The 57,671-nt window shown below is 39.3% G+C and carries 53 protein-coding genes and 1 tRNA gene; 18 read left to right on the plus strand and 36 right to left on the minus strand.

Translation table 11 applies throughout. From position 1 onward, the window contains the following. Positions 1–211: 211 nt before the first annotated feature. Together IQ244_RS23170 and IQ244_RS23175 are read right to left on the minus strand one after the other, a co-directional pair. Positions 212–463 (minus strand): ribbon-helix-helix domain-containing protein, encoded by a 252-nt coding sequence (locus IQ244_RS23170; RefSeq protein ID WP_193898373.1) that lies wholly within the window; start codon positions 461–463, stop codon positions 212–214. Between the two features lie 154 nt (positions 464–617). After that, positions 618–2,531, minus strand: coding sequence for a GTPase family protein (locus tag IQ244_RS23175; protein WP_193898375.1), 1,914 nt, complete (start codon positions 2,529–2,531; stop codon positions 618–620). A 178-nt stretch (positions 2,532–2,709) separates the two neighbouring features. On the opposite strand from IQ244_RS23175, the gene IQ244_RS23180 reads away from it, so the two are divergent. The 4 genes from IQ244_RS23180 (at position 2,710) to IQ244_RS23195 (ending at position 6,493) form a co-directional block, all read left to right on the plus strand. Further along, a complete protein-coding gene (locus IQ244_RS23180; RefSeq protein ID WP_193898377.1) occupies positions 2,710–3,102 on the plus strand; it encodes a hypothetical protein in 393 nt (130 codons plus the stop codon). Continuing rightward, a complete protein-coding gene (locus tag IQ244_RS23185) occupies positions 3,099–3,335 on the plus strand; it encodes a hypothetical protein (RefSeq protein ID WP_193898379.1) in 237 nt (78 codons plus the stop codon). The genes IQ244_RS23180 and IQ244_RS23185 overlap by 4 nt, the downstream gene beginning before the upstream one ends. A 110-nt stretch (positions 3,336–3,445) precedes the next feature. Next, positions 3,446–4,300, plus strand: coding sequence for a class D beta-lactamase (gene blaOXA / locus IQ244_RS23190; RefSeq protein ID WP_193898381.1), 855 nt, complete (start codon positions 3,446–3,448; stop codon positions 4,298–4,300). Positions 4,301–5,029: 729 nt separating this feature from the next. Continuing rightward, the gene (locus tag IQ244_RS23195) at positions 5,030–6,493 is read left to right on the plus strand and encodes a S8 family peptidase (protein WP_193898383.1); all 1,464 of its coding nucleotides are present in this window, start codon (positions 5,030–5,032) and stop codon (positions 6,491–6,493) included. Between the two features lie 306 nt (positions 6,494–6,799). On the opposite strand, the gene IQ244_RS23200 is transcribed toward IQ244_RS23195, so the two are convergent. Beyond that, positions 6,800–7,288, minus strand: coding sequence for a hypothetical protein (locus tag IQ244_RS23200; protein WP_193898385.1), 489 nt, complete (start codon positions 7,286–7,288; stop codon positions 6,800–6,802). Between the two features lie 200 nt (positions 7,289–7,488). On the opposite strand from IQ244_RS23200, the gene IQ244_RS23205 reads away from it, so the two are divergent. From IQ244_RS23205 to IQ244_RS23215, 3 genes are all read left to right on the plus strand, one after another. After that, positions 7,489–7,788 (plus strand): XdhC family protein, encoded by a 300-nt coding sequence (locus tag IQ244_RS23205; protein ID WP_193898387.1) that lies wholly within the window; start codon positions 7,489–7,491, stop codon positions 7,786–7,788. Positions 7,789–8,166: 378 nt separating this feature from the next. Beyond that, positions 8,167–10,740, plus strand: a complete 2,574-nt coding sequence (locus tag IQ244_RS23210; RefSeq protein WP_193898389.1) for a PAS domain S-box protein — start codon at positions 8,167–8,169, stop codon at positions 10,738–10,740. A gap of 106 nt (positions 10,741–10,846) precedes the next feature. Beyond that, positions 10,847–12,988 (plus strand): sensor histidine kinase, encoded by a 2,142-nt coding sequence (locus IQ244_RS23215; protein WP_193898391.1) that lies wholly within the window; start codon positions 10,847–10,849, stop codon positions 12,986–12,988. A gap of 4 nt (positions 12,989–12,992) precedes the next feature. On the opposite strand, the gene IQ244_RS23220 is transcribed toward IQ244_RS23215, so the two are convergent. The 8 genes from IQ244_RS23220 to IQ244_RS23250 form a co-directional block, all read right to left on the minus strand. Next, positions 12,993–13,649 carry a DUF1345 domain-containing protein gene (locus IQ244_RS23220; RefSeq protein ID WP_193898393.1) on the minus strand — a complete coding sequence of 219 codons (657 nt, stop codon included), beginning with the start codon at positions 13,647–13,649 and terminating at the stop codon, positions 12,993–12,995. A gap of 98 nt (positions 13,650–13,747) precedes the next feature. Then, entirely contained in the window at positions 13,748–14,992 is a 1,245-nt protein-coding gene (locus IQ244_RS23225; protein ID WP_193898395.1) for a bifunctional sterol desaturase/short chain dehydrogenase, read from the minus strand. A gap of 340 nt (positions 14,993–15,332) precedes the next feature. Further along, complete coding sequence (locus IQ244_RS23230) at positions 15,333–15,644, minus strand: hypothetical protein (RefSeq protein WP_193898396.1); 312 nt, start codon at positions 15,642–15,644, stop codon at positions 15,333–15,335. Positions 15,645–16,166: 522 nt separating this feature from the next. After that, positions 16,167–16,391, minus strand: a complete 225-nt coding sequence (locus IQ244_RS23235) for a hypothetical protein (RefSeq protein ID WP_193898460.1) — start codon at positions 16,389–16,391, stop codon at positions 16,167–16,169. Positions 16,392–16,860: 469 nt separating this feature from the next. After that, positions 16,861–17,136, minus strand: coding sequence for a hypothetical protein (locus IQ244_RS23240; protein WP_193898398.1), 276 nt, complete (start codon positions 17,134–17,136; stop codon positions 16,861–16,863). Positions 17,137–17,252: 116 nt separating this feature from the next. Continuing rightward, the gene (locus tag IQ244_RS32655; RefSeq protein ID WP_228059093.1) at positions 17,253–17,423 is read right to left on the minus strand and encodes a hypothetical protein; all 171 of its coding nucleotides are present in this window, start codon (positions 17,421–17,423) and stop codon (positions 17,253–17,255) included. Continuing rightward, positions 17,420–17,713, minus strand: a complete 294-nt coding sequence (locus IQ244_RS32660) for a hypothetical protein (protein ID WP_228059094.1) — start codon at positions 17,711–17,713, stop codon at positions 17,420–17,422. The genes IQ244_RS32655 and IQ244_RS32660 overlap by 4 nt, the downstream gene beginning before the upstream one ends. A 77-nt stretch (positions 17,714–17,790) precedes the next feature. Further along, a complete protein-coding gene (locus tag IQ244_RS23250) occupies positions 17,791–18,069 on the minus strand; it encodes a hypothetical protein (protein WP_193898400.1) in 279 nt (92 codons plus the stop codon). A gap of 314 nt (positions 18,070–18,383) precedes the next feature. On the opposite strand from IQ244_RS23250, the gene IQ244_RS23255 reads away from it, so the two are divergent. Continuing rightward, the gene (locus IQ244_RS23255; protein WP_193898402.1) at positions 18,384–19,061 is read left to right on the plus strand and encodes a response regulator transcription factor; all 678 of its coding nucleotides are present in this window, start codon (positions 18,384–18,386) and stop codon (positions 19,059–19,061) included. A gap of 2 nt (positions 19,062–19,063) precedes the next feature. Further along, positions 19,064–20,518 carry an ATP-binding protein gene (locus tag IQ244_RS23260; RefSeq protein WP_193898404.1) on the plus strand — a complete coding sequence of 485 codons (1,455 nt, stop codon included), beginning with the start codon at positions 19,064–19,066 and terminating at the stop codon, positions 20,516–20,518. Between the two features lie 252 nt (positions 20,519–20,770). On the opposite strand, the gene IQ244_RS23265 is transcribed toward IQ244_RS23260, so the two are convergent. After that, the gene (locus IQ244_RS23265) at positions 20,771–20,989 is read right to left on the minus strand and encodes a hypothetical protein (RefSeq protein ID WP_193898405.1); all 219 of its coding nucleotides are present in this window, start codon (positions 20,987–20,989) and stop codon (positions 20,771–20,773) included. Positions 20,990–21,225: 236 nt separating this feature from the next. On the opposite strand from IQ244_RS23265, the gene IQ244_RS23270 reads away from it, so the two are divergent. Together IQ244_RS23270 and IQ244_RS23275 are read left to right on the plus strand one after the other, a co-directional pair. After that, complete coding sequence (locus IQ244_RS23270; protein WP_193898407.1) at positions 21,226–21,537, plus strand: threonine dehydratase; 312 nt, start codon at positions 21,226–21,228, stop codon at positions 21,535–21,537. Positions 21,538–21,981: 444 nt separating this feature from the next. Then, positions 21,982–22,272, plus strand: a complete 291-nt coding sequence (locus IQ244_RS23275; protein ID WP_193898409.1) for a hypothetical protein — start codon at positions 21,982–21,984, stop codon at positions 22,270–22,272. A gap of 233 nt (positions 22,273–22,505) precedes the next feature. Here the strand turns inward: IQ244_RS23275 and IQ244_RS23280 are convergent, their stop codons facing one another. From IQ244_RS23280 to IQ244_RS23295, 4 genes are all read right to left on the minus strand, one after another. Beyond that, positions 22,506–23,036, minus strand: coding sequence for an HMA2 domain-containing protein (locus IQ244_RS23280; RefSeq protein WP_193898412.1), 531 nt, complete (start codon positions 23,034–23,036; stop codon positions 22,506–22,508). A 42-nt stretch (positions 23,037–23,078) separates the two neighbouring features. Then, positions 23,079–24,371 carry a glycosyltransferase family 4 protein gene (locus IQ244_RS23285; protein ID WP_193898414.1) on the minus strand — a complete coding sequence of 431 codons (1,293 nt, stop codon included), beginning with the start codon at positions 24,369–24,371 and terminating at the stop codon, positions 23,079–23,081. Between the two features lie 565 nt (positions 24,372–24,936). Beyond that, positions 24,937–25,428: a gluconokinase gene (locus tag IQ244_RS23290; protein WP_193898416.1), complete on the minus strand. Its 492-nt coding sequence runs from the start codon at positions 25,426–25,428 to the stop codon at positions 24,937–24,939. Positions 25,429–25,561: 133 nt separating this feature from the next. After that, a complete protein-coding gene (locus tag IQ244_RS23295) occupies positions 25,562–26,524 on the minus strand; it encodes a protochlorophyllide reductase (RefSeq protein WP_193898418.1) in 963 nt (320 codons plus the stop codon). Between the two features lie 168 nt (positions 26,525–26,692). Between IQ244_RS23295 and IQ244_RS33045 the strand changes: the two genes are divergently transcribed. After that, a complete protein-coding gene (locus IQ244_RS33045; protein ID WP_265578948.1) occupies positions 26,693–26,815 on the plus strand; it encodes a hypothetical protein in 123 nt (40 codons plus the stop codon). 8 nt (positions 26,816–26,823) lie between these two features. On the opposite strand, the gene IQ244_RS23300 is transcribed toward IQ244_RS33045, so the two are convergent. Continuing rightward, positions 26,824–27,252 carry a DNA mismatch repair protein gene (locus IQ244_RS23300; RefSeq protein WP_322746097.1) on the minus strand — a complete coding sequence of 143 codons (429 nt, stop codon included), beginning with the start codon at positions 27,250–27,252 and terminating at the stop codon, positions 26,824–26,826. A 252-nt stretch (positions 27,253–27,504) separates the two neighbouring features. Beyond that, positions 27,505–28,752, minus strand: a complete 1,248-nt coding sequence (locus tag IQ244_RS23305; protein ID WP_193898420.1) for an FG-GAP repeat domain-containing protein — start codon at positions 28,750–28,752, stop codon at positions 27,505–27,507. Positions 28,753–29,228: 476 nt separating this feature from the next. On the opposite strand from IQ244_RS23305, the gene IQ244_RS23310 reads away from it, so the two are divergent. The 3 genes from IQ244_RS23310 to IQ244_RS23320 all read left to right on the plus strand — a co-directional run bounded on the left by IQ244_RS23310 (position 29,229) and on the right by IQ244_RS23320 (position 34,597). Then, a complete protein-coding gene (locus IQ244_RS23310; protein WP_193898421.1) occupies positions 29,229–30,545 on the plus strand; it encodes an aminopeptidase P N-terminal domain-containing protein in 1,317 nt (438 codons plus the stop codon). A gap of 208 nt (positions 30,546–30,753) precedes the next feature. After that, entirely contained in the window at positions 30,754–34,134 is a 3,381-nt protein-coding gene (locus tag IQ244_RS23315; protein WP_193898423.1) for an EAL domain-containing protein, read from the plus strand. Positions 34,135–34,456: 322 nt separating this feature from the next. Beyond that, entirely contained in the window at positions 34,457–34,597 is a 141-nt protein-coding gene (locus IQ244_RS23320) for a hypothetical protein (RefSeq protein ID WP_193898425.1), read from the plus strand. Between the two features lie 26 nt (positions 34,598–34,623). Here IQ244_RS23320 and IQ244_RS23325 read toward each other — a convergent pair whose 3' ends face one another. From IQ244_RS23325 to IQ244_RS23380, 13 genes are all read right to left on the minus strand, one after another. Beyond that, positions 34,624–35,388 (minus strand): SDR family NAD(P)-dependent oxidoreductase, encoded by a 765-nt coding sequence (locus IQ244_RS23325; protein WP_193898427.1) that lies wholly within the window; start codon positions 35,386–35,388, stop codon positions 34,624–34,626. A gap of 139 nt (positions 35,389–35,527) precedes the next feature. Then, positions 35,528–36,679, minus strand: coding sequence for a histidine decarboxylase (locus IQ244_RS23330; RefSeq protein ID WP_193898429.1), 1,152 nt, complete (start codon positions 36,677–36,679; stop codon positions 35,528–35,530). 385 nt (positions 36,680–37,064) lie between these two features. Further along, entirely contained in the window at positions 37,065–37,199 is a 135-nt protein-coding gene (locus tag IQ244_RS33050) for a hypothetical protein (RefSeq protein ID WP_265578949.1), read from the minus strand. A 22-nt stretch (positions 37,200–37,221) separates the two neighbouring features. After that, on the minus strand, positions 37,222–39,108 hold the full coding sequence (ftsH2, locus tag IQ244_RS23335) for an ATP-dependent zinc metalloprotease FtsH2 (protein WP_193898431.1): 1,887 nt from the start codon (positions 39,106–39,108) through the stop codon (positions 37,222–37,224). A gap of 176 nt (positions 39,109–39,284) precedes the next feature. Then, positions 39,285–39,464, minus strand: coding sequence for a hypothetical protein (locus tag IQ244_RS23340; RefSeq protein WP_193898432.1), 180 nt, complete (start codon positions 39,462–39,464; stop codon positions 39,285–39,287). Between the two features lie 293 nt (positions 39,465–39,757). Further along, entirely contained in the window at positions 39,758–40,252 is a 495-nt protein-coding gene (locus IQ244_RS23345; RefSeq protein ID WP_193898433.1) for a hypothetical protein, read from the minus strand. Between the two features lie 223 nt (positions 40,253–40,475). Then, positions 40,476–41,915 carry a glutamate--tRNA ligase gene (gltX, locus tag IQ244_RS23350; RefSeq protein ID WP_193898434.1) on the minus strand — a complete coding sequence of 480 codons (1,440 nt, stop codon included), beginning with the start codon at positions 41,913–41,915 and terminating at the stop codon, positions 40,476–40,478. Positions 41,916–42,111: 196 nt separating this feature from the next. Beyond that, positions 42,112–42,185, minus strand: a tRNA-Asp gene (locus IQ244_RS23355). A 260-nt stretch (positions 42,186–42,445) separates the two neighbouring features. Then, positions 42,446–43,972, minus strand: a complete 1,527-nt coding sequence (locus IQ244_RS23360) for a serine/threonine protein kinase (RefSeq protein WP_193898435.1) — start codon at positions 43,970–43,972, stop codon at positions 42,446–42,448. 64 nt (positions 43,973–44,036) lie between these two features. Next, a complete protein-coding gene (locus IQ244_RS23365; RefSeq protein ID WP_193898436.1) occupies positions 44,037–45,626 on the minus strand; it encodes a serine/threonine protein kinase in 1,590 nt (529 codons plus the stop codon). A 462-nt stretch (positions 45,627–46,088) separates the two neighbouring features. Further along, positions 46,089–47,264 carry an esterase-like activity of phytase family protein gene (locus tag IQ244_RS23370; RefSeq protein WP_193898456.1) on the minus strand — a complete coding sequence of 392 codons (1,176 nt, stop codon included), beginning with the start codon at positions 47,262–47,264 and terminating at the stop codon, positions 46,089–46,091. 105 nt (positions 47,265–47,369) lie between these two features. Beyond that, on the minus strand, positions 47,370–48,017 hold the full coding sequence (locus tag IQ244_RS23375) for a DUF642 domain-containing protein (RefSeq protein ID WP_193898437.1): 648 nt from the start codon (positions 48,015–48,017) through the stop codon (positions 47,370–47,372). Between the two features lie 347 nt (positions 48,018–48,364). Then, a complete protein-coding gene (locus tag IQ244_RS23380; RefSeq protein WP_193898439.1) occupies positions 48,365–49,837 on the minus strand; it encodes a TM0106 family RecB-like putative nuclease in 1,473 nt (490 codons plus the stop codon). A 209-nt stretch (positions 49,838–50,046) separates the two neighbouring features. On the opposite strand from IQ244_RS23380, the gene IQ244_RS23385 reads away from it, so the two are divergent. Both IQ244_RS23385 and IQ244_RS23390 read left to right on the plus strand, forming a co-directional pair. After that, positions 50,047–51,231, plus strand: a complete 1,185-nt coding sequence (locus IQ244_RS23385; RefSeq protein ID WP_193898441.1) for an aminotransferase class V-fold PLP-dependent enzyme — start codon at positions 50,047–50,049, stop codon at positions 51,229–51,231. A 45-nt stretch (positions 51,232–51,276) separates the two neighbouring features. After that, a complete protein-coding gene (locus IQ244_RS23390) occupies positions 51,277–52,362 on the plus strand; it encodes a glycosyl transferase (protein ID WP_193898443.1) in 1,086 nt (361 codons plus the stop codon). A 3-nt stretch (positions 52,363–52,365) separates the two neighbouring features. Here the strand turns inward: IQ244_RS23390 and IQ244_RS23395 are convergent, their stop codons facing one another. The 3 genes from IQ244_RS23395 to purS form a co-directional block, all read right to left on the minus strand. After that, positions 52,366–54,291, minus strand: coding sequence for a type I restriction enzyme HsdR N-terminal domain-containing protein (locus IQ244_RS23395; RefSeq protein ID WP_193898444.1), 1,926 nt, complete (start codon positions 54,289–54,291; stop codon positions 52,366–52,368). A 245-nt stretch (positions 54,292–54,536) separates the two neighbouring features. After that, positions 54,537–55,214 (minus strand): phosphoribosylformylglycinamidine synthase subunit PurQ, encoded by a 678-nt coding sequence (gene purQ, locus IQ244_RS23400; protein ID WP_193898445.1) that lies wholly within the window; start codon positions 55,212–55,214, stop codon positions 54,537–54,539. Positions 55,215–55,297: 83 nt separating this feature from the next. After that, positions 55,298–55,576, minus strand: a complete 279-nt coding sequence (gene purS / locus IQ244_RS23405) for a phosphoribosylformylglycinamidine synthase subunit PurS (protein ID WP_193898446.1) — start codon at positions 55,574–55,576, stop codon at positions 55,298–55,300. Positions 55,577–55,722: 146 nt separating this feature from the next. On the opposite strand from purS, the gene IQ244_RS23410 reads away from it, so the two are divergent. After that, complete coding sequence (locus IQ244_RS23410) at positions 55,723–56,109, plus strand: Fur family transcriptional regulator (RefSeq protein WP_193898447.1); 387 nt, start codon at positions 55,723–55,725, stop codon at positions 56,107–56,109. Positions 56,110–56,143: 34 nt separating this feature from the next. Here IQ244_RS23410 and IQ244_RS23415 read toward each other — a convergent pair whose 3' ends face one another. After that, entirely contained in the window at positions 56,144–57,142 is a 999-nt protein-coding gene (locus IQ244_RS23415) for an SPFH domain-containing protein (protein ID WP_193898448.1), read from the minus strand. Positions 57,143–57,200: 58 nt separating this feature from the next. Next, positions 57,201–57,632 carry an NfeD family protein gene (locus IQ244_RS23420; RefSeq protein WP_193898449.1) on the minus strand — a complete coding sequence of 144 codons (432 nt, stop codon included), beginning with the start codon at positions 57,630–57,632 and terminating at the stop codon, positions 57,201–57,203. Positions 57,633–57,671 lie beyond the last annotated feature (39 nt).

Here is a 57,671-nt window from a genome sequence, read left to right on the forward strand (position 1 = left end):
TGTTTTCTCAGCCGCTCACGTAATTCCTCGGCTGACTCTTTTATTTTTACTTTGGTGACTCCTGCCATGAACGTCTGCTCATATTTCTGATTTAACTATTTCTATCATGTTTTTCGTGAATTGGTATTAGACGAAAAACTTAAGAGTAAAATTAAGACTCTACCCTTGCTCATATCCGAGAATAATTAGATGGAGCCTTGATACTTAAAATCTAAGAATCAAGCGCCTTACGTAATTTTCTTTCTATTTGTCCGATTAAAAATTTATTGTCTATTTTTGCTAACTCTGCAATAGAAACATCACCATGATCACGGGCTGCTTGCAACCACTGTTCATACTTTTTATCATGTTCTTCCAAAAGTTCTAAGGCTTCAACAATTATTTCCTCAATAGTATGATATCTACCACTATTGAGTTTCTCTTGAATAAAGATTTCGTGTTTCTGGTTGAATTTGGAGTTCATTATTAATAGCTCAAATATCAATAACCTACTTATACCAATTCTGTATGAAGATGGACTGAATTAAAAAACGAACCACAAAGGGCGCAAAGAACACAAAGAAAGAGGAAAGAAGAGATAGAAGATTAAATAAAGTCTCACATAGAATTGGTATTACTCAAACTTGCTGCAAATAATAATCAAATCGCTGCCGCAGTTGTTCTACTACTAAATTCTGAGTCCAGTATTCCACAAGGGCATGACCAAATGCCCAAGCATTACGATCAGGTGTAGCAGAATTTTCTAACAATAATGGCCAGAGAGCAATTAAATCAAAGTTAATTTTATGGGCATCATCTGTTTTTAATAATGAGAAAAGTTCATAAGCAATTTGCAGTTTACCAATTACAATCGGTAACTGTTCTACAGGAATTTGCTCTGCTAGTACATACGCCAAGGTGGGCGAACCAGTTGACATAGTAGAAATAAATTGCAGCACAGGACTTTTTAGCAGTGAAGTTAACCCTTGGGTGGTCGCCATCTGGAAAGTATAGTGATCAATAATTTTAGCGGCGGCGACGGTGCGCGAATCTAAGTCACGCAAAAACCGGGCGAGGCGCAATTGTTTGGCAGGGGCGATCGCTTCAATCAATCCCAAAGATAAAATATCTATATTCCAATATGCGCGGTTAGTTTTGCGATCGCTTGTGACTACCGGGATAACTAAGTTAGAAAATTCCCCCAGCTTTTCAGCCCGATATTGAGTAGCTTCGCGGATAGAAATTTCCTTGGGCTTTTCCCCCCATTCCCAATCATAAGGCGGTTGCCACTCGCGGATAGGACGCAATTTATCTACTTGGGTGACAACTGCGATCGCAGGCAAATCAGCAACTTCGGCTTTTATGTCTGCTAAAAAGTCCACATCCATCTGCAAAGCCGGATCAAGGGCGGGTGTCACCAGTAGTAATAAATCTGCGTTAGTTGCATAGTCTAGTACCAGTTGGCGTAGTTCCCCACGCTTCACTTGTTCATAACCAGGGGTATCCCAGAGGGTGAGAGTTTCGCCGCTGGGAGTTTCCCAATGATAATTTTGAATTTCGTCGGTACTGGGTAACACATCCACCACCGCCAAGTCGGCTTGAAATAAAGTGTTAATTAAACTGCTTTTGCCTGCGCCTGTCCGCCCTACCAGTAAAATACTGATGGGTTTTTGCTCAACTTCCTCGACGGGTTCAGCTTGGGTGAGGATTTCGCGCAGAGTTTGGGTTTTTGTTTTGGGGATGGTTGGTGTGGAAATAGCTGCTGTTGTAGTTGATAGTGTCATACCTCCGTAAAGTGCGATCGCTTGTCGGCATAAGTTTTTTAAGGCTGCTTCGCGCAACAGTTGACCTAAATTCACCAACAATTGCTGATTGGCGCGGTTTGTATAACCCTTAGTCGCCCGGTTCGCCACTGCTGTCACAGGATTTAATAACCATTGCGCCCAGTTCCATACTCGCAAAAGTTTACGGGCTGAAGGTTCTAGCTTGCGGTAGACTTCATAAGCTTGGTAAGCTTGCCCGACTGTCGCTTGATTTAAGGCAGGTGATAACCTCTGCATCCACTGATCTAAATCATCCACTGTTCCCCGGATGAGTCCGTAAGCTTGGGGGACGTAGATATTGAGAAGGGGATACTGCACTTGGGGATGGTAGATATTTGCCACAGCCACCACCACATCTTGACAGCGTTGCCAAAAAGTTTGCCAATCTTCCCAAATTGGGCGATCGTTGATTGATGCTTCTAAGATTTTTTGCAATGCTGCTTCTGCTTGCTGGGTAGCATCACTTCCCCCCGTTGCCGTAGTTGTATCTATTGCCGTTTCTAGTTCTTCTTGAAATTCTGCTAACGCCGCTTCCACTTGCACAATCGCTGGTTGCGTCCATTTCACCAGCAACCACCGCCAGCCAACAAACGCCACAGTAAACACAGCCCAAATCCAGTTAATTCCCCAGACATTGATTTGTATGCCTGCGGCAACCAGTAAGAAAATGATAATAGCTGCGATCGGTGTTGCTAAAATAATCAACTGCCACGGTTTTAAGCGCACCATTCCCCCATACCTGCCTTGATACAACTTCTGATAATGCTATTGTGAGTCTAATATTCCTGTTGTGGATACTAACTGTTGGTGTAATATCCATGCTCTTTTGGAAAGAAATTTTCAGTAAGGGGTTGAATAATATCTATATATAAAGTGCTGTATTCAGCAGAGAAATAACATAAATGTTATGAAATTTCTATTGAAAAAATCTAAAAGATTCAGTGAGATTTTACAGCGTTCTGGCATAAGTAATGAAGAGTTTGTTCATAATATAAAATTATCCAGCGAATTAGCTATAAAAACAGTGAATTGTGTCCGCAAAGAATTAGGCAAATCTTTTCAAGTGCCTGCTGAGAAGTTATATCCAGATGATAAATTTCTAGATATCATATCCCTCTCCTGCTGGGAATGGGACATGATAGAGCTTGTATTAGCTCTTGAAGCAACTCTTAAAATAGATATTGATGAAGAGCAAGTGCCTAACTGGACTTCTAAAAGTATAACTCTAGGTCAATGGATTGTAGAGTTTTTATGCCGCAACTTTCCCGAATATAATAACCTTAAAAATCGAGAAGTATGACAAACTCGACACGAAAAATAAATCCCCCGACTAGACCTCAAAAGTTGCCTTTTTTAGAGTCCATTTGTTGGAAGACAGTAGATGTTTATAAATTTACGCCTGAGCAAATGCTGAGTAGCTATGAACGAGGTTGGCATTATCGCCAGATGTTTAATAATTTAGCAGGCGAAGAACTAAATTTTGTCAAAGAACTTGCCAGATATTATGATTCTTGGTTACAAGTCGATTTGTAAGCTTGAGATTGAAACAGAATAATTAAGTTTAGTAAACAAAATTCGGTAATTGCCTATTTTGTTGCTGTATTATTTCTGGTTTGTCAACCAGTTGTGTGAGAATAAAAGTTATGGTAAAGAGTAGGCGATCGCTATTCATCATCTCAATCACAATTATCAGTATCATCACACTGCTAACTTTTACCAGTCCTCCAAGTATCTCTGCAACACCATCAGTAAATCAACACCCTTCAATGATTGCTCAAAAGGTGAATCTTGGTAGCTATTTCAACGAATTAGGGATTGAAGGGTCAATTATAATTTACGACCAAAACAATCAGAAGTTTTACGAACATAACGCCTCTCGCAATTCCACAGCCTTTCTTCCTGCTTCGACTTTCAAAATTGTCAACTCTCTCATTGCATTAGAAACTGGAGTCATTAAAGATGAAGTGGCTATTTTGACTTGGGATGGAATTGTGCGGGAATTTCCGACATGGAACCGAGATACTAATATGCGCCAAGCATACAAAGACTCAACTGTGTGGTTCTATCAAGTCTTAGCACGACGAATTGGCCATGAAAGAATGCAGCAATTTATCAATCAAGTCGGTTACGGAAACCGTCAAGTTGGTACACCAGAACAAATAGATAAATTTTGGCTATCTGGCCCTTTACAAATTACCCCCAAACAACAAATTGAGTTTCTCCAACGGCTGTATAGCCGAGAATTACCTTTATCTCAACGCACATTCGATTTAGTGCAAGATATTATGATATTTGAGAAAACACCTAATTATATACTCAGAGCCAAGACAGGTTGGGCAACTAGTGTAAAACCTAACATCGGCTGGTTTGTCGGATATTTAGAACAAAACAATAACGTTTATTTTTTCGCCACTAATATCTATATGAAAGATGCTACGGATGCTCCTAAACGAATTGAAGTAACTCGGCGTAGTTTCAAAGCTTTAGGATTACTCTAAAATTGCCTACTCTACATAAATCCAAAATTTAGCCTCGGTTAATTTTTATGTTTTAACTTCTAACTATTGGATTCTTCTTTATAGTAGGCTTGATTGTTGTCGAAACAATACAAAAATTACATCCGGCTAATCCCATAATCAATCCGATTTGGGAAGCAATTTGTCTAGGAATTACTAGTATATTTTGGGTTTTTCTGCAAAGCTGGCTTTTTCGTGGAGCAAAAATTAATTTAGGCTGGTTGCTTTTTTTGGCTATTTTTGGTTCTGTCTTGGCGATGACATTATCTCTAATATTTTGGTATTTTCAAGATTCAACTGGTAAGAGTAAGTACACTCTTCGTAATGCTCATATACTAATAGGAGTGTATCGATTTGTACTCTACAGTATTAGCATTATCTTTGGAGTATTTTTATTCCAAATTACAAGCTCAAATTAAAGTCTAGTAAATATCAACGAACTATCATTTTTTATCGGCATTTATCTATTCATTTTCAAAAAAATATTTTTGTCTAATCCTTATACGAACTTGTTTTTAGCTAAAAATAGGCATCAATAATTAAATTATGTTTAATATTTTTTGGTAAAAAAAGTAGCATTTTGCCATTTAATTTCATAGTAATTATTAGCAAGGATAGTAAATTTACTGCTTAAAACCTGAGAGCTAAGGTTTTGACAGTTAATGCTGTCAAAAATATAGAATTTTAACTTTATTTGAGGAGAAAATACTTATGCCCATTAATGATACTAGTAAAGCATTACTTTCTCATAACGGGCTAAATTCTCAATTGTTCTCCTCAGCGGATACTTTTCATACGGAAAATGAATCTAGTTCCTACCTTAGTAGCAGCAGTTATTCCCAAACTACCAATGCAAAAACAACTGCAACAACTACCAAAAACTATAGTTCCACTACTGGATATGGGTTAGTAAATGGTGCTGCTGCTGTAGCTAAAGCTGCGGGTAAAAGTACCTTTACAGATGTTCCCAATTCAGGGGGTAATAACTGGGGAGCCGACCTTGTGAATGCCCCAGAAGCTTGGAATAAGGGATATACAGGTAAGGGTGTGGTTGTAGCTGTGATAGATACTGGGGTTGATTATAACCACGAGGATCTAAAAAATAATATTTGGACTAATACTAAAGAAATTGCTGGTAATGGCGTTGATGATGATGGCAATGGTTATGTTGATGATGTCCGGGGTTGGAATTTTGTCAATAACAACAACAACACCTTAGACCAAAATGGTCACGGTACTCATGTTTCTGGAACTATTGCGGGAGAGAAAAATAATTATGGCGTAACTGGCATTGCTTATGATGCCAAAATTATGCCGGTGAAAGTGTTAAATGATTCTGGTTCTGGTTCGTATAGTGCGATCGCTAATGGTATCTATTATGCAGCGAATAATGGTGCTAATGTAATTAACCTCAGCTTGGGGGGTAGTTTCTCTAACAAGACGCTGCAAAATGCCATTGAGTACGCCAATAGTAAAGGTGTAGTCGTTGTGATGGCTGCTGGTAATGATGGGGGTTCGCAACCAAATTACCCGGCTCGTTATGCCAAAAATACAGGAATTGCTGTGGGTGCGGTAGATAGAAACAATAGCTTGGCTAATTTTTCTAATCGGTCAGGGACAAGTCAACTTGCTTATGTGACAGCCCCAGGAGTCGATGTCTATTCTACAGTGCCGAATAATCAGTATGCTACTTACAGCGGTACATCTATGGCAACTCCTCATGTCGCTGGTGTAGTTGCTTTGATGTTGAGTGCTAACCGTAACTTAACTCCGGCTCAAGTGAGTCAAATCATTACAGAAACAGCCGGAAGTAATACACAAAATTCGACTTCTAGCATTAGTACTAGTACAATTAATACTAGCTCTATAGTCAAGCAAATTACATCATCAACTATTAATTTCAGCGTTGATCATGGCTCTGTATCTGATATCAGCGCCCCGGCTAAACTTACCAACAACACCACTGCCACTAACTCTTCAACTCAGTTGCAGTTCCACTACTACAACAACAACAGTATAAGTATTAATAGTTACAACAGTACAGATGAAGAGACTCCAAGCGATAGCCCAAATAATGGCAATAATGGTAATTTGGGTAAATTCTTAGAACGGCTAGATCAAGTTCAAAAGCAACTAGACGAGTACCGTAGATTTTTGGGCTTATCTAATGGCTAAATTTAGAAAATATAGCTTTATTTAAAAAGTAATTGAGAAGAATTTTCTCAGTTACTTTTTTGTTATCTCCAGGGGCTGAGGTGTATTTTCATCCAGAATTAGTATTTAACAGACCTGCTAGATATGAAATGATTTTTAGATTTATATTGATAAAAAAATAAACACGCACAACAAAGATTTGGGTTTATTTACAGATGAATTTTTATATATAAACTTTTGGGATCTGAGAATATTCAGGTTATGGATATTCTCTTCTGATTTACTATATTTCTGGAAAGTTGGATAAATTAAAATATTGTAGAACTGTTACCTGTTGAGTAAAAAATTACTGAATAGCGGTGTGTCGTTAGACTGCACAGGACGCATCCGTAAACCTGTTTCAATCAGTGCAAAGGCTGTTCTAGGTGAATGTATTGTTGTCGCGTGAGCATCATCTTGAAAATGCGCGATCGCATCTGCCAAATTCACGCGTTCACAAAACAACTCATCTAATCGACCCACTCGATCAAATGCAGATAAGGCATAGGCTGCAACCATGTAACTAGAACCATAGGTACTTTCTAAATAACGCTGAGAACTGGGGTTTTGGGCTGCACTATCCAATAAGATTGACCAAACACGGGGATCAATTAAATCTGTTTGTTCTAACTGACAAGCTAAATGAATCAGGTAAGTACAGCGTAAATAATCATCAACTTTAGAGCCATCTGTTGATTGCAGATACCCTGTCAGACATTCCTGAAAGAGCGCCACTACATCAGGCACATAAACTTTTGAGATGCTGATGAACATCATCTCGATAGGTTTCAATTTGACCAAGCTTGACTAAACTTTCTGTTAACAAAGCACTAGCACGGGCATATTGCCAGGGTTCCGTTGGTAGCTGCTGAATGGCTGTGGCAAATTGATTATGGGCATACTGCTGTTGAGAATTGCGATCGCTTAATAATCCCGCAGCACAAATGGCGACAATACCCTGAAGTAAATGATGGGTGATGCTGAAAACTTTGTTACCTGCTTCAGTCCGCTATATCGGTATTTTGGGGACAAAAAGCCGGACTCAACAATTGTTACAAGACCTGGAATTTGAGGGATTGATCTCAACTCCGGCACAACTGCAACGGTTGTTTGCACCGGTAGGACTGGATATTGGTGCAGATTCACAAGAAGCGATCGCACTTGCTATCGTAGCGGAAATTCAAGCAATTTTAGCCAAACGCTCAGGTGGTTTACTAAAAAACCGTGTAGGTGCAATTCATGACGAGGAAATATCATCATGTCTAGTATCGGTCTAATTATCCTAAAAAAGGAGTCAGAAGACAGTATTCAGAATACTCTACCCATCAAGAGATAGAGTTTTAATTAGGAAGAATATTTAATGCTAGTTTCGCCCACAAGGGCTAAGGTTTTTAACTAAGTGGAAAGTTACTGATGTTGATTAAACAAGACTTACGCACAAAGATGAGCTATCGAGATTGGGAGTAAAGGTTTTGTCTGACTCAAACCCTTGATTTTTCGTATTATTGGGTCAGATGAGCAACTGGTTCACCCGATTGGGTGAATGCGATCGCCCCGTCAAGAATTAACCTGAAATAAGGCTATATTTTGCTTGTGTTAGCACTCATGTTTACAGCAGCAAAATTGTCGCCATAGTTACCATCTCTTGAAGAATCATGCCAGTTGCTTGGGTATTAAAAGGTGAAAGAGTGGATGAAGCCTTAAAATTACTACTTAAACGAGAATTTCCGCCAGAGACTATTACTTTGTTGGAAAAAATTGCCGCAAATTTACCAGGGATGATTTTTCAATTCCGCCAACAGATGGATGGTTCCCAGGTTGTTTTATACCTGAGTTCTGGTTGTCGAGCCTTGTCTGAGTTAGAACCAGAAGTAATCCAAGCAGACTGGCAAATTTTATACCAACTGATTCACCCCCAAGATAGAACTAAGTTTATCAAATCTATACGGATTGCTTTTACTACTTTCAGGCCTTGGCATTGGGAAGGTCGGATCATGACACCCAGCGGCAAACTCAAGTGGATTCAAGGTGCTTGCCAATTAGAAGCACAGGCCAATGGTGATATTTTATGTAATGGCTTAGTTATAGATATTACCAGTAAAAAACAAACAGAAGAGAAGTTACGCACTAGCGAGGCGAGGTATCAAGCCATTTTAGATGCAATTCCTGATTTAATGTTCCGGTTGAGCCGTGATGGTGAATATCTTGATTTGAAAGGTGACGGTATCAATCTCACGCTGAACAAAGAAGAAATAGTTGGTAAAAATATGCGCGATTTATTACCAAGTGACCTAGCCTTAATTGGACAAGAAACCATTGCCAAAACTTTGGATGTGGGAACTTTGCAAACTTGCGAATATCAATTACCAACACCTAGAGGTATTAGAGATTATGAGGCGCGGTTAGTAGTCAGTGGCGCAGATGAAGTATTAGCCATTGTCAGGGATATTACAGAACGCAAACAAGCCGAAACTTCCCTGCGGAATTTGGCGCAAAAGTTTTCTAAAGCTTTTAGTTGCAGTCCTGATCCAATTAGTATTACTACTCTCAAAGAAGGACGCTTCATTGAAGTTAATAATAGTTTTATGCAGCTATCAGGCTATGAACAGGATGAAATCATTGGTCATACTGCTTTTGAATTAAAAATTTGGGTGAATGAAAGCGATCGCACTCAATTATTACAAGATTTACAGACCAAGGGCGCAATTAGCAATTTAGAATTTGCTTTTCGGCGCAAGTCAGGTGAGGTACTAACAACGTTGCTTTCCGCCGATGTCATTGATTTAGATGGCGTAGCCTGTATTTTAGCCATTAATCACGATATTACCGCCCGCAAGCAAGCAGAAGCCCAAATGCGCTTGGCTGCACAGCGCGATCGCTTGTTGACAGAAACTCTGGTGAGAATTCGCTCTTCCCTCAATTTAGAACAAATTTTGCAAACTACTGTGTCAGAAGTCCGGCAATTTTTGCAAGCGGATCGGGTTTTTATTGGGTTGAATAATTACCAGCTAAAAGCCAAAGCTGTAGCTGAATCAGTAGATCCAAAATACCCAGCGGTATTAGGCTGGACACCAGAGGATAAAGGTTATCTGCAAGAATTGAAAACTATTTTTTCCACTCATCGTGTCCGTGTCGTTGAAGATGTCAGTCAAATAACCGTCTCGCCAAAATTACAAGCACATTATCAACAATTTCAGACAAGGGCGACTTTGGCTGTACCAATTATGTTAGGCGAAGAATTATTTGGTGCATTAGTCGCCAATCAATGTTCTGGCCCCCGTCAATGGCAACCTATAGAAATAGATTTACTCCAACAATTATCAGAACAGTTAGCGATCGCCATTCAGCAAGCACAACTTTACCAAGAACTCGCCCAACTTAACACTAATCTAGAACGCCAAGTAGAAGAACGTACCGCCCAACTGCAACAAAAAATGCAGGAATTAGAAAAACTGCAACAAGTCAAGGATGTAGTGCTGCATACAGTCGCCCATGATTTACGCACTACAGTTATGGGTAACTTGATGGTATTTAAAAATTTACTCCAGAGTCAGGGAGTAGAAACCAGGGAACAGGGGGAGGAACAATCCTCGCCTATATCCCTCTGTTCCTCAACTCCTCTAGCGCAAAGTTCTGAACCTGCTTCTCCCCAGTCAATTTCTGTACCTAGCTCAATTATCGAGCGGATGATTCAAGGTAACGATCGCCAACTCACAATGATTAACTCTTTATTAGAAATTCATTGTTGTATGGAACAAGGTGTGGTGTTACATCCCCAACAAGTAAATTTAAACACACTCCTAGAACAAATTATCTCCGACTTACAACCACTCCTCCGACAAAATCAGGCCACACTAGAGAACTTAGTTTCTCAAGATTTGCCATTAGTCATGACAGATCACACGCACTTACAAACAGTGTTGTTCACTCTGTTTATTTATAGTTTGCAACAGAATCCCCCAGGATTGAAATTTTCCCTCACAGCTACCGTTGTGGAAAACATGATTAAAGTTCAACTTGAACATAACGGTGTAGCGATGAATAAAATAGATGGCGATCGCCTTTTTGATTTATACGTGCGGGAACCCCAAGCACCTTGTTCCACAATCCTCGGATTAAAAATGTACTTATGTCGCCAAATTATTCAAGCACACGGTGGCGAAATTGGTGTGATTAGTCACCGCAAACGCGGATTAACATTTTGGTTTACATTGTCTGTAGCCGATTAGTCGTCAAAATGTACCCATAATTCACCATAATAATTGAGAGGGTGTGCTGACATTAGGAAAATAGAAAAACACCTGCGATGGTCTGGTCAAAGTTGGTAAGACACTGATGGCTAACTTATTGCAAAGCTTCGGAATTTGGTGGAAACAAGTTTTTGCTGCACCAAGAATAGACGTAATTAATGCTGAATATCAATCCTGGCGTAGTCATTTTTTATGGCAAAGGCTACGACTGTGGTTATGGTTGGCATTTATCTGTTTATTGACTTTTACACTCCGCGATATTTATGATTTATTCTTTTCTTTAAAGGAATTAGCACAGCTACCAAAAATATTCAGAATCCAGGGATTAGCGATTAACGTTTCCATGCTGCTGAGTTTATTTGTTTGCTTTACTTTGCATAAAACTCGCTTCGGTCATCGTCACCCAGGAAGACTATTTTTAGGCACATCTTGGTCAGTTAGTTTTGCCTCTCAGTTATTTGCCACTCTTAAAGGTTTTGCCTTACCTGATACTATTGGCTGGTCGCTGTTATTTCTCAGTCAAGCGATATTTATGCCAGTCCGCTGGCCTCTCCACTTACTATCTCAGCTAAGTATTTTAATTTATTATTTTGTAGTGAATACGGTATTAGGGTTACAAACACTAGTACCAGAACATCCAGAAATATATAATGTGACATTTATTTTATATATATTTTGGTTCTGCACTATCTGTGATTTAGGAGTTTATTTATACGATCGCCTACAATGTTCTGAATTTCAAGCCCGCAAAGAACTAGAATCAACTAATAACAAATTAGTCTTAGCTGAAGCGAAATATCGGAGTATTTTTGAAAACGCCATTGAAGGTATTTTCCAAAGCAGTCCTGATGGCCGCTACATTACAGCCAATCCCGCACTAGCGAAAATTTATGGCTATTCATCGCCAGAAGAAGTAACAGCAAATTTCACAGATATTGAAAATCAATTATATGTTGACCCTACCCGTCGGTCTGAGTTTGTTCGTCTAATTGAAAAGTACGGAATTATCTCCGAATTTGAATCGCAAATTTATCGCCAAGATGGCAGTATTGTCTGGATTTCAGAAAAAGCTTATGCTGTGAGTAACCCCGAAGGAAAATTGCTTTATTATGAGGGGTTAATTGAAGATATTACCCAACGCAAACAAGCCGAAGAAGCATTACAAGAACAAATATATTTTCTCCAAGTTTTAATTGATACAATTCCTACTCCGGTTTTTTATAAAAATACCCAAGGTTTGTATCTTGGCTGCAACACAGCTTTTGAAACTGTTCTCGGTTTACGGAAAGAACAAATTCTCGGCAAGTCTGATTATGACCTAGCACCAAAAGAACTTGCTGACCAATATTATCACGCAGATATGACTCTGTTTGAGCAACAACGAGTGCAAACTTACGAAAGTTGTTTGGTGTTTGCTGATCAAATTAAACATGATGTCATATTTTACAAAGCAACTTTTTCTAAGGTAGATGGTTCCTTGGGTGGGTTGGTAGGTGTAATTTTAGATATTAGCGAACTCCAAGCCGCACTACGCGATCGCCAGCGCACAGAAGAAGCACTGCGAGTCTTTTTCCATGCAGTTTCTCACGACTTACGTAACCCAGTGTTGGGTAGTTTGATGGTGCTGCGGAATTTGCTAGAAAATGGCAGTGATCTAATTTCTCTACCACGTTCCACTTTAGAAAGGATGGTGCAGAGTAGCGATCGCCAATTGAATTTGATTAATTCCTTGATGGAAGCCCATGTAAATGAAGTGCAAGGGTTAGTTTTGCAACGCCAACCTGTACAATTAGATGCAGTTGTTGCCGATGCGATCGCTGATTTAGAACCAATGCTGCGAAAAAATCAAACCACGCTGATTAATCTTGTAACCGCAGATCTACCATTAATTAATGCCGACCAAACGCAACTATGGCGGGTATTTTCTAACTTAATTGGCAATGCCATTAAACATAATCTACCAGGGTTGCAAATTACCATTAACGCCATCATAGAAGGTGAGAAAATTTATTGTACCGTCAGTGATAATGGTGTTGGTATTAGTCCAGAACAAAGCCAACGAATGTTTGATTTATATTTCCGAGGCAAGAATAACCCTTATTCTTTAGGTCTAGGCTTGGGATTATATCTGTGTAAACAAATCGTTCAGGCGCATGGTGGCGAAATCGGCGTACAAAGTGAGTTAGAGACAGGCTCAACATTTTGGTTCACGCTACCAATTAGCTGATTCTTTAAATTAATGATGCAATGATATTTATGCCCATAGCTAGAATACTAGTATTGAAAAAAAAGGATAGCACTCCATGTATCAAAGCCAAACGTCTCATATAACGTGAAGTTGTCTGAATATCAGAAACTTGGCTAGTCATCCCAATTACAAAGGAAAAATATAAAAAGTCCCAGTAGTCAGGGTCACGGTCATCAGGAAAATCCAGTCCTCCAGCTTTTTGATAAATATTATCATTGCTAACATTGTGATAATAATTATGTGCATATTGTAGCGTAAATAGTGTATGCACTAGTAGCCAAGAACTAACAATTGTAATTACTGAAAGGATAATATGTAACATTAATATAGTTGAGGAAATACCTGTTTTATCACTGAGCAAAAATCCTATAGCTAAAACACTCACACAAGCAGCAATAATGATCAGTGTAAAAATTCCTATGCGGCCTTCGTATTCATGCTGGGCATAACGCCGCATCTTATCTGGAGTCGCTTTTACCATCTTTGCTAAAGTCAAGCTTAAGAAACAGCCAGTTCCCACATTCCAGACGCAAAGAATTCGAGTAGCTAGATGTAGCCAACTTGGTAATAACAATGAGATTACTACAGAAATCCCGGCAGAAATTAGGAGTCGGGGTCGAAGATCAAAATTTTTAAACAACTTCTTTCAGAAAAATAAACTTTAATTCACTCTACGCTGTAAGAATTGTATATGCGATCGCCATCCTCATATCCTACTAACAGGCGATCGCACTAATTCTATCTATTTGCTTGACTAAAAACTCGGTAGTATAACCATGTACTAGTCTCCTTGATGGGAAACAGCAAGTAAGTCAGAGGATTAATTGTCACAACAATATTGCGGAAATCCCGGACTGCTAAAAATAGAATGAATTGCGCCACTTGCTTGGCTGACATTACACCATAGGGATTCAGTTGACTTTTAAACGGGCCGAGAATTAACTTGCGAATGATGCAATTACCTTCTAAACGTTTGAGGGTAACGATATTTCCCAATGTGCGTTTACTCAGTTCATAAAGCGGACTCAGCGCTGGTGATACTTCCGCCTCAGAAGTATTCACCCAAATTTCTTTAGTGGCTTTGTCTTGTGGCCCTGTTACCGTTGTCAAAAAGACATCCATCAAACGCAATGCGGAAAAAGTATTCACTTCATAGGAAGAATTGATGGCTTGGGGTGTGCGATCGCCATAGACATTCACCCCATGATTAATAATCAAAATATCTGCTTTTGCTAAAGTATCTCGTAGTTGTACTTCATTGCCCAATTCCCAAGTCAGCGCCATTACCTTTGTTTGGGTGGCTAATTTCTCTGGATTTGTCGTTATAGCTAAAACCTTTGCATTGCGTTTGAGAAGTTCCGCCGTTAATGCTTGTCCTAAAGTCCCGGATGCACCAGTTATAGCAATGGTTTTACCTTTGAGGGAAAGTCCTGTACCAAGAATTTTATCCACCAGCGGAAACACCCCACTGTAATAGGCGTTAACATCATCAAAATGGTGTCGCCAATGGTAAGCACGATTTACCCACAACGTTGAAGGAATGATTTCTAAAGGGCCGGGTAAATGGTTGTAGTCCGTCTCAATTTTTCCTTGAAAATACCGCAAGGATGCACCATACAAAAAGGTGTAAGCGTATACTACCCCTAACCATAACCCCCATTGTTGACCTAATAAAGCTGCGATCGTCAAGATAACTACTAACAGAACCGATTCTACAATGTCGTGATAAAGCTGGGACTCTTGATAAAGTTTGAGCGAAACTATGGATAAATCTCGACGGTATGCTGCATGATGCTTGTTATGCCATTTAGCCAACCAAATGACTTTGTGACACAAAGCATGGTAAGTGTCCCTGAGTACCTCAGCCAGCAACAGCGAAAAAATCCCCCAAGCTGCAAACTGCAAACAGGTATTTACCAGCAGCCAATTAATCTGTATATTTGCTTCAACCACAGTCCAACTTTCAACTAGCATCTTTATCATATTTTTCAGTATGTCATTATCTTAATCAATCTTTATATTCTGATAAGATTGGTAAACATTGATGCAGTTAGTTGAAAATTTTCAATTTATATTAGATTTCTTGTTAGGCACTAGCGTTTCAATGTCCTAAATCACAGGACTTACAGAAATCGAGACCTACTCAGAAAATACAGTCAGACCTTGGTGTGGAGAGTTTAGCCTGCTGATAAGTGGCTGTTTTTGGCAAAAATACTGGAAGTGAGGCAAAGAGGAAAAGAACGAAAAAGCTGATGATTGTATTTAAAAGAGAGTTTAAGACAAAAAGACCATTTAGTTCAGGTATCCTAAATTGCTTATTTACTTATGATCGGTAAAACCAGAAGTGTTGTTCATAAAGATAAGTTAGACAGTAAGAAATACTTAAAGCAAAGATTGCTAAGACCACAGGAATCAAATGATTGAGTTCTAACTTACGTTCCTTGATGATTTCCCAACAAGATATCAGAATAATCAGAGGCCAAAAGACAGTTGTAATTAAAGAAATGATAAAAGATAAAAATTTTTCTTCTGGAGAAGATGTTGGATGACGGAGGGAAAATTTTAGCCAGTTGCCAAAAAAATAGCAGATCATCAGCAAATAAGCCATAACTAAAGTTACTTGTATTTGATTCATAATTCCTCCTTCGGAAAGACTATTGAATTTCTTCTTAAAAATCTATTGCAGGAAATGATTAAATTATTTAGTTCCTGATATGTCATTTACTTTACAAATCGTCTCTAAGATTTAGCAGTTATATAAATCTTATGCTAATAGAGAAAATAGGTAAAACAGTAGTTACACTTAATGAGAAAAAAGTTGAGCAGGCTGATATTGATACACAAGTATCAATATCAGCCTGCTCTTAATTAAGCTAGAGTATTTTCAAATTCACTATTCTCTGCTTGAGACGGTCATTTGTCTTTTGTATAGCAAAGTGATGAGTTTTGAATCAATCCACTGACTAGGCTATAGAAAACTGCTTTAAGTCTACAAGAATTTGAAAATTCAATATTTTTCTAGCCTACTGACGATGGCTATAAATACAAATAACTAATGATTAATGACAGTTTATTTGTCCTATTTGATATCAGATACAAGGGGTGAATGCAATAATATCAAATAAGTATTACTGATGCTTAGATACCGAAAATTACATCAAATCAGCAAATCTTTCACGCCTATCCACCCAGTTATTTTTTTGCGTTGACTGATGTGATTGGGAACTTGAATATTTTCTCTAAGCTCAGGTTTACTAGGTATTTCTTCTCTAACAACTTCTGCAAACCAACCAGAATGCTCATTGCTGAATACAGGCATATCTTGCCAGCAGTGACGGCAAAACCAAGTAAGTTCAGAACCGTGTACATGTCTTAAAAGCACATCGGAACAGCAAGGACAGTAATTCATATTTTTCTACAATTAAATTGATATAAAGAGGTTTTTAAAATTAAGGCAGCCACTTGATCAACCTGTGGTCATTCAAATAACTGTCTATACTTACGAGGATAGTTAGGGAATATGAGAAAGTTGTGAGGAAAATAATATTAATAAATTATTCGTAATATTTATACAATATTGCTCAAGTAATAACCCTGAGTAGCCCTAAATAAAATTTACAGCTACTGTCAATAAAGTATTTAAGATTACTCAAATTTATACGTATAAATTTGTCAAGAGAAGATATAGAGAGTAGATTTGCTTATATGGAAATTGGAGAAGTACAGCTAAAAAGATTTTTGTGAAATGCCATAAACCCTAATCTTGCAATCTAGAACAAATGGCTATCGAGCTTGTTCATGGAGATTAGAACAAACTCGATAGCTTCGTACTTGTCATTAATTCAATTGAACTATCTTCTGCTGTTAGTGCGATCGCCTTCAGGAGGATGAGCCGGAACACCTAAAGCATCTTTTAATTTTTGTTCACTAACACCCAACTTTTGGGCGGCGGCGGCAAAATCTGGGCGGGGTGGGCGCTGTCCGTTTGGTGGTTGATCAGAAGGTTCCGAAGCCTGGGCAATTTTGTAAGTTGGATTAGCCGCATTTACTTGATTTAGCGAAATTACGCCAAATGTCCCAACTAGAATCGATATTGCTGTCATAACTACTGCTTTGTTAAGTTTCATAATCATCCTCTAGAAATTTCAGTGGTTCATGTTTTTATTTAACCGAGAAAAAATTACAGTTCGCCCTGATTGTTGATTACAGTTTTGTAATTTTTGTGCATAGTATTTTGCCGAAATTACGTCATTTGAAGCCCAACATCAAAGGTGGCGGTGTAACCTTGTCCATTCGTTGTCAGCTTGAGCAACATTTGCTCACCTCTATCTTGAAAAATGCCGTCATCAGCATTCTTGAGGGTGCTTTGTCCTTTGCTGGCGTAGGGTGATTGGGTGTAAATGCGATCGCTCATTGCATCATCAAAATATAGTTGCGATGTAAATTCATATTTTCATTAACAAAATACGGCCCTTCAGTTTGCTGTGGACTAACAACACACCCAGGCAAATTAGCAGAATTGGTCGTAGATGATACAGGAGTAGCTAAACCTGCTTGTTGTTGTGGAGAGATAGACTTTTTCGGCATACATCCCACCACAAGTATTGCAGTTCCATCTGCCCTAAATAAACCCAGTGCCTCTCGGCGACTTAATAAACGATTATTGATGTTCATCTGCTCTAACTTTTGAATAATTCCCACCATTATTCGGTCTTACATGATTAGGATTTACTCGCCAAGAGGGGCGTTAGAAGTTGTCCAAACTAACACCTAAAACCCCTCTACCCCCGTTGTCTAAATCCTTGGTGATTCGGCTTGTCACTTCGGTCTTGATGATGATTATTTGGGTTTTGACGATTAATTTGCGGAGAACGCTTTTTCTGTTGTGGACGGGATTGACGATGTTTGATTTGTGGTTTTTCATTAGGTTTTGGCTGTTCTATAACATCTGCATTACGACGGGTAGATGCTTCGGCATTTGCCTGATTAGGTACAACAAAACCAAATGTGCCAATCATGAAAGGAATCGCTGCTAATGCTAAGATTCTGCGAATATTCATAACAATTAACCTCGAAAATTACTGTTACTTACATTTATGATTAAGCCACCAGAAAATGACAGAGAATCTACTTTCTCTATTACACTTTTGTAATTTGAATAAAGAATGATGCGGGGTTGTAGGGAAAGTATTGGGCGATGTAGTTTGTCCTTATACTGACCAAGGAAAAATTACGATTTCTTAAACTAATACAGCTAGGTTTTGTCTGTTTATATTTAGCCAATAATCTCAAAAATTGCTAAATTACAGATTTGTAATTTAAGTTACAAGATAACAAATCTATAATGAGACAATCAGTAAACTAGTGAAAGCTTGTGAACGTTCTGTTTGTCGAAGATGAAGCAAAAATTGCTAACTTCGTCCGGGCTGGATTGAAGGAACAGGGATTTGTCGTAGACTATTGCGACAACGGTGATGAAGGATATCTGCGAGCATTAGATAACGAATATGATGCCATTATTCTTGACATCATGGTGCCGGGAAAAGATGGTTTATCGATTCTCAAACAACTGCGACGGGAAGGGCGAAATGCTCCGGTAATTTTGTTAACGGCTCGTAATGAACTAGACGATCGCCTCGCTGGTTTAAACTTAGGAGCCGATGATTACATTGCCAAACCCTTTTTTGTGGAAGAATTAGCAGCGCGGATTCATGCGGTGGTGCGTCGGAGTGTGGGCGATCGCCAAAATTTACTAGCGGTTGGGTCAATCAAACTGGATCGGATCACGCGAGAAGTTACTTGCAATCAACGCGCTATCGAACTCACCAGCCGCGAGTTTAATCTGCTGGAATATCTCATGCGCTCTCCCGGACGAGTTTTTACCCGCACCCAAATCTTAGAACATATTTGGGGTTATGATTTTAACCCCAATACTAATGTCGTGGATGTGTGCATTCAGCGCATTCGCAAAAAAATTGACCCAATTGACGAAACAAATTGGATTGAAAGTATTCGCGGCGTTGGCTATCGGTTTCGCAAACCAGACAATTAATCGTGAAACAACTGCGATCGTTTCGACTCCGCATTGCTCTGTTATCGGCGGCTCTAGCTGGAAGCACCCTAGTAGGTTTTGGTGCAGTATCCTGGTTTCAGATTTACAATGCCAAAATCAGCCGCTTAGATGCGGAACTGTTAAATCAGTTAATCCGCACCAGCCGCCCCCCAGGACGAGAGGGAGTACCTCTCCAGCCAGAACTATTACACTCTGGCCTTGGCACAAATACAAAAACTCCCATCGCCTTATTAGTACTTGATGTTGATGGTAAGACAGTCTACGAATTTAACTCTTTAACCACAAATACTGAGGTCAAACGTCTACTAATTCAGCGTTTGGAGTTAGCACCAGCGCCACCATCTCTTCCTCGACAACGACCACCGGCAATTTTTGGTACAAATCCACCAAGACAACCACTACCGCCTCCCGTTCCACCACAATTTGTCACTGTACAAACAACCAAAGCAGATTGGCGGATTGGTGCAGCTAAATTTCCTCATGCTCAAGTGGCTTTTGCTGTTAGCCTACAAGCTGTCAATCAGGAAATGGCGAGTATTCGCAATATCTTTTTGGTGTCAATTCCGGGCGCATTACTTTTAGTTGCAGTTGGGGCTTGGTTTGTGTCTGGTGGGGCGTTGCGTCCCATCCACCAATTAACAGGCGTAATTCAACGAGTGACAGTGCAAGGGCTAGATCAGCGCATTCCCAGTGAGACTACAGATGTGGAATTTGTGGAACTGATTCGGGTGTTTAACCAAATGTTGGAACGTCTAGAACGCAGTTTTACCCAAGCTTCACGCTTTAGTGCAGATGCGGCGCACGAACTGAAAACCCCATTAACTATTTTACAAGGTGAATTGGAGCGATCGCTCCAACAAGTTGAGCCGGGAAGTGAAGTACAGCAATGCTTAGGCAATTTGTTAGATGAAGTATATCGCTTAAGTACAATTATGCGGAAACTCTTGCTGTTATCTTTGGCAGATGCAGGCAAAATGAGCTTGTATTCAGTTGATGTGAATATGTCGGAATTGCTAATGGAAATTGTCGAAGATATGGAATTGCTGGCTCCTCATTTGAGTGTGCAAACTGCTATTCCTGATAGTCTCAAGGTCAAAGGCGATCGCGATTTACTTATGCAAGTTCTGCAAAACCTGCTCAGTAATGCGATTAAATATAATTTTGCTGACGGCTGGATTAAGATTCAGGCTTATCAAACACAAAAAACTCTGAAAATCACAATTGCCAATTCCTCTAAAGATATTTTAGCCAGCGATCGCGATCGGCTATTTGAACGATTTTATCGTGGTGATCCGGCTCGCACCCGTAAGGTAGAAGGTATTGGACTCGGACTCAGCCTCGCCCGTGAAATTGTCCGGGCGCACCGTGGCGAACTAACTCTGGATTCACTAACTTCCGGTCAAACAGGGTTTATTCTCACTTTACCCGTAGCATAATCTGGAATTTATCTCACACAGAGAAGTTTCATAAAGGTTTATCAACGGACTTGATCTCAGATAGGTGTAATACTCAACACTTTGCAAGAGAACAAGTTCTATAGCTGTAGCCAAGATAGTTAAGACATCGGTCAGCGATAAAACTTAGACAATAAAGACTTTGAACTCTGTCACCTGTAACCTATCACCTGTCCCCTGCTATACCTCAAAAATATTTATCAGCTTGGCAAAATGAGCGACTAATCAAACGTCTTAAACTCTGGATGTCGGCTTTAAAAATAGCCACGCTACAAAGAACGTAGCCGCTGTAAACAGTTGCGTTAAATCCAACGCCGATAGATAGCCATCTGCAAATGACGCAATACTGCGATCGGTAATGCCAAATACCCAAGATGAGAGTCCAAATAGCCAAATCCCATTCTTGAGATTGCCTACGAACTCTTTAGAGTTGGATTTTGGTTGGTCTTTCATGTCTTCTACTCCGATGGTGGAAAATCCAGTATCTGCAAATGAGAACTTTTTGACTTCCGACACTGATCTACACCTATATTAATAAATATTTCATAGTATTGACTAAACTACCCAAAGATACATCTAGGGATGTTGACAATCAACCTTTAGTAGTCTTACCTGGGGATGCACGATGTAAATTTCATAATGATGAAATTAAGTCACAATAGTAGTGGGCAATCATAGAGGGTGCTGCTATGGATCGTCTAATCCAAATCATTCGGAACTTGTTTATTCGCCTTGAAGGCTACTTTTCTGTTGTTGTTAAAGGCTTTTTAAGTTTTTTCGGCAATATCTTTGGCTTTTTTGCGAAAATTTTCGGATTTAGTAACTCTAGTTATTATTTGGAATCTGATGCGGCGCAAACTACCAAGCAAGTTGCAGATGAACAACCAATAAAAACAGAGAAAAATCCTACTTCAGAAACGCCGACAATTACACGTCGTCGTTCTCAAGCCAAAGTAGAGGACTATTACCTCAACATGGCTCGTGATGTGGGCAAGAAATAACAATTGAAGAAGAATTCAGGAGTCAGAATACATCCGTCAGAATCAAGACGCTCCTGCGTCGCTAACGCTGCGCTATCAGTCGGGGATTGAGACCCGCAACTGATTGTTCGCGTAGCGTCTCCCTTTGGGAGAAGACCACTTATACTCCTACGGAGAAGCAAGCTACATCCGCCAGTAACACAGAATTCATACTGAATTCTGGCTGCTGACTCCTGAATTCTGTTTGATAAATTTCTCATATCTCTTTGGTAGGGTGCGTTACTTTGTTAACACACCCTACACAGATGCGTTAATATGGGAAAGTGTCTTCAAGAAGTAGGAAAAATTGAGTATTTATACTTACTTTAATTTTAAGCCACAACAAAACCTTCAGAAAAACGCTACTCATCAGTTTGATAACCCTCAAACCGATGTACTATACAAGTAAATTTTTAACAATTAACAATGGTAGAACGCCCAATTAAGAAATCGGAACGTCAGGCTCAAGCAAATACTGACAACAATTCAGGAAATTCTGATTCTGCGCCTTCTATTGAATCTCATCCTAAACGCTCAAATTCTAACTCCGATCGCTCATCTGGCAAAAGAAAAAAAGACTCTTCTAAGGATGAAATTAAACAGCAGGTTAATCCTGCTTTAGCGCGTGGCCCGAAACCAGTTAAAGCTCCAGTAATTGTTAAATCAGAGCCAGAAACTGAATCGGAACAAGTCTCTGAAGAGTCTCCAGCCGAATAACCATCAACTTCTAGCGCCTGATTGAGTAAAGACCACTGATATTTTGTACCATTCTCAATAACGGTAGGGTGGACAATATCAATAATGGAAAAATTAGGTAAGAAGCAGATTTTCTACCATTACCCACCTGACTTTAATTCTAATAAATTAGGTGGTGCAAGATAATAAGTCAAGGTATTATTTGCCTTGGCTTAATTTTTGAGAATTTACAAGATAAATGATGGGACAGAGTTCTATTTATCCGTTGGTGGTTTCTCTTTGTCGCTAAGTTTAACCAAACTTTCTAAGCCATACCACAGCAGAAGATACAGAGTGCTTGTTTTCCATCGTGCTAGGGGCGGCAACAATCTTTTTAAAGCGATCGCCACTACAATAAACGGTATAATTACTCGCAAGTCTATGCTTTCTTTGGTGATATTTGTAACTTGCTGATTAAATTTCCAGAGGGTTTGACTTAACTTTGCCGGCTGAGGCTTTTCGCCTGGAGTAACAATAATAATTAAGCCTTGAGCCTGTAATTTATCGAGGATTTCTGGAAAATTTGTGCTTTCCGCAGCCGAGTATAGTGTAATACTGCCTGTTTGAGAATTTACCTTAACCTGATCACTCTGCGGAAAAAATACTTTGAGGGAATTAGCAATTAATTGAATTTCCGCTTGTTCTTTGTCTGGAGGGGAAATTCTCAGTCGTAGTCGTCCCGGAGTTTGACTGACAATTTGAATATATATTGGTGTGGATAAATTCTCTAAAGGTAATTTTGGCATAAAATCTCCGCTGCACCCAACCTTGTCACCAAATTTTTGAGTTTATTGAATATCAACAATTGATTCTTGGGAATTCAACTTGAGAATATTACCTATATTTGATCTCCGTTTGGCGATCGCATCCATAAATAATCCTTCATACTTGGCAATTGCTTGTGAACAAGCATAATGTTCAACAGCAAACTGTCGGCCTTGCTTACCTAAATGCTCTCGGCGCTGTGGATGATGATACAACTCTAAGATGGCATCTGCTAGAGCATCGGCAGACTCTGGCTCAACAATTACACCTCCGCCACTTTCTCGAATTGCTTTAGCTGCTGTACCTGTTGCTGGTACTGAACCGACAATTGGCCGTCCACTCGCTAACAGCAGGGGAATTTTAGAAGGCATATTAAAGGAAATCACATTTCGTTTCTGCACAATTAACCCAACATCAGCAGCGGATAACATTTGCGGGAGTTGTTCGCGTGGCTGTAACGGTAAGAGTAAAACATTATCTGCACCACAAGATAAACAATATTGTTGTAATCTTTTTAAGGCGATCGCTTCCCCAGCAATCACAAAGGTAATTTCTGGCAGATGTCGCAACTCAGCCGCCGCTGCTACTACTGTTTCTAAACCTTGAGTCAAGGCAATGTTACCAGAATACATCACTACAAATTTTCCCTCTAATTGATGGGTAATTTTCCAGTGGTTATTCTCTTGTGGTAGAGGATAAATGAAATTAACATTCACCCAGTTGGGAATACAAATAATTTTCTTGGGAGATACACCTTTACTCACTAAATTTTCTAAAAAACCATCAGCAATCACGCTGATGGCTTGAGCTTTTCGATAAGCAAATTTCTCCAATAACTCACAAAATCGGATCATCCTTTTATTAGTCATTAACCCGACGCGTACTGCTGCTTCTGGTAGAATATCTTGCACATTCAAGACTACTGGACAATTGTATAGTTTGCCTAATAAAGCCGCTGGTAATGTTACTAATAATGGTGGTATCGTCAGCAAAATTACATCCGGTCGTTTACCTCTCAAAGCTTGGGGCAAACTAGTAACGATAAAACTTAACTCTAACAGCAATCTATCAAGCAGATTAGGTTTTGACTTGATACGCAAGTAACTGCGTTGAATAGTTACACCATTAATTTTTTCTGTAATGTACCACTTACCTTGATAGCCTGGATAAATTTCTCGTTGGGGATAGTTGGGCATTCCTGTAATTACCCGCACTTCATGACCTTGTTTTACTAGTCCTTCTGCCAGTTCAGTCATTAAAGGTGCAATTCCAATCGGTTCTGGATGGTAGTTATAGGAATAAATCAAAATCTGCATGAGTTATTTATAAAATTTGTTTTGGCAATTAAGCGGAATTTTAGGATAGGTTTCTAGCTGTTTAAAGAGTTAAATTAATAGGGAATGATTGAGTTCATAATTCTTCAATATTTCTATTGAAGGATTATGAAATTATATGTATCTATAATTTACACTGGACTTGATTTAGTAGGGAAAATTATATCAACTGTGACAGAATTAAAACATACTGTTCTACACATTAAACACAAAAAATATGAATTTTGATGATTATCTTGCGTAATCAAGTTTTAACAAAGGATGAGTTGTATTAATAAGGTAAATTATTCATACCGTTTCTTTGTGAAGTTGAATAAAATTCACCCCCGGCGATCGCCGTTCCCTTTGCCAAGGTGGGACTACAGGGAGGTATTTGCATCTTTATAGAGAATTGGTATCAGGAGCAAACTAAGTTTACCACTACTGTCATACAGTATTTCTTGGTTCAATGAAAAAGCAGAGGCGCTGCACCCAAGATAAGCTGTCCCCCTAATCTTGAAAGGCTGGGGGTTAGGCTTGCCTCGAATCTCTTTTCATCAGCTACTTATTAAACGTTCAGGCAATTTCTGATTTGCTGTACGATCGCACTTAAATCTTGAGAGATGTCAATATAAATTGCCTCATCTGGGTTTGGCGCTTCTAGAGTATCGAACTGGCTTTGTAAAAGATTGGCTTGCATAAAATGACCGTGGCGATCGCGCAATCTTTGTTCAATCAACTCATAATTGCCTGTGAGGTATATTAGCTTTACCCGTGGATCATCGCCACAAAGAAACTGACGATAACTTGCTTTCAACGCCGAACAAGCCAAGATTACGTTTTTATCTGCTTGCAACCATTTAGCGATCGCTATTTGTAATGATTGTAACCAAGGTTGGCGATCAATATCACTTAACGGTTCCCCTCGGCTCATTTTTGCCTTAGAGTTGGCTGAGTGAAACGTATCTGCATCGTGAAATTCCCACTCTTTTGCCGCCGCAAGAGCTTGCCCAATAGTAGTTTTACCGGAACCGGCAACTCCCATGATCAGAATTATCATTTGTAGTTAGCAGGATTGAGGGAAGGGTGTAAAGGTGTATGTAGGGTGTAAGGGAAAGAATAAAAACGACCATTCATTACACAGTTACAAATTAGTACTCTTCCCCTATACCCCCATACCCCTAAACCTCTAATCAAGCTAATCCAACTAACTTTTCACTCAAGTCCCACAGGCGTTCAGCTTTAGCATCATCCCGCGCTTGGGGAGAAACTTTCTGCACAAAAGATTTACCCTCTTTTTTCTGGCGATTTCCCCAACTCCAATAAGCACCAGATTGCTTATATTCAGGCTCAATGACCACTGCTGCAACCCTTTCTCCAGCCAATTCCTGGGACACATAACCCCCAGTGATGTACTTTTGGAACAAGGGGAAGAGTTTTTGGAACAAGGGATAGTGGTTACGGAATAGGGGTGTTTCAGCCACACATCCTGGATAGAGGGAAGTGAAGGTAATCCCTGTTGATTCGTGATAGCGTCGATGCAGTTCGCGCATGGTCAGCACGTTGCAGACTTTACTGTCTTTGTAAGCTTTGACGGGTTCAAATTTCTTGCCGTCAATCATAGAAACTGGTGCTTTAAAGCCTGCGACAAAGCCTTCCAATTCACCTAAGTCAGGACGCGGCGGAATTTTACCGCCTAGTTCGTCTGGGTTGTGGGTAACAGTTCCCAAAATTACCATTCGTTTATCTGCGGCCGAGGATTTTTTGAGATCTTCAAGTAGAAGCTTGCACAGCAGAAAATGACCAAGGTGATTGGTGGTCATAGTTAACTCGTAGCCTTCTGGACTACGTAACGGCTCTTTGATTAATGGCATATAAATAGCCGCGTTACCCACCACAGCATCTAAGGATTTGCCACTGGCTCTAAAGTTGTTAACAAACTGGCGCACACTATCTAAAGAACCTAGATCAATGTGCATAAGGGTATAGCTGTCCTTGGGTATTCCCACTTCTTGGGCAGCTTTTTCAGCCTTCACCAAATCTCGGCAGGCCATGACAACGTGCCATCCTCTGCGAGCAAATGCTTTTGCAGCGTACAAACCGACCCCAGAGGATGCACCTGTGATTACAACCGTTGACTTCCGATCCTGTGACATTGCTATTCAGACTCTGTTATCGCCTTTTACTATCTTTTGGATCTTACATCACTGGGTTATACAGATAATCTATCAATTTTTCCTTAATACTTGTTAACAAACAAACAGAATAAATCTAGGTTTCTAGTGATTAATTATTGCGAAATATGAAGTTCATCTTGATTTGCAATGCTGACGATAGATAAACTGCCAGCGATCGCTTGCCCATTCCCAGCAGATGCGATCGCATTCCTTATGGCTGAAAATACCGAAGATAATGGTGGGCATAACCCACCAAAAATGTCTATTTAATTTTTATTTTATAATAAGCATTCTCTAGTTTGATGATGATTGATAAACATTTCCATGTCATATTCAATATTGTCTAAGACAATTGAAAAATTAGTTCTGTCATATTCACCTTCACAAAAAGTTTCCATATACAAGTTGCCGGCTGAATTATCAATATATGCTTTCATAAACATAAATAATAAATTCAGTTCATTCACATATTCTAAAAGATCATGTCTAGTAACATTGAAATTATAAGAGTAAAGAATTCTAATTAATACACCTCGTGTTGGGACGTGTTTAACTATCAAACCATGCTTTCTCGCATGACGACATAAAAGCAACTCATCTTCTTCATCAACATGATATCCATTGAATTCTAAATGATTGCGATATCTGACTAGAGGATGAGCTAAATAATCACCAATATGAATTTCGGACATGGGTATAAACCTCACAAATTTTTTAACCCATTAGGCTTGTTAAAATTAGTATTCCCACTTAGAGAGCATTTATCAACTAAATCGTGAGATAGCTAAGAGATGTATCAACATGAGAACTTTTGCGCTTGTACAAGATGCTGCAAAACCGCGCCTAGTTTTAAATAAGCAGTATGCTCTAAACTTAGAGCATACTACCATCACAGCAGGTTAGGTGAAATTGTCCCTATTACCTTCTGTTGTCAGAATTACCGCCTATATCACTCAGTTTTAGCCTGTATACCAAGCAGCACCAAGTTTATCTTTAGTAGCGACATTAGATTCGGTTGCTTGTGTACCATTCATTGTCCAAACCTTGTCTGCACCTGCTGTTTGATCGCGCCAGTAGACATCAGTTTTGCCATCACCATTGAAATCGCCAAAGGATGGTGTCAAAGCTGCGCTATTGCTGGGAAGAAATGCTTCAGATTTAATAGCTGTACCATTCATTAACCAAGCGGTGTTCTCACCAGTCTTCTGATTGTGCCAGAAGATATCGGTTTTGCCATCACCGTCAAAATCACCGATATTAGCTTGCCAAGATGAATCAAGTGTCTTAGCCGCACCTTCAGTGACAACGATACCATTCATTGTCCAAATTTTATTTTGACCGGTGGAACTATTTCGCCACAGAATATCTGTCTTCAAGTCACCGTTAAAATCACCAAGGATAGCTGTTGAAGATGAAGATTGAGATTGTAAGTTAAATTTACTGGCTTTTGTGCCATCCATAAACCAAGCACTGTTAGCACCAGTGTTAGCGTTGCGCCAGAAGATATCACTCTTACCATTGCCGTCAAAATCAACAATAGTTGGAGTCAAACCTACTGCTGTAGTTTCTACAACATTGGCACTCGAAACTTTTGTACCGTCCATCAACCAAACGGCATTTTGACCAGTTTGAGCATTATTCCAGAAGATATCAGTTTTGCGATCGCCATTGAAATCACCAATTAAAGGAGTCCAGTTAGCATCGACTTTCTCTAAAGCTGCGGTACTAGCAACTTTAGCGCCATCCATGAGGGCAACTCTATTCTCTCCTGTTTGTTTATTCCGCAACAAAAAGTCGGTTTTGCCATCATTATTAAAATCGGCAATTTTGTAAGTCCAAGCGTTGATATCAAACTTACCTACAGAACCTTGGGAGAGAACTTGTCCACCATCCATCAGGCGAATCACAATCTCACCTGTTTGAGCATTAACCCACATTTTATCTACTTTGCCATCACCGTTGAAATCGGGGGCAATTGCTGCACTTCTTAAATAAGGGTTGGGATTAGCGCTGGTTGTTACTTCTGATGTTGAAGTTTTTTGGGCTGATAAAGAATAATTGTCTAATGTTGAAGACGCACTACTACTGGAAAAATTTTTGCCAATGCCTTGTGAATTGTCTAGAGTTTCTAACAATGCACTTGATTTTTTCAAAGATTCAGAAAACAGGCTTGTTTGTAATGGTGAGGATTTTGAATTTGAAGACATAGTGCGTTCTAATCACTGGTTGTCCTCAAAGTTTTAACCTATAAGTCAAATTCATTTCTGTATTCTAATAACAGTTATTATTTTTTATAAGTTTTTTTATAAACATTTTTATATCCAAATATCAATGTTTATATACATAATTAATTTGCCATAAATGATTTTGATGATTTTTACAAGTCGTGAATAATCAATCATTCAATTTGTCAGGGTATCTTATTGGTGTCAGGCTTTAAATATATAAAATAAGTCTGTTATCTAGTTATCAGTAAATAAAAATTAAAATGCCCAACAAAAACAAAACTTGACTCTGCAAAAAAGGGCTAAGTGTAGAGGAAGAACAGCATAAACAGTATCGAGAGAAATAGAAAATATTAGTTAAAATAACTGAAACAAGCAACTACTGAGAGGCTGTATCTGTATAGCCACTAGTGTCAAAACGTGTAAACCAACACAATAATTTTCCAAATTAAACAGCTATGCAATTAGAATATCGGCAGCGTCGGCAGCAGTTAATGGCAAAAATTGGGAATGGTACTGCGATTTTACGGAGTGCGCCAATGGCAGTCATGCACAACGATGTTGAATATGCCTATCGGCAAGATAGTGATTTTTTTTACTTAACAGGCTTTAATGAAGCGGAAGCCGTAGCAGTGTTAGCACCAAATCATCCAGAACATCGCTTTGTTTTGTTTGTCCAACCCAAAGATCGCGAAAAAGAAGTTTGGTCTGGTTATCGCTGTGGCGTAGATGCAGCCAAGGAGATTTATGGTGCTGATGCAGCTTACCCGATTAATGAATTAGATGAAAAATTGCCCCAATATTTAGAAAAAGCCGATCGCATTTATTATCACTTGGGGCGCGATCGCCATTTTAATGAAACAATCTTAAAACATTATCAAAGTTTACTGCGGACTTATCCCAAACGAGGTACAGGGCCAATTGCCATTGAAGATACTTGTACAGTCCTTCACAGCCTCCGACTGATTAAAACAGAATCTGAGTTAGAAATGATGCGTCAAGCAGCGGCGATCGCCGCTGAAGCACACAATCAAGCAATGGCGATCGCTAAACCCGGACGTTATGAATACGAAATTCAAGCCGAAATTGAACGGATTTTTCGCCTCCGAGGCGGGATGGGGCCAGCCTATCCTTCGATTGTGGCTTCTGGGGTGAATGCTTGCATTCTCCACTACATTGAAAATAATCGTCAGATGCAGGATGAAGAATTGCTGTTAATTGATGCTGGTTGTGCTTACAGTTATTACAACTCAGATATTACCCGCACATTTCCGGTCGGGGGCAAATTTACGCCCGAACAAAAGGCATTATACGAAATTGTCCTAGAAGCCCAAAAACAAGCGCTCGCCCAAGTCCAACCAGGTAACACCTTTAAATCAGTTCACGATACCGCTGTGCGTGTGCTGACAGAAGGCTTAATTGACCTTGGCATTCTCCAAGGCGAAATTGACAAAATCATCGAAGAAGAAAAATACAAACCATACTATATGCATCGCACCAGCCATTGGTTAGGCCTAGATGTGCATGATGTTGGCGTTTACCAACATGGTGACGACAAACCACAGATTTTGCAACCCGGTCAAGTACTAACAGTGGAACCAGGACTTTACATCGTACCGGATACAAAACTAGCCGAAGACCAACCAGAAACACACCCACGTTGGATTGGTATAGGTATTCGCATTGAAGATGATGTCTTAGTCACACCCACAGGCTATGAAGTATTAACAGCTGAAGTTCCCAAAGAAATAGATGAAATAGAAAGAATTAGTTAGAAAAAACAGAAAAATTTTAGATTTTGGATTGAACAATCAAAAATCCAGAATTGAAGTGGTAGAAGATAGGAGTCAGAAGCAATTCAAGACTTCAACTTCACACTTCAAACTTCACACCTTATAGGGAAATTCAGCAGTTCTACGGAAGCTATAAAAAATCAGATCAGTTATTCAGTGAAAGATAGTCAGTACATCTAGCTATAAAACGATGGTCAGTAATAGTTCTGTGCAGGCAGATAAAAACCAGCGCTTGGTAATGCGCCTGCCACGCACATTGAGTTATCTAGAAACCTGGGGTTTTGGACTGACAGGTCATGTTGGATGGATTGGCACTGCACCGGTTATTCATGCAGCACTAGGATCGAAAGCTATTTTAGTTTGGTTATTTGGAGTAATTGTCTCCTGCATTTTGAATTTACAAATCCAAAGTTTGGGTAGACATTGGTTAGACGTGACAGGCGGAACACCTAATTATACGGCGCGGCTACTCAAGAACTTTCCCAATTTAGGCCTCTATGTTGCCTTGGCATATTATTTTAGCTGGGCAGCAGCACCAGCTTTGTATGCAATCATCCTCACAGATTTAGTTAAGGTTAATTTTCAACCTTTGGGCCTTTCCTGTCCAGAAACTTTCTTAAAAATTGCCTTTACGGCGATTCCTTTTATTGTGGCATTTAGTGGTACGCGTGCTGTCGCACTACTGCATCTATTTTTTGTCATTCCGGCAATTTCATTAGTACTTTTGTTTTGTACTCAAGGCGTAATTTGGTTAGTCTTATCAAAAGGTATTAATGTGTTTCCACATAGTACCCATAGCCTCAGTTTTGCAGAATGGGCAAAGTCGTTTTTCCTTGCCAGTTATTCAGTTTACGCTTGTGAAACCACATCTTCTTTTGTGGCTGATAGTCGTTCTCCCCAGAAGACTTTGAAGTTTTTAACTACAGCTACGTGGTTAATTCCGCCAGTATTTCTCGGTGGTTCATGGGTATTAATGTGTGCCACGAACCAGCCAGAAAATGGTGCAGACACATTCTTGAATTTACTGTCAGCATCGCAACCTTTTTGGGGAGAATTTGCCCCTTTTTTAGTCACATTGCTGATTGCTTTCTCATGTCTGCTGAGTTGTGCCACAGCAGTTACTAATTCTCCGCGCATTATCTATCAACTGGCCTTAGATAGTCAGTTATCTCCTGTATTCACAGTAGTTTCCCGCCAAGGCATCTTGGGGCCTGCCATCTTCATTACTTTCTTACTCAGTCTGCTGTGTTTGAATTTAGGCAATGTATCTCAACTTGTCACCGTAGCAGGCACTTGTTATTTGTTATCGATTATGGGGCTGCATCTGGGATTGTGGTTATGTCGCCATCAATCAGAAGTATTATGGCCTTGGTGGTCATTAGGTTTTTTTTTAGTAGAAGCAATAGTTTTAGTAGTTGGCGGTTTAGCGTGGAATTGGCATGAGTTATTAATTGGGCTATTTGTACCCTTTATCCTGATGATAGGAGATTGGCTACTGCGGCGCTGCAAATTTGCCCCATTTCATTCTCAATGGTGGACACAACACTACACAGGAAAGTTTACTAACCATAACCCAGATTTTGTTGTCCTCCAGGTCATTGTTTTAGTCTCACTCATTTGTAGTTCTGCTATTGGCAGTTGGGTGTTACGTGATTTATTAGGTGAATTTCATCAATACTCGCAGAATTCTTTACTAGCGATCGCCTTAGTGATGCTTTCGTTTATCGGGGTAGCGATCGCTTGCTGGACTACTCTACCACAAATTGCAGCTATTGATGAGGCACGCCAAGAAGCAAAAAATCTTTTTATTACCACCCTTAATACCGTTCCCGATACTGTTTTAGTACTAGATGAACAGGGGAAAATCTTAGAGACAAATGTAGCGGCTGAAGAACTATTTCAAATTAGTACCCAGCAGTTAGTAGGGCAAAACTTGAATCAATTCCTCATAGACCATTGTGGCAAACCAGAGCAATGGTCTATGAGGAGTGAACAAACCCTGAAAACTAACCAAGGCTCATACATTGTTGAATCTACTGTTTCCCAACCATCTAATCTCCAACTAAGACAATATGTTGTCATCCTGCGAGATATTACTCAGCGTAAATTAGCAGAAGAAGAACTCAAACAATATCGTTTTCAACTAGAACAGTTGGTAGCAGAGCGTACCATTGAACTCATGAGAGTTAATCAACAACTCCAGCAAGATATTGTCGAACGAGAACGCGCCCAAGAGCTATTGCTACATAACAGTTTACATGATGCTCTTACGGGGCTACCCAATCAATCTTTGTTCATGGAGCGAGTCAAGCAGGCTCTAGAACGCACAAAACAACAAAAAGATTATGTATTTGCCATCCTCTTCTTAGATTTAGACCGCTTTAAGGTAGTTAATGACAGTCTCGGACATTTACTCGGAAATCAACTGTTAATTGCCATTTCTCATCGACTCCAATCAGTTCTGCGTCATGGAGATATGGTTGCCAGGTTTGGCGGCGACGAATTCACAATTTTACTCGACGAAATTGATGGTATCAATGGTGCGATACAAGTAGCTGAACGAATTCAAAAGTTACTAACTTTACCTTTTCAATTAAATGAACATAAGGTATTTACCAACGCAAGTATGGGAATTGCCTTGAATACAAATAATTATGAGCAAGCTGCACATATTCTTAGAGATGCTGATGTGGCAATGTATTGTGCTAAATCTCTGGGTAAAGCACGTTATGAAGTATTTCATCCGCAAATGCACGAAAGTGCATCTCTGCTATTGCAGTTAGAAACAGCTATGCGCCATGCCCTCATTCAGCAAGAAGAATTTCGCCTCCACTATCAGCCCATTGTTTCATTAATGACGGGTAAAATTATCGGATTTGAAGCCCTAATTAGATGGCATCATCCTGAAAGAGGGCTTATTTCTCCAGACGATTTTATTCCCCTCGCTGAAGAAACGGGAATGATTGCTTCTATTGGTAAATGGGTGCTTTATGAAGCTTGCCGCCAATTGCAAGTATGGCATCAACAATTTCCCACTTACCCACCCTTGACAATTAGCGTCAACTTTTCTGGCAAACAAATTATGCAGCCTGATATTGTCAAACAAGTAAAACAGGTTTTGCAAGACACAGGTTTACCAGCCGGTACTTTGAAGTTAGAAATTACCGAAAGCTTGCTGATGGATAATTTTGAATTGGCAACCGCGATGCTTTCCCAGCTGACAACCTTGAATGTAGAATTGCACATGGATGATTTTGGCACAGGTTATTCATCCTTAAGTTATTTGCACCGCTTACCGCTGAAAACCATTAAGATTGATCGCTCATTTATTAGTAATATTGGCAGTCGGGGGGAAAATTTAGAAATTGTACGAGCGATCGTCACATTAGCTCACAATTTAAATATGTCAGTCACCGCCGAAGGCATCGAAACAGTACAACAGTTAGCCCAACTCAAAGCATTACAATGCGATCAAGGACAAGGATACTTCTTTTTCCCAGCTTTAGAAGGTTCTGAGGTAGAAGTATTACTGGCTGGTAAGTTGTGTGGCACGAACTTTTTAGAGGTGTAATATTGTGTTCGGCGAAAAAGTTTTGATGAAGACCGCAGAGAAGAGAATTTTCATGTTTCTGCACAGATGCACAGAACAGTCAATGATCACCAGGACATAATACAAAAACTATTTAATGGCTGTAAAAAAATTCCACCCTAGTTTAGCTTTTATCATTTGTTTGCTATGTCTTGGAGCTACCCAGCCTAAGTCATAACCACAATGGACACCGCAGCTGGAAGCCTAGTTTCAGCAGCGTTCTCAACAAGTAATTATATCCTTTGCCGGGAAGAATTACGGTTCGACTGCTTTTGAAAATGAAAAAAGGTCTTATCCTCAAGCAATGATCGACTTTCTCGCAGGTAATCGAGAAAAAGCAATTTCGTTTTTGCAATCAGAATACGCTGATCCTCGATTTCATACTCACACTATGAGTATTGCCGTTAAAGTAGGTGGCTATGAATTTCAAAGTCAACGCAAATAATAGGATAAAAATTGTGTAAAACCTAATTACTGCACTGTATAACCCCCATCTATCACCAGTGATGTTGCTGTAATATATGAAGCTTTATCAGATGCAAGAAATAGAATAGCTTGAGCTACTTCTTGTGGTTGTCCTATCCGTTTCATCGGAACTGTAGCAGCGAGTTGATTAATCACTTCTTCTTTTGTTAGACCTTGCCAATCAGCAAATTGTTGCGTTTGTAATGTCTCAATTACACCTGGACAAACACAATTTACTCTAATGTTTTCAGTCGCTAGGTCATGAGCCAAACTTCTGGTTAATTGTAGGATTGCGCCTTTGGTTGTGTTATATAATGCAAAACCAGGAAAGGCAATCAAAGCAGCTATAGATGCTACGTTGACAATGGCACCACCACCACGTTTACGTATATGTGGAAGAGCATATTTAGCGCAAAAAGCATAGCCTTTAATATTTGTTCCCAAAACTTTATCCCAATCCAAATTGGAAGCTTCTTCAAGAGAACCAATTGCTAAAATTCCAGCGTTAGCAACCAAAATATCTATACCTTGCCATTGATTAACAACATTGGTAATCCAATCTTTTACCTGAGTTTCATTACTAACATCGCAGGTGGAAAACATTGCATCTCCACCACTATTTTTGATTTCTTCCAGCAATGATAAACCACCAGCGGTATCAATATCAGCGATCGCTACTTTAGCACCCTCAGCGGCAAAAAGTTTAGCTGTCTCTCGACCAATACCAGAACTACCCCCAGTAACTAACGCTACTTTATTCGCTAACTCCATTTGCAAAACCTCTTTTTACTATTTCATCATCGGTTTTTATAGATGATACAAAAATTTGTAAGTGTGAACGGTCGCCCCTATAAGTTTCTTGTATGTGGATCAAGATTTTGGTGAATCAGTATTACCAACAGCCTTTCGCTTACGAGAATACTGGTTGTAGTTGTAAATATTCAGATTCCGGTAATAACCCCTCTTGTAAGACAAGCTCATTTACAAAAGTATCAATTTTCTGCCGATCTATATTTTGCATAACTATGAGATGGGCAAAATTATCAAGAGTTGCTAACTGCCATTTTTTAACCAATACTTGGTTCGGCTTTTGAAACACGACAGTATTTGAGAATTTATTCAGCATACAGGGATATTCGCGCAATTTAAGTTGCTGGAATAAATATTGGGCATTCTGAATACAGGTCTTTGCTTCTTTGGCAAATCCTTCATAACCTCTGGTTTTCAGCGCATACCAAATAATTAGGGGAGTATGACCATTTCTAGAACCCAGAATAGTGGTGTCTTTTGAACCGATATATTCAATCATGGTTTCAACTTTTTCTACCCACTTCTTTTTGGTTAAAACTACACCACAAGGTAGGGGAGAACCAATAAACTTACCAGAAATGGCCACACTATCTATAGGTTTTTGAAAGTTAATTTGGGGCGCATTATCTAAAAATGGTAAAATCATTCCTGAAAGTGCCGCATCGCAATGAATGTAATAATCTTTGATTTGATGACGGTTTAAAATTGCCAAAACTTTGTCTAGGTCATCAATAGCACCTTTGACAGTAGTGCCGATATTCAAGTTAATAATAACTGGTTGCTGCGAATTTTGCTGAATCGCTTGGGATAAATGTTCATAATTTATCTCGCCATTAATTTGGGAATTAATTACTTGATGTTGAATGCCAAACAGTCTAGCTGCTTTTGGAATGGAGTAATGGGAATCTTGAGATGAGTACAGAATTCCATGAGGATAAATTTCTCTGGCTAATAGCATTCCATATAAATTACCTTCAGTTCCACCAGCAGTCACATAGCCCCAAAACTCATTTTCGGGAATTTTGTATAGTTGGGCAAAAAATGATAAAACTTCTTGTTCAAACTTGCGAGAATGAAGACCGAAATCTGGCTCTATATATGGGTCTCCAGCATTATTTAATAAAAAATTAAAAAACTTGGTTAGATAAGTGAAGTCACAACTTAAATTATATGGATAACCTGCGTGGAACTGCGATCGCTGTTCTATTTGCTGCCAAAAAAGTGTTAACTCCTTGCTCACAGTATCTAACATATTTTCTGATTTATTATCTTTTGAGTTCACGCAAGTTTTACACTACATCCTAAGTATCAATTCAATATTTTTAGGATTTCTTAACGAATACAATAATACATTTAAAGTTTTAATAAAGCAGTGATTATACTGATAATATTTAGGGGTTTTCTTTAGATAAAGTAAGCTTCTCCTAATCTATCTAGTTGAATTACGTTGTACAAGCAGAGCCTCTAGGGTTGCTAATAACCATTATCAATATTTGACAGAACTAACCTAATGAATTTCACGGTATTACTCATCTTGATATGCTTGACATTCAGCATAAATACACAAAACAATCAGTCAATACTTAAAAGAAACTACGAAGTTAGTAAATATACTTTACGCACGGGTTTTCCGATAATTACTTAAAGTTTTGACAAAGCTGCTTGAGCGCAGCTTGTTTCTGGAGTGCGATCGCTACTTTATTCTTTACCGCCTTGGGTTGGTTAATCACTAAATGCAAATAAAAATGGGCATGGTGTTTAACCTTGCCCATTTCTAGAAATATCGTTTAGTAATTACAGTTGCGGTACATACTGTTGTTTTTCAGGAACATCAGTGTATTCAGCAACAATTTGGCGGAATTCTTCGCCGTCAATGGTTTCTTTCTCAATCAGCAAATCAACGATGCGATCGGTGACGGTGCGATTTTCCCGCATAATTTTTTTCGCATTTTCGTAGCATTCTTCTACAATTATCCGCACTTGAGCATCAATGCGAGATGCGATCGCTTCGGAATATTCAGATCTGGTTGTCCAATCACGACCGAGGAATACTTCTCCCTGTTGGCTTTCTAAGGACAGAGGCCCTAAATCAGACATCCCAAACCTTGTGACCATTTGTCTGGCCATTCCAGACAATTGCTGCAAGTCTCCACCCGCACCAGTTGTCACTTCCGCCGGGCCAAATACTACTTCTTCCGCAGCACGACCACCCAAAGCACCAGTAATTCTGGCTTTGAGTTGAGAACGGGAAATTAATCCTTGTTCTTCGTTAGGAGTAAACCAAGTTAAACCTTGTGCTTGTCCCCGTGGAATCAAAGTAACTTTTTGTACGGGGTCGTGGTCTTTGAGTAAAGTACCAACTAAAGCGTGTCCAATTTCGTGGTAAGCAATTAGGCGCTTGCTCTTGCTGTCTACTAAGGGTGTACCTTCCATCCCCGCAACAACCCGATCCACTGCATCATCGATTTCGCGGAGGGTGATGGCTTCCTTACGTCTTCTAGCGGTGAGAATTGCTGCTTCGTTGAGTAAGTTAGCTAAGTCAGCGCCAGTAAACCCAGGTGTGCGACGGGCGATCGCATCTAAAGATACGCTGGTATCTAATTTCTTGTTGCGTGCATGAACGCTTAAAATTTCCAAGCGTCCTTTAATATCCGGTGCATCGACAGTTACTTGTCTGTCAAAACGACCGGGACGTAACAAGGCTGAATCTAATACGTCAGGACGGTTGGTCGCAGCAATAATAATGATCCCTGTATTGCCTTCAAAACCATCCATTTCGGTGAGTAACTGGTTGAGGGTTTGTTCTCTCTCATCGTTACCGCCACCGATACCTGCACCCCGTTGTCTACCCACAGCGTCGATTTCATCGATGAAGATGATACAAGGAGCGTTATCTTTGGCTTTTTTAAACAAGTCGCGCACACGAGATGCACCGACACCAACGAACATTTCCACAAATTCCGAACCGGAAATACTGAAGAAAGGTACGCCAGCTTCCCCAGCGATCGCTTTTGCAAGTAAAGTTTTACCTGTACCTGGAGGCCCAACTAACAACACACCTTTGGGAATGCGTGCGCCTACAGCGGTAAATCTTTCTGGCTGTTTCAAGAATGTGACGACTTCTTGGAGTTCTTCTTTGGCTTCTTCAATCCCAGCTACGTCGTCAAATTTCACACCAGTTTTGGCTTCCATTTGAAACCGCGCTCTGGATTTACCAAAGCTCATAGCTTGTCCAGGGCCACCAGGAAGATTGCTGGAGCGACGGAACAAAAAGAATAATCCCGTAATCAATAAGATTGGGAAAACAAGATTACCCAATAATCCCCAGATTGCGCCATCATTCCGCATGGGGTGAGCATCAAAACTAATGTGTTTTTCTTTAAGCTTGCTAATTAACTCTGGTGCGCTAATTGGCAGATCTACCCGCCACCGCTGAATCCGATTCTCGATATCAGGATCTACAGCTTCAACAATTGCTGTTCTACCGCCTTCATACAGATCAACGCTAGTGACGCGATCGGCATCCAAGTATTCTAGGAAACGGCCATAAGTCATGCGGGTATTGGCGGCATTCTTACCCATATCCGCAGGAGCATTAGCAAATGCTCCTTGCCAGAAGAAAAAGCCAATTACCAAAGCAGGCAATGTCCAGAGTACTAGGACTCTCCAAGAGAATTTCATCTTAATTTGCCTCTGCCAATACAATTAATAATTTCTAGTGAATCTCCAGCTTGGCATTTATCCGGGGAATCAGCTTCCACGCGATATTGCCTCACTTTCTGACTAGATTTAGTTTGCAACGGATGTTTATTAATCCATTTTGTTTAATTTGATCTCTGATCACGCGTCACCATTAATTATGTGCCGATGAAAAGATTCTTAATTAAATTTAACTTAATTTTAATACAGCTTGGCTGAAGACAACAAAATTTTAGATGTGGAGAGCGATCGCCAGCGATATCGGTGAGGGAGATGGCGATCGCACTGTAAGCTGGAATGTGGTTGAGACTGTGTAAGGACAAGGGAGAAATGACCAAGAAAGACTATTGCTGGTGGTGATGGAATTTAGTCTGTTTTAGCTGATTGAGTCCAACAAGTTCTCTCATTAACTAAGTAATTTTACAAAATTATGTCTCAAAGAATACATTGATCAAGCATGAATAAGTTTTCCAGCGTAATAGCTTAGATACCTACTACGCTGAAAAATTAAATCAATTATTAAAATTACGAGAATGATTTTCAAAAGTCTCAAACACTGAGTACTGTTAGCAGTAGTGGGAATTGTGCAGGGTACTAAGTAAGAAATCCTCTTCTCTACTTTCTTTTTCAGCTACTTAACCTCGGTAATTTTCAACGTGTAAGGATAATATTGTCCTTGGTTGTATGAACCTACCCAAATTTGATAATTTCCCGGTAGCCATTCACCACTCATACCAGGATTTTTACCCTCTAAATCATCATTACACCAAGTACCACCAGGGCCTTTGACAATCATGGTGACATCCTGGGGACTTTGCACTTGTAGTTTTAGATAATCAAATTTGGTCGTGAGTGCTAGGGTATGGTCTGGTGCTTCATCCACAAATCCATCACATGGCCCAGTGACTGTTTCTCTTCTACCAGCAATTGTGTTCCCAGAAACTGAACCGCCACTCATTCCCCTAACAGTGAGAGGGTCTGGGGAAAATGGATGGTTAACAGTCACATCTCCAAATATCGGTGGTGCTTCTTGAGCATGAGTGATGGTATCAGTTATTGATGTGACGCAAAAAGCCAATATCGTCAAAGATAATCGTATCCCTCTATTTAAAGATGTTTTCGGCATTGCGATTACATAAGTTTCTCAGTGCTTTGAAAGACATGAATTTTACACACTAAGTTCCCGATATGAGAGGAATTGACGAAAATCATTCGTAATTTGCAGAACTTATGCACAACATTGTTTGTGAAAAATGGGTGTAAGGGTTTTAGATACATCCCTATACCCTTTCACCCTTACCCAAACCCTTTGACTTTCGGTTTTATGCGTAAGTCCTATGAATGATGAATTACGAATGAATCGCTTGATTCAATCTTGACTTATCTAAACCAAGATGATTCAACAGTAACCAGGATTGGATCAGATCAGGGCCATGAACATCTCCAGTTAAGGCGACTCGGAGCGATCGCATCACTAAGCCTTTCTTGACGTTTTGTTCTTTGACAACATGTTTAATTATGTCTTGAGCAACAGTGTCAGTTAGTTGGGGCTGATTTTCTAAAGCGGCAATGATCCCACTCAAAACAGCACTAGCACCTTCTTGTTGCAGTTGTTTACTGCCCTCTTCGGTTAATTCTACGATTTCGTTGAAAAACAATTTACCCATTTCTACAGCATCTACCAAACGAGTCATGCTAGGGCCAATTAAAGCAACTAACTGCTCTAACCAAGGACGTTCTCGCCCTTCCTCAACTGGATAACCAGCTTCTTGCCAATAGGGAATGAGTAAATCCGTGAGTTTATCCACTGGCATACTGTGGATATATTGACTGTTTAACCAATCAAGTTTTGCCCAGTCAAATTTAGCACCTGCCTTATTCACGCGCTCAAATGTGAAAACTTTGGCAGCTTCTTCTAAAGTAAATATTTCTTGGGTAGATTCTGGTGGCGACCAACCCAACAAAGTCATGTAATTTACCAAAGCTTCCGCCGTAAAGCCCATTTTTTGAAAGTCAGAAATAGAAGTTACTCCATCCCGCTTCGATAGTTTGCGCCCCTCCATGTTCAAAATCAGCGGTGAGTGGGCAAACTCTGGGATTTTTGCGCCTAAAGCTTCATATAACAGAATTTGTTTGGCGGTGTTAGCAATGTGGTCTTCTCCGCGGATGATATGAGTGATTTGCATATCAATGTCATCAATTACCACGACAAAGTTATACAGTGGTTGACCAATGCCATCTTCGGAAGCACGGGCAATTACCATATCACCGCCAAGGTCACTACCACGCCAAACCATTTTGTCGCGCACTAGGTCATTCCAGACAATTTCCCGGTCATCATCAATTTTGAATCGGATGACAAAGTTACGTCCTTCCGCTTTGAAAGCGGCTTCTTGTTCTGGGGTGAGATGACGATGACGGTTGTCATAGCGGGGGGCTTCACCTCTAGCTTTTTGGGCTTCTCGTAGCGCCTCTAATTCTTCTGAGGTGGTGTAGCAGCGATAAGCTAAACCTTGATCTAAGAGCTTTTCTACCGCTGTTTTGTAAAGGTCTAAGCGTTGGGATTGAAAAAATGGGCCTTCATCCCAGTTCAGCCCTAGCCAGCGAAATCCCGCTAAAATATTATCTGTGTATTCGGGGCGCGATCGCTCTAAGTCTGTGTCTTCAATGCGTAAGATAAACTTGCCACCGTGGTGGTGGGCAAATAACCAATTAAATACAGCAGTTCTGGCTGTACCAATATGTAAATTCCCAGTTGGGCTTGGCGCAATACGGACTCTAACAGTCACAGTTATTTCTCTCTTTCACAAAGCATGATTAATATAGCAATTGCTGAGTCACAGAGGTTCAGATGCCTTTAGCAAGTCATCTCTGTCTCAGCGCCGAGTTTTCAACAAATGTCGGCAGAGTTAAAATTCAGAATATCAAGTGCTGATCATAAATAACTTCTACATCAGAACTCAAAATTAAACTCTTTAATTTTTACGGGACTGACGGGGCTCGAACCCGCAACTTCCGCCGTGACAGGGCGGTGCTCTAACCAATTGAACTACAGTCCCTTAATTCGCAACTTTATTATTATCGCTCTTTTGTTAGGGTTTGTCAAGGATTTTTTTGTTGCCTTGGCTTTTTTAGCTGCGGCTTTCACTTGACAGTTAACCATCTTAACATCTAAACGAATTTTGGCAAGTAATCTCGAATGTAATTTTTTAATTGTAGGGTAGGCAATGCCCACAAGGTAAAAATTAGGGATACAGCAAATTTTCCCCATTGCCTACATGACGTGGATGATCATCAAGCAGGTGGTACAAGATGTAATTTAAATTGAATTAGCAACCACAACCTGTGGTTTGGCAGATAAATGTTCTAGAATCTGAGATTGTATTTGTTTATACTGCTGTTTTAACAAAGTCTTACTCATTAAAGCTTGATCTGAATGTGACAGGCTTTTAGTTTGGTCTATCCACAGTTTTAATCTTTGTCGCTGGGTATTATTAATATGACTGCTAAAAACAGTAACACAGCTATGAGGTGCTTCTAAGGTAAAGCAAATCAAGAAATAGCGTCCATATTCTGTCAACCCATGAACCAGTTCTTGATTTTGGGTATTCTGCATATCTAAATAGCAGGGTAGCCATTTCGGGCCGAGTTCTTGGTTATAAAGGAGAGTGATCCACAGCAGCATTGGGTGTGGTGATGTGATGAACACAAAATGACTGTAACGTTGGCACAGAACTCTTTTTTTAATTTCTTGTTTAGGTAACATCAGCCACAAAGCTGCCAAATTGCCTTGTGGTGTATCTAAAAGTTGGGGAAAGACAATTTCTTGAATGGGTTTATTTTGCGGCCAGATCAGTGTAGCAAAGTTGGTTTTGAGTACTGGAGGTAAGTCAGCACTCATAGCAAAATGAGGATTATATGTTGATGCTAAAGGTGTAGGTAAAGTTTGACAACTCAACTTTTCTAGACTGTCTAAAACTTTGAGAATCTCTGCTATATTTTGAGGGCGATCGCCTGGCTTTTTTTCTAAGCAAGCCATGATGAGATGATTGAGTTGTTGGGGTAATTTGAGTTGCGGACTAACCGTTGTTATCTCTTTTGGTGCTTCAAAGTGATGTGCTTTATACCAAGCACCAAAAAAATCAGTTTCTGGCTGCCAAGGTTTAGCACCTGTCAGCATTTCAAACATCATCACACCCAAGCTATAAATATCTGAGCGGCCATCAATTTCTGAACCTTCTAGCTGTTCAGGAGAACAATATGGTAACGTACCGTTAAAGCCTCGATTAGTATTAACTGTATTTGTATAATTAATAAATTTAGCAATGCCAAAATCCAGGATTTTAATTAATTTCCCTAAAATTGGATCGGGCATTACCAATATATTAGCTGGTTTGATATCTCTATGAACTAAGGGATAAATTTTGCCATCAATATTAATTCCTTGGTGAGCGCATTGTAAGCCTAAACAAATTTGACGGGTTAACGTTAAAAACTTGGGCAGAGGCATCGGTATTAAATCTTTTAAACTTTTGCCATTGAGATATTCCATAACATAAAATGGCTTGCCTTCTGCACTCACGCCATAATCATAGGCTCGCACAATATGTAGACTTTTTTGGCTCAAAGCAGCACTCAGCATTGCTTCCCGTGCAAAGTCTTGTTGCATCTTTTCATTGCAAAAAGTTTGAGTTAAAAATTTGACGGCAACTGGTGTTCCACCTAGTAAAATATCATCGGCTAAAAAAACTTCACCCATGCCACCACTACCAATCAACTGTTTAAGTTGATAGCGATTGGCCAGCAATCCCGTAATGTGTGGAGAGATGAACGCACTATGATTCACTTTTACAACCTCTGATATTGCCGCAATTAAATAATTAAAAGTTTATTTCCTCGCAAACTTATTTTTAAGGACGTGATAAGATTTGCAGTAGTTTATCAAATATTTGAGATAACCAAGCTCTAAAACCAATTTTGGCAATTTGCTGTTTTTCTACTAATTTTTGCAAAATTTCTGATTTTAATTTTTGGTATTCTGATTTCAAAATAGTTTTAGCTTGGTCAGAGGCGATTGCCTCATGAGATTTTTCCTCTATTTCCAACCAATCTGCAAGTTGCTGTCTTTGTTTAGCAGTCAGTGTTAAGGTCATTACATTAGCACATTGGGTTGGTTCTTCCAGCGCAAAAAATAGTAGATGATAGTAGCCTCTATCTGCTAAAAGCTTGGCAATTCTTTGACCTCGATTATCTTTTAAATCTAAGAAATAAGATAGCCATTTAGTCAGAGAAAACTGAGCATTATATAAAACTGTTACCCACAGCAACATTGGGTATAAATTCATTTTGTCAATGAATTCTGTGGTGTGATATTTATCAGAAAAATTATTGATTTCTTGTTTGGGTAACATAGCCCAAAAAGTTGGGATAACTCCTTGGGTAGTATGTAATAAATGTGGAAACCCAATAGATGCGATCGGTTTATTTTTTGGCCATGTTTTTTGTAAACACTCTTTCTCCGAGATCGAAGTTACTGGTACTAAGGTTACAGGAGATGAATCGCTACTACTTTCAATTGCGGCATCTCGAACAGTCTGCCGCTTAATTTTCTCTAGAACTACTAAAATTTGACTAATAGTTTGAGGACGTTCAGTTACTTCTTTAGCTAAACAAGTTAGTAATAATTTTTTTAATGCTTGGGGTATTTTGACTTCGGGATTTACTTGTTCTGGTGTTGGCGGAGCTTGAAAACGATGAGCTTGATACCAACTACCAAAAGAGTGACTTTCTGTTTGAAATGGATGTTTACCTGTGAGCATTTCAAACATTAATACACCCAAACTGTAAATATCGGAGCGTACATCGAGAAGTTTACGTCCTTCCATGTGTTCTGGAGAACAGTAAGGCAAACTCCCAATAAAAGAATCAGTTAGGGTCATCCCGCTGCGTTCTGTTAAAAATTTCGCAATGCCAAAATCCAGAATTTTAACGATTTCGCCTTGTTTGCCATCATCAATAATAAAGATATTTTCTGGCTTAATATCTCGATGCACAATCGGATAAATTTCTCCTTTGAGACTGATACCTTGATGAGCGCACTGCAAACCTAAACAAATTTGTTGGCAAATATCGATAAATTTTACCAATGTTAATGGTTGGACTTTTAGAATCTGCTTGAGGTTTTTACCTTGCAGATATTCCATCACATAAAATGGTGTTTTATCATCGGTCATTCCATAGCTTAATACCCGAACAATATTTTTACTTTTACGACCTAACTGAGCGCCAATAAAAATTTCTCTGGCAAAACGTTGCGATATTTGCTGGTTTCCTAGATTCAGCATCAAAATTTTTACAGCTACAAAAATTCCACCTTTAGCTGCATCTTCTGCTAGGTAGACCCTACCCATACCACCTTTACCAATCAAATCTTTTATTAAATAGCGATTATTTAAAAACTTTCCAATATAAATATCTATTTCGGTTTTAGGCACTACCATATTTGGAAATTTTACGCTATAAAATTTTTTGATAAATATTGCTCAAGCTTTAATTGTAACCATGAATAATTTCACTAATTTTAGAGAATCAATTATAAAGTATAAAACTCCCTTTAAAAGGGAATAAAAGTTGAATAAAATAGTGAATGATTTTTCTGCAAAATTGCTTAAACATTATGTAACATATTCATTAAGCAAAATAAATGAGGAAATCCACGGAAACCAAGGATAATCTGAAGGTAGTTGCTCCCTGATAACAGTAAAACCACGGTAAAAGTTGATAACAACTGAAATATAGGAATCCGGCTTGATTATTGAAATTACTTGTGTAGGTAGGGAATAGGGAATAGGTAACAGGTAACAGAAAAAGAAGTAACAGAGGTGTACTGAGTTTTATTCAGAAATCAAATATGATTCCTATATCACCTGGAACCTAATTTCGATCTACAGGTAATCTAGCAATTAGGAAAAATTTAATATCCGCCGAAACCATCTGATAACGGGTGGTTCAATTTTGAGTTGAAAAGCTAAAAACTGAGTACGTTGTAGGGAATTAAAGTTATTATCGCTGACAAGAATTAATGAGCGCTGTCCATTAGGTAGCCAGGGGCCAAGTGTTAACCCTTCAATATTATCTAGTGCTACTTCTAAAGTACGTAAATCTAACAAGAGTTTTTTTGTAACTGGGCGAATATTTTGGGAGTTGGCTGCAAGGCTGTCTATATTGTGAATATCATCAGCATCGGCTAAGGAAACTTGAAATAGAAAAATCGCAAATCCCAAGCCAGTAAAAGACCTTTCTAAACTCAAAAAGTGTCCTTGATTATCTAAAGCTAATAAATCTGGTAAGCCACTAGCAAACTTGCCAATTATATCTAGTAATGGCGCAACGGGTTCAGTTTGGTACAAAAATTCGCTTCCTGGCTGCTGGTTGAGCAAATTATATTGCAAAATTCGACAAGGTGTCCCGATATTAGGTTTAGCTATTGACCCATCTTGGATGAGTGCATTTTCTGTGGCTGTGAATAAATACTGATAATTAGGTGTAATAGTCAGGCTTTCAAAGGCCAAATTATTACGGATACCAGTTTTATTACTTTTGTCTGGCAAGAACTTTCTCGGTATATTTAGTGTTGTGATTGTCCTACCAGAAGATAAAGAAAACTCTTGAATAAAAGGATTAATCAATTTTTCAACATCTCCTTCAGAGGAGATGAAAACAGTATCTTGATTAGTTAAAGTAATCGCTTCTGTGTCGGTTGTTCTAGGTGGAAAGTTTTGACCATCTTTATTTAACAGTATTGTTACACCAACAGGCACAACACCACCGTTTTTTAGATAACCCTGACTTAAATTGATTTTTAAAGTATAAAATCTGGCAGGAGCTTTTTGCCCCCGGTCATCGGAAATAGCATAATAAAGGTCATTTTTAGCATCGTAGGTGATACCTGATAATCCACCAACTTCAGTTTTTTGAAAAGTTAATTTTTTGGGTAATGCTGCTTCTCCGATGAAATCTATGCTGCTGATTTCAACAGAGTTTGCAGAAAAATTGATAATTAAAAGTATGCTAATTAAAATAGCAGTTAATATATAAAAAATTTTGGGTATTTCCCAAATTTTTCTCACTATTTTCATGTTGATAGCTCTACAATAGCCGGCGATCGCCCTACGTTTTTCATGCAAAAAGGTACGTGAATAAAATATCACGTACCCTACAATATCAGGTGATCGCTCTTTTTATTAAGCTGGTTTGCGCTTGATAGCTGAACTAGCCCCGAACAAACCTACCATTAGCACGCCCAGAATAGATCCTGCTTCAGGAACAGCAACGGCTACAACTCTAACATCATCAATGTAAGTTCCTCGGCTATTAGACAACTCACCGAAGTTATCAAAACGCAAAGTGGTTGTAGTGCTATTTGCTACTAAATTGTAAGTAAAAACGCTCCAATTTGTATTAGACCGCCCCGCACCACTAGCTGTTAAATTTGCTACGGTCGCTCCATTCCAAAAAACATTCAGTCTATTGTCTCTCTCACCAGGGCGTGGTGAAAAGGCAAAACTCAATTGGTACTGACGACCCACAACTGTGGAGATATCCTGGAAAATTCCCGATGTAGCCCTACCATCTAGCTCCGCAAATTGACTCCCAGCAAATGGACTCCCGGCAACATTATCCTGAATTTCAATACCAGCACCGCGTGCAGAATCAGATGTAAGACTCCATCCAGGGATAGGGTTAATGGTTGAGTAACTTCTTGGGCGAATATCAGGGGATTCAAAACTACCGTTAACAAGTAAGTTCAAACTAGCTGCTGATGCTGAACTAGCTATCCCTAGAGACATCAACGCTGCACTAGATGCAGTGATGAGGAATTTCTTAAACATAACTTTTGCTGTATTTTTTTGCCTTATTTAGTGATTTTTTACGATAACTTGCAATGTTACCAATTAATAGGGACGATAAATAATAATCCGAAATAATACGCAATCTTTACCCAAAGCAAATTGATACTGTTGATTAACTTATAAGTTTTATCAACCAGTGAGATATCTAAACACTCAAATACTAAGGAATTTTACGGGTACTGTCAATATATACAGAAATCCGACTTGATGATTGAAATTACTTGTGTAGGAAGGGAACAGGGAATAGGAAAAGACGTAACAGAGGTGTACTGAGTTTCGTCTCCAAATCAAATATGATTCCTATACAATTAGCTTTTTAGGCATAATTACTTTATTTGGGCTTTTTGAAAAAAACTTGACAGCCAATTCTTGACGCTGCGAGTTGCGTGACAGTCATCTTCGTTGTAGCGTTGGATGATTTCTAAGAAAGTGCGATCGCCTGTTTCTAACCATTGATCATACCAGTAAATACACTTGGCTCCACTGGCTTCTTTATCACGCCACTCAAAACCCAACCAGCGGGCGATAACTTTCAGGGCGTAACTTTCTACAGGTAAGGCCACACTTTGAATTAATTGTTCGTAGACATCCACAAATCTAGCGAGAACAGGATTAACTAAAGATTTAGGCGTGCGGTATAGCTTGGCTAGTCGTTTGACTGTATCAAATTCGTAAACACAAAAATGATAAATTGGCGCGTCGGGATATTGCCAAACTAAGTCTAAAAATTGTTGCCAGACTAATTCTTCATCGGCTGGCGTTTCGGCTAAAAATGAATAAAACTGTTGTGTATTGTTTTGTCTATCAACAACTAAAACACCTAAAAGATAATCTAAATCTAAGTCTGGCTGGGCTTCAATATCAAAATACAGTTCTACAGGCGCGGTAAATGCGAGTTCTGTTGGTGGTAGAGACGTTGGTAAAACTAATGGGCGTTTCTCAATCACAGCTTGGGCTTGGATGATCAACTTGGTTGCTACTACGCTGTCAAATCCAGGTAAATCTTCCAAAATGGTGGGACTTGCATTCGCCAAAGATTCGAGTGTGCTTAAAGAAAGGGCTTGGAGTTGGGTGTAGCGAACAGGTGTGACTCCTGGTAATAATGAAAGATGTTTTTGGGCTTGGGCGATCGCGTAACATTGACTATGCCAGTGACAAAGATTGCACTTTTGCCGCGAAATAAACATCTCTGGCGCTTCTGATGACTCTAGCGCTTGAATGAACTCCTCCAGAATTTGTAACATCTGTGGTGTCCATTTCGCTAAATCTACAGAATAACTAATGTCTTTTGTACGCAATATCAACCAAGCTTTGTCAGGGGTTACGCCTTGTACTGTGGCTAAAGCTTGGGTATGAAATGCAGCCACAACTTGATATTCTTGTTTGGGACGTTTACCCAGTTCCATATTCGCTGGAACATACATCCAATCACCAAAACAAGATTCTCCTGGCTGTTTAATTAGTAAATCTGGACGACTGAGGATTGTATATTCTTCACTAGCTGTTTCTACCCAATCTTGATAATTACTTAACAGCACTCCATGATAAATATACTCAACGCCCCGTTGCATTAATTCTAACGTCGCTGCTTGTGCTGCTTCCCTATTCCCTGGTTGATATTGGGGTTTTTCATAGGTAAACCCGGACAAAATACCCCGATGATAAGCAATTTTGTCTTGTTGCAGTTTAGTTAACAAGTCATTGGGTGCATCTCGCTGGTTTTTGTCAGCATGGATATCTAAAATAGGTCGGCGTTTGCAGCGTTGGTATTGCAGTAAGTGTTCAGCATTAATCAACATTCATTTAAACTAACAATAATTTTGGCATAAGGCAGGAAGCAGGAGGCAGAATAGAGGAAAATCTGAGTTTATGGGATTTTTCTGCTCATAGTTGAGTTTTTTACATCGTTTTTGATACTTTCTGGGACTGATGGAGTTAAATTACCCTCTCTCATTGGTGGGAAAATGAAAGACTAAACGAGTAACAATGTTGATATTTAGCATTATTTATGACCAGTATTTCTGCTACCCAAACAAATTTGCATCGCCAGCGAGAGCAATTTCCCGCTTTAGCTAATAAGATTTATTTTAACTATGGTGGACAAGGGCCGTTACCTAAAAAGGCAATGGATGCCATTATCAAAACGGAAACTCATATTCAGGAACTAGGCCCCTTTGGGAATGAAGTTGGACGCTGGATAGGATCATATACTCAAACTATCAAACAAGCGATCGCATCAGAGTTAAACGCACCACCAGAAACCATCAGCTTCACTGAAAATGTGACTGTGGGCTGTAATATTCCTCTGTGGGGAATTGATTGGCATCCTGGCGACCATCTGCTGCTGTCTGACTGTGAACATCAAGGGGTAATTGCCGCAGCGAAAGAAATTGGGCGGCGATTTCATGTGGAAGTTACCACTTGTCCGTTAATGGCAACTTTAAATGCAGGTGATCCTGTGGCAGTTATTGCCGAAAATTTACGCCCTAATACCCGCTTAGTTATTCTCAGCCATGTCCTGTGGAATACTGGCCAAGTTTTACCCCTTGACAAGATTATAGAAGTATGCAGAGATAACCATTCTTTAATATTAGTTGATGCTGCCCAATCTGTGGGTTTATTACCTTTAAACTTAAGCGAGTTGGGGGCAGATTTTTATGCTTTTACCGGACATAAATGGTGGTGTGGTCCCGCTGGCGTGGGTGGTTTATATGTAAAACCCGACGCATTAGAAAAACTTGCACCGACGTTTATTGGTTGGCGTGGTGTAATTAAAGATAGCCAAGGACAGCCAATAGATTTGCTTCCTGATGGACGAAGATATGAAGTCGGGACATCAGCTTATTCATTTTATGCGGGATTGGTAGAAGCGATCGCCCTACATCAACAATGGGGTACAGCCAAGGAACGTTATCAGCAAATTTGCCGCAACAGTGAATATCTCTGGCGCAAATTATCAGCTTTACCCCAAATCAAATGTTTACGCACTTCCCCACCGGAAAGCGGTTTAGTCTCGTTTCAATTTGTCCAGCATGATTCTCAAACTAGTTTTAAATTAGTGCAGTTTTTGGAATCACAGCGAATATTCACCCGTACAATTGCCAAACCTGACTGTGTTCGCGCTACAGTTCACTACTTTACTTTAGAGTCAGAAATGGATGAGTTAGTCAAACAAATAGAGAAATTTAGTTAATAGTCAAATACTCAATAATTAGGATTTCACACTTCATACTTTTCCATGAAACGCCCCATCTTATACATAGCCATCACAAACCACGGATTTGGTCATGCTACTCGCACCGCATCTGTGGCTGCAACTATTCAAAAGTTGTGTCCAGATGTGTTGTTAATTATGGTGACAACTGCGCCACGCTGGTTGTTAGAGTCATATATAGAAGGTGAATTTATCCATCGTCCCCGCGCTTTTGATTTGGGTGTAATCCAAGCTGATAGTTTGACAATGGATAAAGCCGCGACTTTAGCAAAATTATTAGATATTAAAAAGCACCAAAATTCTTTAATTGCTTCCGAAGTTAACTTTATCCGGCAAAATCGGGTTGATTTAATCTTGGCAGATATTCCGTTTCTTGCGCCCTTAATTGCTAAAGCGGCAAATATTCCTTGTTGGATGATGAGTAATTTTGGTTGGGATTTGATCTATCGAGATTGGGGAGGCGAATTTATTGCGATCGCAGATTGGATTAGTGAGTGTTATTCTCAGTGCGATCGCTTGTTTCGTTTACCCTTTCATGAACCAATGCAGGCTTTTCCAAATATCACTGATGTTGGTTTAACTGGAGGTTCAGCGCGTTATGCTGCTGATGAATTACGCGCTGATTGGGGCATAACTGCACCACAAGATAAAACTATTTTACTGACTTTTGGTGGTTTAGGTTTACAACAAATCCCTTACGAAAACTTACAAAATTTTCCCGATTGGCAATTTATTACATTTGATAAATCTGCACCCGATTTCCCGAATTTAGTCAAAATTCACGACAATAAATATCGTCCTGTAGATTTTATGGCAATTTGTGGACGAGTAGTTTCTAAACCTGGGTACGGTACTTTTTCTGAAGCCGCAAGTTTGGATATCCCTATGGTGACAATTCCCCGCGATGATTTTGCTGAAGCCAGTTATCTTTTAGAGGGAATTACTAATTACAACTATCATCAAATTGTTACCCCCGCAGAATTTTTTGCTGGTGATTGGAATTTTCTCCGTAAACTACCCCAACCACCACAGCAAAACCAACAAATTGCTAAGGATGGAAATCAGGCGATCGCTCAAGCTATTATTAACCAAATAGGAAGTATAAAATAACTATTAACGATAAGGATATACATGGCGCATTTCAAAGCGACATTGTTCCCATATTGGTAACAACGCCTGTTTGGCTACATTTAATTGACCTTGAGAATGGTTGATTTTTCCATTTTCGATAATCCAAATAAACACTCGTGTAATTAAATCGGCTTCCCAACTATTAATATATTTGCAATTTTTTATCTTACTAACTTGTATATCTAAACAATAGATAGCATCTTTAAAATGCCAAATTTTACCTCTGGATATATCTGCTGATGAATTTGCCCACATGATTTTTTGCAAATTCATGGTGATATAATCCAAGCCAGCGATCGCAGAATCAGCATTTCTCACTAAATCGGTGAAGACTTGATAATATTGTTGCCAAGATGAAGCTGCAAAATTTTCTCTATATCTTTGTAGCCATATTTGTATATCTCGTAGATAAGGTAATAAATCTTTAACCTCATTCATCTCTTTGAGAATTGTATGTTGACTGTGATAATTTAAGATATTTTTATCTAAATCAAATTCTAAGACTTGAAATTCCTGGGAATAATAATTAATAACTTTAGGGATAAATTTTTCTATTAGCCAATTTTTGGTATATTTGGCTGCCCATGTTCCTCTTATCCCGATATCTTCTTGCCACGAATTTAAGTTACTTCTTTCTAAAGTGGCGATGTGAATATCATTAATTTCGTATAGGATATCAACTTGATTATTAGATAACGCCGAGTAACAATTACCGAGTCGTGGCACAAGAAAAGCATGATCGCGGATTCCTCGACTGATGCGAATAGAGATATTTACTTGATCAAATAAATGCCATTCAGATTTGCCTTGGGCATAATTAAACTTTTTAATAAAATTGTGCATCATTCTCCATAGTTTGACATCTACAGAAAATAGGTGAAAGCCTCTGATATCAGGAAATTCGACAAATTTAAAATCCCAAGTTTCTAAATAATCCTCAAATTCAATAATTCTCTTTTTATATTCTTGACAAATAGTATCTACACATAAACATAAATCTGCTGCTTCTAATTCAGACAAAATTAATGTTGTTTGTCCTAAAGACGCCTCAAATGTATCTGCATCTATTTGTTTCAGAAAATGACGACAACCCCATTCGGGTTTAGTATGCAGTCCTGTCATTAATTGACCTAAAATTTGTTGATTGTTTAGAGTAATTTGCAAACCTCTTAAAATTACGCTACTAAATTGAATCAGACAATCACCTTTGCCAAAGGCTTGTGGTAAATTACACTTAATTAAAACCTTTGGTTGAATAATAGCTAAGTGATGACCTTCTTGAATTAAACGCGGTTCAAACTCAGCCTTTTCTAAAATTTTGCCAAATTCTATATGTCGTCTTAAATATTTTTCTATACTGCTAAATTGGGGATGTTTAAAATTGCTTAATGTGGTTTTATTGATGTTTTTGATTAAGTTGAAATTTAGTTGATTATAAATATTTTCTGCTATTTGGCTATTTCTCAATGTATCAATTATCGCATCAAATATTAGTTCTTCTCGATGATATTGAAAACATTGAAAGACTTTCATACTATAGCCATTAGTAATTATCAAAAATAAAGGTTTGAGATAGTTACTATAAAACTTAGCTTGGGCAATAGCTTCTTGAAAATAATTTGTATTAGGCGATAAATAAATAATAATGACTAATGATGTGTTGGCATTTTGTTGCTCAACATCATCGGTAGCAAAATAAATTTGAGCATTTTTGAGTTGCTTGGCTGGATTATCTAAATTATTACTGGTTAAAGTGTACTTACTTTGCCGACACAAATCTGGGTATCCCAAATACTGAAACATCGGCAAAATAAACTTTTTTTCTACATCTTCTTCCGTTTGTAAAATCCGAATATCAAAAGCTTGTATCCACTTAATAAATAATTGCAACGAGTCAGAAGTATACATTAGAGAATCTACTGCTTGTATAAATTTGCCTTTGCCGGGATTGAGATTCAACTAGCAATTTATCAAGTCAGTTTTTATAAGATAGTAATGGCGAATACTCTGCCAGTTGCAACAGAGATTTCAAATTTTGACAAAAATGTCTAATAAATTCTATGCGCCTTGATACAAAAAATTGGTAGACAAAAAATTAGGGAACATAACTGCTCCCCTGTGCTTACTTGCTATATTCTTCGGGAAAGTCAACTCTATACTACAGCAGCGACTTTCTCTAATAACCCTTGAAAGAGACTTAAGCCATCGCTACCACCTAATATGGCATCAGCTGCCCTTTCTGGGTGTGGCATCATTCCTAAGACATTGCCTTGACGATTGCAAATCCCCGCAATTTTGTTGAGTGAACCGTTGGGGTTCTCTCCAACATAGCGAAACACTACCTGTCCATTGTCTTCTATGGCTGAGAGAGTGTTTCTATCAGCATAAAAGCGCCCTTCTCCGTGGGCAATAGGTAGAGTTATCACTTCTCCACTAGAGTAAGTTTTTGTCCAAGGAGTATTTGCATTTTCAACTTTTAAGGGGACGCGATCGCAAATAAAATGTAAATCACGATTTCTGGTTAACACTCCAGGTAATAGTTTAGCTTCAGTTAATACCTGAAAACCGTTACAAATACCGAGAACAAATTTCCCCTTTTGCGCGTGTTCAATTACCTGCTGCATCACAGGCGAGAATCGAGCGATCGCACCGCAACGCAGGTAATCACCATAACTAAAGCCGCCTGGGATGATAATTACATCCAAATCAGCAATATCAGTATCTTGATGCCAAACCATGCGCGTTGGTTGACCTAACAAGTCTCTGGTGACATAAGCAACATCGCGATCGCAATTAGACCCTGGAAAAACAATAACGCCGAATTTTGTCATTGGTCATTTAGAAGTAAAAAGTAAAAAGCAAAAAGTAAAAAGTAAAAAGTAAAAGATTCCTTTTACCTTTTACCTTTTAACTTTTAAAACACTCCCGTCTGTGTTTCAACTTCAATCAACTCAAACCGATAATTTTCAATTACAGGATTTGCTAACATTTGGTCACAAATGTTATCTAGGTCTCGACGCGCTTTAGTTTCATCAGGGGATATCATGGTAAGTTCGATATACTTACCAATCCGCACTTGTTCAACAGTTTCGTATCCCATCTGTTTGAGGCCAGATTGTACAGCCACACCAGCAGGGTCTAGAACTGAAGGACGAAGTGTTACAAGAATTTTAGCTAAATACTTCCGTTGCACAGGTTTTTTTGCTGAATGCTGCGATCGCTATACTATAACTTTCTGTTCCAACTGGGTGAAAATAAGATTGTGAAACAGTTAAAGTTAATTTATTAGATAGCCAGTATAACAGCTTCCACTACAGTGGCGAATATCCACAATTGCTTATGAGAGCCATACGCACCCGCAGTCAAGAGCGGATTTTGAACCTACTGAAAAGTATGAAACAAGGCATTTCCGCCCAAGATATTTATATTGAATTGCGGAATTGCAATCAAAATATGGGTTTAGCCACAGTTTATCGCTCCCTGGAAGCATTAAAGCTCGAAGGCTTAGTACAAGTGCGGACTTTAGCTAATGGTGAAGCCCTCTATAGCCTAGCGCAGCAGGATAAACACCATTTAACTTGTCTCCAATGCGGCACTTCCATACCCATTAATCAGTGTCCGGTTCATGACCTAGAAGACCAACTACAAACCAATCATAAGTTTAAAATTTTTTACCACACTCTAGAGTTTTTTGGTTTGTGTGGTCAATGTCAGGTTAGTGAATAGTCAATAGTACAAACGATTGATAATTGACTCTTGACTATTGACCATTGACATCAGGTACTTCTCTACCTAACCAAGATTTAGAATCTACTTGCGTATCAGAGACTATTGAGCGAATACCCTCGAAGGCCGCCGGAATGGTGCGAGGGTCGATAAACATCACCTTGCTGCTATCACTTTTACCGATAGTCGCGCCCATATCTAAATAACCCAAAGCAAACAGAACTTCTAAGGCTTTACTAGCACTGGGGTTAGTGTTAATTTTTTGGGCAATAATTTCGGCTGACTCAGCAATGGCTTGGGCTTTGAGAACTTGCTGTTGGCGTTCGGCTTGGGCTTTGAGAACGATCGCTTTTTGTTCTGCTTCCGCGTTTAAAACAACTGATTTTTGCCGGGCTTCTGCATCTAAAATTTGCGCTTCGGCTTTACCTCTAGCACTATTGACTGCTGCTTCTCGTTCACCCTCAGAATTTAAAATTGCCGCCCGTCTACGTCGTTCAGCGGACATTTGCATTTCCATTGATTCTTGTACTGCTTTAGAGGGGATTAAATCTCGCAGTTCTACCCTTGTTACTTTCACACCCCAAGGATCTGTGGCAATGTCTAAATCGCGTAACAAAAGTTCATTGATTTGCGTACGGGCGGTAAAAGTTTCATCTAACTCTAGTTGTCCCATTTCTGAACGAATTTGAGTTAGTACCAAGTTTGTCATTGCTAACTGAAGATTTTCTACCTTGTACCAGGCTTTTTCCATATCGACAATCCGCCAGTACACCACTGCATCTACTTCAATGCTAACGTTGTCGCGGGTGATACATTTTTGCGGGGGAATATCTAAAACCTTTTCGCGGATGGTTTGTTGGTAGACGATTTTATCTAAAAAAGGCACAACAAAATTCAGTCCTGGTTCTAGCTTTTTGTTATAGCTCCCCACTCTTTCTACTAAAGCTTCGTTACCTTGACTGATAATTCTTACCGAACCAGCCACCGCAGAGCCACCAAGGGCTAAAAAGACTAATAAAAAAAACTGTTCCACTGTAGATCTCCTGGTTATTAAATATTTTAGATGTCATCTAAACTACTTCATACTTCAGTTAAGAATGCAATATATTTTCTGGCATGACAATTAACGTAGTGCCTTCTCTTCTAACAACATAAACTCGTTGATGGGGAGCCACATCGAGTTTGTCATCATCACATTTAGCACGCCAAGAATTGCCTTCATATAGCACTCGCCCCGCTTTACCTGCTGGAATTTCTGTTAATGTTTCAGCTACAACTGCATCTTGAATTTTTGAGTTACGTCGTCGCGGTTGTAAATACCGCCGGGACAATACCACCAACATTGTAGAAAGCAATAGCCAAATTCCTACTTGCAGCCATAAACTTAAACCAAGTTGAGACAGTAGCGCCACCGCAAAGGCACTAATTCCCATCATGAAGGCGACAAAAGCTGATGGTAAAAATAACTCTAATAAACACAAACCTGATCCAGCTAGGAGCCAAATTAAAGTAGAACTTGGCATAGAGCCATCCTAGACACTACATTTACACGAAGGATTTCT

The sequence above is a fragment of the Nostoc sp. LEGE 06077 genome (assembly GCF_015207705.1).
GTDB lineage: Bacteria > Cyanobacteriota > Cyanobacteriia > Cyanobacteriales > Nostocaceae > Nostoc_B.

Coding starts and splice junctions, on each gene's coding strand:
- IQ244_RS23170 (WP_193898373.1), bottom strand. CDS start 463: ATGAACTCCAAATTCAACCAGAAACACGAAATCTTTATTCAAGAGAAA.
- IQ244_RS23175 (WP_193898375.1), bottom strand. CDS start 2,531: ATGGTGCGCTTAAAACCGTGGCAGTTGATTATTTTAGCAACACCGATC.
- IQ244_RS23180 (WP_193898377.1), top strand. CDS start 2,710: ATGAAATTTCTATTGAAAAAATCTAAAAGATTCAGTGAGATTTTACAG.
- IQ244_RS23185 (WP_193898379.1), top strand. CDS start 3,099: ATGACAAACTCGACACGAAAAATAAATCCCCCGACTAGACCTCAAAAG.
- blaOXA (WP_193898381.1), top strand. CDS start 3,446: ATGGTAAAGAGTAGGCGATCGCTATTCATCATCTCAATCACAATTATC.
- IQ244_RS23195 (WP_193898383.1), top strand. CDS start 5,030: ATGCCCATTAATGATACTAGTAAAGCATTACTTTCTCATAACGGGCTA.
- IQ244_RS23200 (WP_193898385.1), bottom strand. CDS start 7,288: ATGATGTTCATCAGCATCTCAAAAGTTTATGTGCCTGATGTAGTGGCG.
- IQ244_RS23205 (WP_193898387.1), top strand. CDS start 7,489: ATGCTGAAAACTTTGTTACCTGCTTCAGTCCGCTATATCGGTATTTTG.
- IQ244_RS23210 (WP_193898389.1), top strand. CDS start 8,167: ATGCCAGTTGCTTGGGTATTAAAAGGTGAAAGAGTGGATGAAGCCTTA.
- IQ244_RS23215 (WP_193898391.1), top strand. CDS start 10,847: ATGGCTAACTTATTGCAAAGCTTCGGAATTTGGTGGAAACAAGTTTTT.
- IQ244_RS23225 (WP_193898395.1), bottom strand. CDS start 14,992: ATGATAAAGATGCTAGTTGAAAGTTGGACTGTGGTTGAAGCAAATATA.
- IQ244_RS23230 (WP_193898396.1), bottom strand. CDS start 15,644: ATGAATCAAATACAAGTAACTTTAGTTATGGCTTATTTGCTGATGATC.
- IQ244_RS23240 (WP_193898398.1), bottom strand. CDS start 17,136: ATGAAACTTAACAAAGCAGTAGTTATGACAGCAATATCGATTCTAGTT.
- IQ244_RS32655 (WP_228059093.1), bottom strand. CDS start 17,423: ATGAGCGATCGCATTTACACCCAATCACCCTACGCCAGCAAAGGACAA.
- IQ244_RS32660 (WP_228059094.1), bottom strand. CDS start 17,713: ATGGTGGGAATTATTCAAAAGTTAGAGCAGATGAACATCAATAATCGT.
- IQ244_RS23250 (WP_193898400.1), bottom strand. CDS start 18,069: ATGAATATTCGCAGAATCTTAGCATTAGCAGCGATTCCTTTCATGATT.
- IQ244_RS23265 (WP_193898405.1), bottom strand. CDS start 20,989: ATGAAAGACCAACCAAAATCCAACTCTAAAGAGTTCGTAGGCAATCTC.
- IQ244_RS23270 (WP_193898407.1), top strand. CDS start 21,226: ATGGATCGTCTAATCCAAATCATTCGGAACTTGTTTATTCGCCTTGAA.
- IQ244_RS23275 (WP_193898409.1), top strand. CDS start 21,982: ATGGTAGAACGCCCAATTAAGAAATCGGAACGTCAGGCTCAAGCAAAT.
- IQ244_RS23280 (WP_193898412.1), bottom strand. CDS start 23,036: ATGCCAAAATTACCTTTAGAGAATTTATCCACACCAATATATATTCAA.
- IQ244_RS23285 (WP_193898414.1), bottom strand. CDS start 24,371: ATGCAGATTTTGATTTATTCCTATAACTACCATCCAGAACCGATTGGA.
- IQ244_RS23290 (WP_193898416.1), bottom strand. CDS start 25,428: ATGATAATTCTGATCATGGGAGTTGCCGGTTCCGGTAAAACTACTATT.
- IQ244_RS23295 (WP_193898418.1), bottom strand. CDS start 26,524: ATGTCACAGGATCGGAAGTCAACGGTTGTAATCACAGGTGCATCCTCT.
- IQ244_RS33045 (WP_265578948.1), top strand. CDS start 26,693: ATGCTGACGATAGATAAACTGCCAGCGATCGCTTGCCCATTCCCAGCA.
- IQ244_RS23305 (WP_193898420.1), bottom strand. CDS start 28,752: ATGTCTTCAAATTCAAAATCCTCACCATTACAAACAAGCCTGTTTTCT.
- IQ244_RS23310 (WP_193898421.1), top strand. CDS start 29,229: ATGCAATTAGAATATCGGCAGCGTCGGCAGCAGTTAATGGCAAAAATT.
- IQ244_RS23315 (WP_193898423.1), top strand. CDS start 30,754: ATGGTCAGTAATAGTTCTGTGCAGGCAGATAAAAACCAGCGCTTGGTA.
- IQ244_RS23320 (WP_193898425.1), top strand. CDS start 34,457: ATGATCGACTTTCTCGCAGGTAATCGAGAAAAAGCAATTTCGTTTTTG.
- IQ244_RS23325 (WP_193898427.1), bottom strand. CDS start 35,388: ATGGAGTTAGCGAATAAAGTAGCGTTAGTTACTGGGGGTAGTTCTGGT.
- IQ244_RS23330 (WP_193898429.1), bottom strand. CDS start 36,679: ATGTTAGATACTGTGAGCAAGGAGTTAACACTTTTTTGGCAGCAAATA.
- IQ244_RS33050 (WP_265578949.1), bottom strand. CDS start 37,199: ATGGGCAAGGTTAAACACCATGCCCATTTTTATTTGCATTTAGTGATT.
- ftsH2 (WP_193898431.1), bottom strand. CDS start 39,108: ATGAAATTCTCTTGGAGAGTCCTAGTACTCTGGACATTGCCTGCTTTG.
- IQ244_RS23345 (WP_193898433.1), bottom strand. CDS start 40,252: ATGCCGAAAACATCTTTAAATAGAGGGATACGATTATCTTTGACGATA.
- IQ244_RS23365 (WP_193898436.1), bottom strand. CDS start 45,626: ATGGTAGTGCCTAAAACCGAAATAGATATTTATATTGGAAAGTTTTTA.
- IQ244_RS23370 (WP_193898456.1), bottom strand. CDS start 47,264: ATGAAAATAGTGAGAAAAATTTGGGAAATACCCAAAATTTTTTATATA.
- IQ244_RS23375 (WP_193898437.1), bottom strand. CDS start 48,017: ATGTTTAAGAAATTCCTCATCACTGCATCTAGTGCAGCGTTGATGTCT.
- IQ244_RS23380 (WP_193898439.1), bottom strand. CDS start 49,837: ATGTTGATTAATGCTGAACACTTACTGCAATACCAACGCTGCAAACGC.
- IQ244_RS23385 (WP_193898441.1), top strand. CDS start 50,047: ATGACCAGTATTTCTGCTACCCAAACAAATTTGCATCGCCAGCGAGAG.
- IQ244_RS23390 (WP_193898443.1), top strand. CDS start 51,277: ATGAAACGCCCCATCTTATACATAGCCATCACAAACCACGGATTTGGT.
- IQ244_RS23395 (WP_193898444.1), bottom strand. CDS start 54,291: ATGTATACTTCTGACTCGTTGCAATTATTTATTAAGTGGATACAAGCT.
- purQ (WP_193898445.1), bottom strand. CDS start 55,214: ATGACAAAATTCGGCGTTATTGTTTTTCCAGGGTCTAATTGCGATCGC.
- IQ244_RS23410 (WP_193898447.1), top strand. CDS start 55,723: ATGAGAGCCATACGCACCCGCAGTCAAGAGCGGATTTTGAACCTACTG.
- IQ244_RS23420 (WP_193898449.1), bottom strand. CDS start 57,632: ATGCCAAGTTCTACTTTAATTTGGCTCCTAGCTGGATCAGGTTTGTGT.